Annotated in this window: 47 protein-coding genes, 6 pseudogenes and 1 riboswitch (1 of these 54 running past the window's edge); of the genes and pseudogenes, 42 read left to right on the top strand and 11 right to left on the bottom strand. The window is 45.5% G+C overall.

Annotated elements, in window-relative coordinates:
- The 4 genes in view from BXP28_RS13995 to BXP28_RS13980 are tightly spaced (at most 60 nt apart) and all read left to right on the top strand, a layout consistent with a single transcriptional unit that may run on beyond the window.
- Positions 1-124 carry the final stretch of an ABC transporter permease gene (locus BXP28_RS13995; protein WP_023485164.1) on the top strand. 653 nt of this gene lie to the left of the window's left edge, so only the last 124 of its 777 coding nucleotides appear in the window; its start codon lies off the left edge, out of view; it ends in the stop codon at positions 122-124.
- Positions 121-549 (top strand): hypothetical protein, encoded by a 429-nt coding sequence (locus BXP28_RS13990; protein ID WP_077585101.1) that lies wholly within the window; start codon positions 121-123, stop codon positions 547-549. Before BXP28_RS13995 ends, BXP28_RS13990 begins: the two co-directional genes overlap by 4 nt.
- Positions 522-1,106 (top strand): ABC transporter permease, encoded by a 585-nt coding sequence (locus BXP28_RS13985; protein ID WP_158529826.1) that lies wholly within the window; start codon positions 522-524, stop codon positions 1,104-1,106. The genes BXP28_RS13990 and BXP28_RS13985 overlap by 28 nt, the downstream gene beginning before the upstream one ends.
- A 60-nt stretch (positions 1,107-1,166) precedes the next feature.
- Positions 1,167-3,785, top strand: coding sequence for a winged helix-turn-helix domain-containing protein (locus BXP28_RS13980; RefSeq protein WP_023485162.1), 2,619 nt, complete (start codon positions 1,167-1,169; stop codon positions 3,783-3,785).
- A 117-nt stretch (positions 3,786-3,902) separates the two neighbouring features.
- Here the strand turns inward: BXP28_RS13980 and BXP28_RS13975 are convergent, their stop codons facing one another.
- Complete coding sequence (locus BXP28_RS13975; RefSeq protein WP_024093340.1) at positions 3,903-4,517, bottom strand: superoxide dismutase; 615 nt, start codon at positions 4,515-4,517, stop codon at positions 3,903-3,905.
- Between the two features lie 377 nt (positions 4,518-4,894).
- On the opposite strand from BXP28_RS13975, the gene BXP28_RS24340 reads away from it, so the two are divergent.
- The 15 genes from BXP28_RS24340 (at position 4,895) to folE (ending at position 17,457) form a co-directional block, all read left to right on the top strand.
- Complete coding sequence (locus tag BXP28_RS24340) at positions 4,895-4,987, top strand: hypothetical protein (RefSeq protein WP_235430672.1); 93 nt, start codon at positions 4,895-4,897, stop codon at positions 4,985-4,987.
- A gap of 193 nt (positions 4,988-5,180) precedes the next feature.
- Complete coding sequence (locus BXP28_RS25200; protein ID WP_367869681.1) at positions 5,181-5,588, top strand: LacI family DNA-binding transcriptional regulator; 408 nt, start codon at positions 5,181-5,183, stop codon at positions 5,586-5,588.
- Entirely contained in the window at positions 5,576-6,187 is a 612-nt protein-coding gene (locus tag BXP28_RS25195; protein ID WP_367869680.1) for a LacI family DNA-binding transcriptional regulator, read from the top strand. The genes BXP28_RS25200 and BXP28_RS25195 overlap by 13 nt, the downstream gene beginning before the upstream one ends.
- A gap of 45 nt (positions 6,188-6,232) precedes the next feature.
- The gene (locus BXP28_RS13965) at positions 6,233-7,207 is read left to right on the top strand and encodes an N-acetylglucosamine kinase (protein ID WP_024093343.1); all 975 of its coding nucleotides are present in this window, start codon (positions 6,233-6,235) and stop codon (positions 7,205-7,207) included.
- Between the two features lie 5 nt (positions 7,208-7,212).
- A complete protein-coding gene (locus BXP28_RS13960; protein ID WP_036655315.1) occupies positions 7,213-8,514 on the top strand; it encodes a 6-phospho-beta-glucosidase in 1,302 nt (433 codons plus the stop codon).
- A gap of 422 nt (positions 8,515-8,936) precedes the next feature.
- The gene (locus BXP28_RS13950; protein ID WP_036657132.1) at positions 8,937-10,085 is read left to right on the top strand and encodes an ABC transporter ATP-binding protein; all 1,149 of its coding nucleotides are present in this window, start codon (positions 8,937-8,939) and stop codon (positions 10,083-10,085) included.
- The gene (locus BXP28_RS13945) at positions 10,082-10,738 is read left to right on the top strand and encodes an ABC transporter permease (RefSeq protein WP_023485156.1); all 657 of its coding nucleotides are present in this window, start codon (positions 10,082-10,084) and stop codon (positions 10,736-10,738) included. The genes BXP28_RS13950 and BXP28_RS13945 overlap by 4 nt, the downstream gene beginning before the upstream one ends.
- Positions 10,739-10,754: 16 nt before the next feature.
- On the top strand, positions 10,755-11,648 hold the full coding sequence (locus tag BXP28_RS13940; RefSeq protein WP_036655313.1) for a glycine betaine ABC transporter substrate-binding protein: 894 nt from the start codon (positions 10,755-10,757) through the stop codon (positions 11,646-11,648).
- A gap of 43 nt (positions 11,649-11,691) precedes the next feature.
- Positions 11,692-12,321, top strand: coding sequence for an ABC transporter permease (locus BXP28_RS13935; RefSeq protein ID WP_024093345.1), 630 nt, complete (start codon positions 11,692-11,694; stop codon positions 12,319-12,321).
- A 280-nt stretch (positions 12,322-12,601) separates the two neighbouring features.
- Positions 12,602-13,030, top strand: a complete 429-nt coding sequence (locus BXP28_RS13930; RefSeq protein WP_024093346.1) for a GNAT family N-acetyltransferase — start codon at positions 12,602-12,604, stop codon at positions 13,028-13,030.
- Between the two features lie 280 nt (positions 13,031-13,310).
- Positions 13,311-13,898, top strand: a complete 588-nt coding sequence (locus BXP28_RS13925) for a DUF402 domain-containing protein (RefSeq protein WP_036655311.1) — start codon at positions 13,311-13,313, stop codon at positions 13,896-13,898.
- 28 nt (positions 13,899-13,926) lie between these two features.
- On the top strand, positions 13,927-15,096 hold the full coding sequence (gene queG, locus BXP28_RS13920; RefSeq protein ID WP_023485151.1) for a tRNA epoxyqueuosine(34) reductase QueG: 1,170 nt from the start codon (positions 13,927-13,929) through the stop codon (positions 15,094-15,096).
- A gap of 70 nt (positions 15,097-15,166) precedes the next feature.
- Positions 15,167-16,201: an HD-GYP domain-containing protein gene (locus BXP28_RS13915; RefSeq protein ID WP_023485150.1), complete on the top strand. Its 1,035-nt coding sequence runs from the start codon at positions 15,167-15,169 to the stop codon at positions 16,199-16,201.
- A gap of 100 nt (positions 16,202-16,301) precedes the next feature.
- Entirely contained in the window at positions 16,302-16,511 is a 210-nt protein-coding gene (locus tag BXP28_RS13910) for a YneF family protein (protein ID WP_024093348.1), read from the top strand.
- Positions 16,512-16,866: 355 nt separating this feature from the next.
- Entirely contained in the window at positions 16,867-17,457 is a 591-nt protein-coding gene (folE, locus tag BXP28_RS13905) for a GTP cyclohydrolase I FolE (RefSeq protein WP_023485149.1), read from the top strand.
- 220 nt (positions 17,458-17,677) lie between these two features.
- Here folE and BXP28_RS13900 read toward each other — a convergent pair whose 3' ends face one another.
- Together BXP28_RS13900 and BXP28_RS13895 are read right to left on the bottom strand one after the other, a co-directional pair.
- A complete protein-coding gene (locus tag BXP28_RS13900) occupies positions 17,678-18,958 on the bottom strand; it encodes a Fe-Mn family superoxide dismutase (protein ID WP_023485148.1) in 1,281 nt (426 codons plus the stop codon).
- Positions 18,959-19,031: 73 nt separating this feature from the next.
- Positions 19,032-20,063, bottom strand: coding sequence for an alpha/beta hydrolase (locus BXP28_RS13895; protein ID WP_023485147.1), 1,032 nt, complete (start codon positions 20,061-20,063; stop codon positions 19,032-19,034).
- A 337-nt stretch (positions 20,064-20,400) separates the two neighbouring features.
- Between BXP28_RS13895 and BXP28_RS13890 the strand changes: the two genes are divergently transcribed.
- Complete coding sequence (locus BXP28_RS13890; protein WP_023485146.1) at positions 20,401-21,144, top strand: IclR family transcriptional regulator; 744 nt, start codon at positions 20,401-20,403, stop codon at positions 21,142-21,144.
- 107 nt (positions 21,145-21,251) lie between these two features.
- Positions 21,252-22,223, top strand: coding sequence for a cation diffusion facilitator family transporter (locus BXP28_RS13885; protein WP_023485145.1), 972 nt, complete (start codon positions 21,252-21,254; stop codon positions 22,221-22,223).
- 159 nt (positions 22,224-22,382) lie between these two features.
- Here the strand turns inward: BXP28_RS13885 and acnA are convergent, their stop codons facing one another.
- A complete protein-coding gene (gene acnA, locus BXP28_RS13880) occupies positions 22,383-25,082 on the bottom strand; it encodes an aconitate hydratase AcnA (protein WP_023485144.1) in 2,700 nt (899 codons plus the stop codon).
- A 342-nt stretch (positions 25,083-25,424) separates the two neighbouring features.
- On the opposite strand from acnA, the gene BXP28_RS13875 reads away from it, so the two are divergent.
- Both BXP28_RS13875 and BXP28_RS13870 read left to right on the top strand, forming a co-directional pair.
- Entirely contained in the window at positions 25,425-26,444 is a 1,020-nt protein-coding gene (locus BXP28_RS13875; protein WP_036655309.1) for an amidase domain-containing protein, read from the top strand.
- 22 nt (positions 26,445-26,466) lie between these two features.
- Complete coding sequence (locus tag BXP28_RS13870; RefSeq protein ID WP_023485142.1) at positions 26,467-27,588, top strand: D-alanine--D-alanine ligase; 1,122 nt, start codon at positions 26,467-26,469, stop codon at positions 27,586-27,588.
- Positions 27,589-27,748: 160 nt separating this feature from the next.
- Here BXP28_RS13870 and BXP28_RS22850 read toward each other — a convergent pair whose 3' ends face one another.
- Positions 27,749-27,964, bottom strand: coding sequence for a hypothetical protein (locus BXP28_RS22850; RefSeq protein ID WP_144029618.1), 216 nt, complete (start codon positions 27,962-27,964; stop codon positions 27,749-27,751).
- A gap of 136 nt (positions 27,965-28,100) precedes the next feature.
- Here BXP28_RS22850 and uvsE point away from each other — a divergent pair, with 136 nt between their 5' ends.
- Both uvsE and fabI read left to right on the top strand, forming a co-directional pair.
- Positions 28,101-29,129, top strand: a complete 1,029-nt coding sequence (gene uvsE, locus BXP28_RS13860; RefSeq protein WP_024093356.1) for a UV DNA damage repair endonuclease UvsE — start codon at positions 28,101-28,103, stop codon at positions 29,127-29,129.
- A 188-nt stretch (positions 29,130-29,317) separates the two neighbouring features.
- The gene (gene fabI, locus BXP28_RS13855) at positions 29,318-30,088 is read left to right on the top strand and encodes an enoyl-ACP reductase FabI (RefSeq protein WP_023485140.1); all 771 of its coding nucleotides are present in this window, start codon (positions 29,318-29,320) and stop codon (positions 30,086-30,088) included.
- Between the two features lie 133 nt (positions 30,089-30,221).
- Here fabI and BXP28_RS13850 read toward each other — a convergent pair whose 3' ends face one another.
- Positions 30,222-30,512, bottom strand: coding sequence for a hypothetical protein (locus BXP28_RS13850; protein ID WP_036655307.1), 291 nt, complete (start codon positions 30,510-30,512; stop codon positions 30,222-30,224).
- Positions 30,513-30,584: 72 nt separating this feature from the next.
- On the opposite strand from BXP28_RS13850, the pseudogene BXP28_RS25190 reads away from it, so the two are divergent.
- The 4 genes and pseudogenes from BXP28_RS25190 to bioB all read left to right on the top strand — a co-directional run.
- Positions 30,585-30,840: pseudogene (locus tag BXP28_RS25190) on the top strand (MFS transporter); the annotation flags it as partial.
- 182 nt (positions 30,841-31,022) lie between these two features.
- Entirely contained in the window at positions 31,023-31,877 is an 855-nt protein-coding gene (locus BXP28_RS13840) for an inositol monophosphatase family protein (RefSeq protein WP_023485139.1), read from the top strand.
- 127 nt (positions 31,878-32,004) lie between these two features.
- Positions 32,005-32,397, top strand: coding sequence for a sugar phosphate isomerase/epimerase family protein (locus BXP28_RS13835; protein ID WP_052304390.1), 393 nt, complete (start codon positions 32,005-32,007; stop codon positions 32,395-32,397).
- Between the two features lie 160 nt (positions 32,398-32,557).
- Positions 32,558-33,562, top strand: coding sequence for a biotin synthase BioB (bioB, locus tag BXP28_RS13830; protein ID WP_024093358.1), 1,005 nt, complete (start codon positions 32,558-32,560; stop codon positions 33,560-33,562).
- Between the two features lie 75 nt (positions 33,563-33,637).
- On the opposite strand, the gene BXP28_RS13825 is transcribed toward bioB, so the two are convergent.
- The 3 genes from BXP28_RS13825 to BXP28_RS13815 all read right to left on the bottom strand — a co-directional run bounded on the left by BXP28_RS13825 (position 33,638) and on the right by BXP28_RS13815 (position 41,120).
- A complete protein-coding gene (locus BXP28_RS13825; RefSeq protein ID WP_023485135.1) occupies positions 33,638-38,164 on the bottom strand; it encodes a glutamate synthase-related protein in 4,527 nt (1,508 codons plus the stop codon).
- Positions 38,165-38,689: 525 nt separating this feature from the next.
- Positions 38,690-40,003, bottom strand: a complete 1,314-nt coding sequence (locus BXP28_RS13820) for a glutamate-1-semialdehyde 2,1-aminomutase (RefSeq protein ID WP_023485134.1) — start codon at positions 40,001-40,003, stop codon at positions 38,690-38,692.
- 91 nt (positions 40,004-40,094) lie between these two features.
- On the bottom strand, positions 40,095-41,120 hold the full coding sequence (locus BXP28_RS13815; RefSeq protein WP_046655103.1) for an LCP family protein: 1,026 nt from the start codon (positions 41,118-41,120) through the stop codon (positions 40,095-40,097).
- A gap of 549 nt (positions 41,121-41,669) precedes the next feature.
- Here BXP28_RS13815 and bcp point away from each other — a divergent pair.
- From bcp to BXP28_RS13770, 9 genes and pseudogenes are all read left to right on the top strand, one after another.
- Positions 41,670-42,140 (top strand): thioredoxin-dependent thiol peroxidase, encoded by a 471-nt coding sequence (gene bcp / locus BXP28_RS13810; RefSeq protein WP_036657123.1) that lies wholly within the window; start codon positions 41,670-41,672, stop codon positions 42,138-42,140.
- Between the two features lie 291 nt (positions 42,141-42,431).
- Positions 42,432-43,787, top strand: a complete 1,356-nt coding sequence (locus BXP28_RS13805; RefSeq protein WP_023485131.1) for a polysaccharide deacetylase family protein — start codon at positions 42,432-42,434, stop codon at positions 43,785-43,787.
- 137 nt (positions 43,788-43,924) lie between these two features.
- Positions 43,925-45,452, top strand: a pseudogene (locus tag BXP28_RS13800) (IS1182 family transposase).
- Positions 45,453-45,486: 34 nt separating this feature from the next.
- Entirely contained in the window at positions 45,487-45,966 is a 480-nt protein-coding gene (locus tag BXP28_RS13795; RefSeq protein WP_036655305.1) for a MarR family winged helix-turn-helix transcriptional regulator, read from the top strand.
- Positions 45,966-47,693: pseudogene (locus BXP28_RS13790) on the top strand (ABC transporter ATP-binding protein). The gene BXP28_RS13795 and the pseudogene BXP28_RS13790 overlap by 1 nt, the downstream one beginning before the upstream one ends.
- Positions 47,690-49,573, top strand: coding sequence for an ABC transporter ATP-binding protein (locus BXP28_RS13785; protein ID WP_036655303.1), 1,884 nt, complete (start codon positions 47,690-47,692; stop codon positions 49,571-49,573). Before BXP28_RS13790 ends, BXP28_RS13785 begins: the two are co-directional and overlap by 4 nt.
- Before the next feature lie 144 nt (positions 49,574-49,717).
- Complete coding sequence (locus BXP28_RS13780; protein WP_077585099.1) at positions 49,718-50,287, top strand: putative ABC transporter permease; 570 nt, start codon at positions 49,718-49,720, stop codon at positions 50,285-50,287.
- A 304-nt stretch (positions 50,288-50,591) separates the two neighbouring features.
- Positions 50,592-52,130 (top strand): glutamine-hydrolyzing GMP synthase, encoded by a 1,539-nt coding sequence (gene guaA / locus BXP28_RS13775; RefSeq protein ID WP_036655301.1) that lies wholly within the window; start codon positions 50,592-50,594, stop codon positions 52,128-52,130.
- A gap of 243 nt (positions 52,131-52,373) precedes the next feature.
- Positions 52,374-52,547 carry a helix-turn-helix domain-containing protein gene (locus BXP28_RS13770; RefSeq protein WP_024093369.1) on the top strand — a complete coding sequence of 58 codons (174 nt, stop codon included), beginning with the start codon at positions 52,374-52,376 and terminating at the stop codon, positions 52,545-52,547.
- Between the two features lie 17 nt (positions 52,548-52,564).
- Here the strand turns inward: BXP28_RS13770 and vanF are convergent.
- Positions 52,565-53,596: pseudogene (gene vanF / locus BXP28_RS13765) on the bottom strand (D-alanine--(R)-lactate ligase VanF).
- A pseudogene (locus tag BXP28_RS13760) lies at positions 53,589-53,933 on the bottom strand (NAD(P)-dependent oxidoreductase); the annotation flags it as partial. The pseudogenes BXP28_RS13760 and vanF, both read right to left, overlap by 8 nt.
- A gap of 289 nt (positions 53,934-54,222) precedes the next feature.
- Between BXP28_RS13760 and BXP28_RS25615 the strand changes: the two are divergent.
- The 4 genes and pseudogenes from BXP28_RS25615 to BXP28_RS13745 all read left to right on the top strand — a co-directional run.
- Positions 54,223-54,301 (top strand): annotated as a pseudogene (locus BXP28_RS25615) (IS200/IS605 family transposase); the annotation flags it as partial.
- Complete coding sequence (locus BXP28_RS22845) at positions 54,273-54,446, top strand: zinc ribbon domain-containing protein (protein WP_174567577.1); 174 nt, start codon at positions 54,273-54,275, stop codon at positions 54,444-54,446. The pseudogene BXP28_RS25615 and the gene BXP28_RS22845, both read left to right, overlap by 29 nt.
- A gap of 206 nt (positions 54,447-54,652) precedes the next feature.
- The gene (locus tag BXP28_RS13750; protein ID WP_036657117.1) at positions 54,653-55,705 is read left to right on the top strand and encodes a YdcF family protein; all 1,053 of its coding nucleotides are present in this window, start codon (positions 54,653-54,655) and stop codon (positions 55,703-55,705) included.
- Between the two features lie 205 nt (positions 55,706-55,910).
- Positions 55,911-56,011, top strand: a riboswitch (purine riboswitch).
- Between the two features lie 148 nt (positions 56,012-56,159).
- Positions 56,160-57,554: an NCS2 family permease gene (locus tag BXP28_RS13745; protein WP_036655298.1), complete on the top strand. Its 1,395-nt coding sequence runs from the start codon at positions 56,160-56,162 to the stop codon at positions 57,552-57,554.
- Positions 57,555-57,671: the final 117 nt, after the last annotated feature.

The following is a 57,671-nucleotide window of genomic DNA, read 5'->3' as shown; positions in this document are numbered from 1 at the left end:
ATTACGTATCGTTTACGATGGAAATTTCAATCTGTTTCTGCCGACATTGTTGAGCTTTGCTTTAGTAACATTTCTGCTTTTATGGGGCTGTAAACGAATGTTTAAAACGGAGGACTACACATGAAGACGACCTTTCGCATTTTTTGTAATCATTCCCTTCGTATGTGGAATCGTAGGAATGTCATTGTGATCACATTACTGATGACGGTTGCTTCAATGGCACTAGCAATCTACTTCACGGCCAAATCGGAAACGAAAGGAACCTTGGCGGTGGTGGAGAGCCATGGAGTGAATCTGAATCTAGATCTGGAGCAGTACCGGGTCAAATATCTGGACCAATCCCCTCCTAGATCAGAGCTTGTTAGAAATAAATATGATGCGGTGGTTACTTTTGCCAGCGATGGTTCCCATAGCATTGACACATTGAAATCAGATGAGTTCAAGGAGCAGTTGGAGCAAGCCATCCTCCATCCGGACATGCCGTTGCCTGTGAAACCCCAACGGGGGTTGGGAGCAACATATTGGGCTACCTCACGATGTTTTTACTAATTCAAGCTTTGTTTTATTTACAGCTATTTTCGGATGATAAGAAAACCGGCACGTTCCGCCGGACTGCCGTGTCCCCTGCGGGGATCGTTCCCTATATGACAGCACAGTGTCTGTTTGGATTTATAGCTGTTTATGTGCCAACGTGGTCAGTATTATTTCTTGCGAAGGCTGTAGGAATAGATATCGGCTTTGGCCTTGGGACTTACTCGCTGCTTCTTGTCTTTCCTGCACTATTAGCGGTTTCCTTTGCCTTGTTTATGGCGGCTTGGATTGAGAACGCCGATACCGGGCTATCATTATCGTCAGGCATCATCCTTCTTAGTTCGCTACTTTCGGGCAGTTTTTACACTATTGCCAATGAGAACGGCATTATGAAGGTCTTTGTCCGTATTTTCCCGCAACAGCATTTTATATCGCTGGTCCAAGACATGGAACTAAAAGGAAGTATCGGATCATACGGGGGGTACGCACTTTATGTGCTTGCCGCATCAGTGGCCTTGGCGGCGGCAGGTTGGTTCATTTGCAGGAATCGTTTTCTCAAAGGATGGTACGGGTAAAGTTGGCATTCGTGTTATAGTAATGTTACACATATTCACACGAACGAGGCAGGTGAAAAGATGGGCGGTTTCCAACTACTTTCCGCCAAATTGAAAGCACCCGTATTGCGTAAGCAATTCGTTCCGCGTACCGAATTATACCGGAAACTTGACATGCTCTCCGACCGTAAGGTTACGGTCGTACAAGGCTTGGCAGGGAGCGGAAAAACCACGCTGATGACTTCATACATGAGGGAGCGTCCAGATCTGGGGTGGCGCTGGCTTACGCTTGACGAAACGAATAACGACGTGCGTTCTTTTTGGTATTACACCATAGAAGTTTTAAAAGAGCTGCTTGATCAAGAACCAGATCACTTGCTTACGATGTTCGAAGCGATATCCCAAAAGCCGAATTTGGATCATCTGCTCGTACTATTGGTCAATAAGCTGGAAGAGTGCGGGGCGGCGGGAACGCTGGTATTAGATAACTTTCACGTTCTCAATGATACTGCCTTGCTTCAAAGTCTGTCATTTTTCCTTAATTTTAGTCCCGAATCAATCCGACTCGTTCTTCTGACCAGAGAAACCCCAAAGTTATACTTAGGTGATTTCGCCATGTCAGGTCTATATTTGGAGATTAGCGAACGCGAACTTGCGTTTACTCAAGAAGAAGCGGATTTATTTTTGACCCAAACGCTCGGATTGAAGCTCGAACCTTCTGCTGCTGACAAGTTGTATCATTGGACTGAAGGATGGGTGGGAGGTTTGCAGCTCTCTGCTCTTGCGTTAGGTCATCGTACTCATACCTTGACGGAGCCGGTCGGAAAATTGAACAAATACATGATTAACTATTTGTCGAATGAGATCTTGCTGTCAGTATCGGAAACGGAGCAGCAGTTCATGTTGCAGACGTCCGTGCTGACGTATTTCAACGAAACAATCTGTAATCGGATGCTTGGCATTAATAATGCGGCAACAGTGATTGCGAAATTGTTAGAAAAGCATTTATTCGTGTTTACCGTGGATGAAGAAAAAGGGTTGTATCGCTATCACCAGGTATTTGGGGAATTTTTGCGGGGAAAGCTGCGGGAACGGGGCACGGATGTTATACGGTTGCTCCATTATAAAGCGGCAGAAGCTTACGAAGAAATGGACAGTTGGGAGGAGAGCCTGCAGCATTATTTGCAGGCCGAGAATTATCAAGAAGCTGTGCGTTTATTGTCGGCAAGCGGACATCGGTTTCAAAACTGGACGTACCTGCTTCAGATTCCTTTGGACGTTTTATCATGCAGCCGACCACTAATGTTCCAGCGGTTGTTTTATCATTTTTGTAATTTGGAAATTGATGACATGAGGCAAATTGTAAGTCTGATTCCAAACCAAGAGGAAGACGGTTTGTGGAGCTTATTTCAGTTTTGCTGTTTTCTGCTGGGGGATAAGACTTTTGATCTACCTGCCGGTATGGAATGGCTTAATGATTGGGAGACGATAGAGATCGATGATGTCACACGGGCCATCATTCTGGTGACGGGAGGAACCATGCTGGCACTCAAGGATGAATTCGGGATGGCCATGAATTGGTTTGATCAGGCCATGCTGCTGGAAGAATTATCGCCGAATCCCTATTTGCGTTTTTCCGTTTTGAGTAGCCGGGTTCAAGTACTGGAAACGTTGGGCGAATTAACGACCTGTTTGTCACTGTATGAAGAAATGTTTTGTCTGTGTGACAATTATCCCATGCTCGATCCGATGCGGGCTGTCACATGGATCGGACTTACCGGTATCCGGTTAAAGATGATGCAACTTGAACTGGCCGAAGAGACGATGGCTGCAACCAGACGGTTACTACCGGATGAAGAAAATCATCTGGGAAGCGGGTATTTATATAACCAAATGGAGCTTCGTGTACTTCGCCGCGATAAGGCAGGTGCGATAGAATTACTGGAACAACTGCAGACCTATCCGCTTTATCAAAGCCCGACCTATTTTACCTCCATCTTAAAATATATGCTGAGGTGCGGTTTAAGAAACATTGAGATGGAAAACGCAGTTTTAGAAAGGGTTGAAGAGCAACACGATACGGCCGCCATACGCTTAGATGATCGTTTGGTATGTGCCCGAATCAGGGCGGCAAGAGGAGAGTCGGAGCTGGCGCTGCAACATCTTGACGTTCTGCTGTCATATGCCAGAAAGCACGGAATCCGTACTGTTTTGGTTGAAGGACTGCTGTTTAAGATGTCGCTTATAACCTCCGGTTCCACCTCGTCTAATAAAGAAATACTTCACGTTCTTCGGGAAGCGGTGCATTACGGATATGAGCACGAACATCTAGCTCCTTTTTATTTAGAGATAGAGACGATTCGGCCTTATCTCAGCCTATTTCTGGTTGATCCGAATCAGGAATTAAATTCCAGAGAAAAACGGTTCGCGCAGCGAATTCAATCATTCGTGGTTGAAGTGAAGAAGGGAAGATCTTTACCACTAGCGAGTGCGGAGCAAGAAACGGCGATTCTCAGCAAGCGCGAGCTAGAGGTACTTCAGGTGTTGGCTGCTGGCCGCAGAAACAAAGAAATCGGAAAGGAGCTGTGCATTTCGTTAGCTACAGTCAAATCACATGTCATCAACATTTATTCGAAGCTTCAAGTATCGAACCGGGTCGAGGCCGTGGAGCGGGGAAGAGAGCTCCGATTGCTCCGCTAATGGTTAGAAAAAGAAAAATATCGTACTAAACTGTAAAAACGCATTCCCTAAGAAAATGTGCGGGAAAACCAAAGGGTCTTCCGAATCTTAGGGAATGCGTTTTATAAGTATCTAAAACTATTTCTTGGCAGCTTCGTATTGTTTGTTGGCTTCGTCCCAGTTAATTACATTCCAGAATGCGGCGATGTAATCAGGGCGTTTGTTTTGATATTTCAGGTAGTAAGCATGTTCCCATACGTCGATACCCAAAACAGGAGTCAAGCCTTCCATCAGCGGGTTGTCCTGGTTACCCGTGCTGTGGACAACCAGTTTGCCTGCTTTGTCTACGCTCAGCCATGCCCAGCCGCTTCCAAAGCGGGTTGTTGCTGCTTTAGCAAAATCTTCTTTGAATTTCTCAAATCCGCCCAGTTCCTGATCAATAGCCTGAGCCAGAGCGCCTGCAGGCTTTCCGCCGCCATTAGGGCTTAGCAATTTCCAGAAGAGGGAGTGGTTAGCGTGCCCACCGCCGTTATTACGGACAGCTGTACGGATATTTTCTGGAACGCTGTTCAAATCACTGATCAGATCTTCCACAGATTTGGAGGAAAGGTTATCGTGACCTTCCAAAGCCGCATTCAGATTAGTGACATAAGTGTTATGATGACGATCGTGATGGATCATCATGGTAGTTTCATCAATGTGGGGTTCCAAAGCATTGTTAGCATAAGGTAGTGCTGGTAATTGGTAAGCCATTTTTGAAAACCTCCTAATATGTAATAAATTGCTTTAAGCCTATTATGAATGAATTTTGATAATAAATCAACATTTATGTATCGAAAGTCCACTACGTAAAGGCTGTGCACAGGCGGATTAAAATATATCCGAAGAAGCGACACTTATTCTATACCCATTTTTGATGTGGGATAAACAATTTTTTGGATAATATTAGAAAAAATGAGTTGACAATGGAAAGTAAAAGCGTTTATTTTCCTGGGTTTCGGTAGGAGACCACATGCGTGTAAAGGAAGATGGTTTTAAAGCATCCGATTACGGAATTCCAGATAGCTTGATGAATATTTATACAAAGATGGCAAAGTGTATGCATTCCGGTATACAGTTATAGTTCTGTATTGGTTTATAATAAGGATATGTTTGATAAAGCGGGGCTTTCTTATTCTCCTGCGGACTATGATGATCCGTCCTGGACTTGGGACAAAATGTGATTACGGGGTACTCTGAGCTGAATACAATTATTAAGAACGAAATAGAACGTGCTGAAAACGGGCAAAAATCGATGGAATAAGTTCTTCCAAATATGGAAAAGAGTATCAATGATATTTTGGCAAAGCGGAAATAATGAAGCACTAGAATCCAATCAAGCAGGGAAAGCAAATTAATGGCGGGAGTTCGATCGAAATGAAAATTAATATTTTGGATGTGGCAAAAAAAGCCGGCGTTTCCGTAGTCACGGTTTCACGTGTATTGAATAACACCCCATCGGTGCGTGAGAAAAACAGGCAGAAGGTACTTCGGGCCATTAAAGAGCTGGACTATTGTCCAAACTCGGCGGCCCGCAGCCTGGCCAGGGGAAAAACTGGCGTCATCGGGTTAACACTGACTACGCTTCAGGATTCGGTTTTTGACGGCATTGTCAAAAGCGTGAACGAGGAACTGGAAGGGCATGGCTATTTCTTGGCGCTGTCCATTCATTCCGATTTGAATAACGACCCGCCGAAAGAAAACAACTTTTTATTCCAGGAAGACAGGGTGGACGGGATTATCGCCCTATCCCCATGGATGAGGAACACGATGTGCTGGAATTAAAAAGAAAGAAGATCCCGTTTGTACTCCTGGATAATCAAAACGAAGACCTCAATGCTTCCATGGTGAATGTGGACAATGATTTGGGCGGACGTCTGGCAACAAAACATTTAATTGAACTGGGTCACCGGAAAATAGCTCATATCAGCGGGCAGGAGCTTTTCATGAGTACGAAGGAAAGAAGAAAAGGGTATCTGAATACTATGGTGGAAGCAGGGCTTGAGCCCTGGGTAACTCCAAGCAGGGAGTTCAACATGCGGGAAGGATTCCGGATTGCCAAGGATTGGATTAGAACCGGTAATGTTCCTTCGGCAGTATTTGCTGCCGATGACTTTTTGGCTTTTGGAGTTATGGAGGCCTTTCGGGATGAAGGTTACCGTATTCCGCACGATATCTCAGTCATTGGCTACGACGATCAAAGTTTTGCGGAAGATTTCCATCCGGGACTAACAACCATCCGTCAACCGGTAGAGCAGATGGCTCAACAAGCGGTTAGACTTCTGCTCAAAATAATTGACGGGACCCTAAAGCGAAATACTTCGTCGAAATTGGAACCGGAGCTTATCATTAGGGAATCCACCGGGCGATACAGGAAAGCCTGAACTTTCCTCATCAAGGAGTGAATTCCTTATACAGGAGGAGGAAACGTGAGCTACTACTTAGGTTTGGATGCCGGCGGAACCAAAACATACGCTGTCATTGTTGATGAAACGGGCCGCGTTGCGGGACGGGGAAGAAGCGGTCTGGGTAATCACCAGACGAACAGGCCCCGGGCAGAGCAGAATATCCGGCTGGCGGTGGACCTGGCCCTTCAAGATGCGCAGCTGCAAAAAGTAGATATTGATTTTGCCTATTTCGGGCTGGCTGGAGCTGACCGTGAGCCGGACTTTACTATACTGAGACCGATTATTGCAGGTCTCGGGTTTTCGAAGTATGAGATTGCTTGCGATACCATTATCGCCATGCGGGCAGGTACCTCCCGGCCGTTTGGAGTGGTCGTCATTTGTGGAACCGGTACCAACTGTTCCGGCATGAACCGCCAGGGTGAAAGCTATCAATGCGGCGGGTTCAGCTACATGTTCGGGGATTATGGCGGAGGGGGGGTTCTGGCAGTCGAAGCTTTCCGGTCTGTCATCCGGGAATGGGACGGCAGAGGACGTCCTACCCTGCTGACAAAGCTGGTACTCCAGCGGTTGGGATATTCAACCACGGAGGCCATGTTTCATGATTTTCTCGACCACGGCAAGAGAGTCCCCTCGGATTTGGCTGAGCTGCTTTTTGAAGCATCGGCCCAAGGGGATGAAGTAGCCCTTGACCTGTTGCGTTACCAGGGAGAGGAATTGGGGCGTTCAGTTCAGGCGGTTGTGAGAAGGCTTAGGCTTGAACAAGAGGAGCTTGATGTGGTCCTGGCCGGAAGTGTCCTGACACGAGGACAAGGAGACTACGTAATCCGCCATATAGCCGGTATGGCTGTGGAATCGGCTCCCCGAAGCCATGTCCGCAAGCTGGATTGTGAACCTCTGGTTGGTGCGTTGTTATTGGCGATGGAACGGGATGACCGTTCAATAGAACCTGATATTCAACAGCGTTTGAAGCAAATCCAAATGGAACCCAGGGAGTGAGAGAAATGAGGGAAAAGTTGAAAATCGTTGTTATCGGTGGAGGCTCCTCTTACACGCCGGAAATTATTGAAGGATTTATTTCACAGCATAAACATCTGCCGGTAGGAGAAATTTGGCTTGTCGATATTCCTCAGGGTGAACACAAGCTGAATATTGTCGGTAATTTGGCCAACCGGATGGTTGAAAAATCAGGTCTGCCGATTGAGGTTCATCTTACCTTAGACAGACGTGAGGCTTTGAAAGGGGCGGATTTTGTTTCCACCCAAATGCGTGTAGGTCTGCTGGAAGCAAGGATTTGGGATGAGACTATTCCGCTCAAATATGGGGTAATCGGCCAGGAGACCACCGGTCCAGGGGGAATGATGAAGGCACTGCGGACGATACCGGCCCTGATCGGGATTGCGGGGGATATGGAGGAACTTTGTCCGGATGCCTGGCTTCTTAACTTTACAAATCCCGCAGGAATGGTAACGGAAGCGGTGATGAAGTACAGTTCCATAAAAACGATAGGTCTGTGTAATGCGCCGATCGGTATGCAAAAATGGCTTATGAAAACTTATCAAGTGGCGGCAGAGAAGATCTATACGGAATTCGTCGGATTGAATCATCTTCACTGGATTACTCAAGTAAGGGTGAATGGAGAGTCCAAACTGGAAGAATTGTTAGATGATCGTGAAGGTTACTCTGCAAAAAATGTGGAACAAATGTCCTGGAACCCTGCCTTTATCCGTTCCCTTGGGGCAATTCCGTCCTATTATCTGAAATATTATTACTTAACGGATGAGATGCTGAAGGAGCAGATAGCCTCTTCCAAGGAACAGGGAACCCGTGCCCAGGTTGTAAAACAAGTAGAGGATGAGCTCTTCGAACTTTATAAGGACCCTGACTTGAAAGAAAAACCGAAACAGCTCGAAAAGCGGGGCGGCGCCTATTACTCGGAGGCGGCTGTTAATTTAATGAAGTCATTATTTAATGTTACAAAGGATATTCAGACTGTAAATGTGCGGAACGGGAAGACGCTTGATTTCCTGCCGGAGGATTCGTGTATTGAGGTAAACTGCATTATTACGGGACAGGGCCCTATTCCACTTTCGGTAAGTCATGTGCCTGAAGCCACAAAAGGATTAATCCAAGCGGTTAAATCTTATGAGATTTTAACGATAGAGGCAGCTGTAACCGGGGACAAGGGAACGGCGCTTCAGGCTTTGGCACATCATCCTCTTATCACCTCCGTCAATACGGCGGAGAAACTGTTGGATGAAATGCTGGAGCATAACAAACTTTATCTGCCCAAGTTTTTTAATTAATGCATTTTTTTCATATTGACATGCCGTCTGTTTTAAACGGCATGTCTTTTTTTGTTGGCCAATAAAAGCGGAAGCTCTCTGTTTGAATCAATTTCATAAAACAACAGGTTCGGATGGAAATCTAAGTTATCATTATTGTCATGAATATCGTTTATGTTTCTCTATCTATTATCAGGCTGCTGGATTATTTGCATGAGGCCGCCCCGAAAGCGTTTATTCTATCTTACGAGCCGCGCAACTTCAAAGGGGGATTTTGGACAAAGAGGCTAAAATCTTAGTTGTAATCTGTTTCACATTTGCTTTATTGGGGTAATAACAATGTTAACCCGGGTTTTGTGCCCTTTGTTCCCCTGATAAGTCATAGCAGAAAGGGAACTATACGCAGCAAAATTAATAACAAAGAAGGGGTTGTGAACGCCTATATGATTCGATTCGAACATGTAAGCAAAAAATATGACGACGGCTTTATAGCACTCAAAGAACTGAATTTGGAATTTGCCGCAGGCAAACTTCATGTCCTGATTGGCCCGAGCGGCTGCGGGAAATCTACCACTATGAAACTGATAAACCGCCTGATTAATCCCTCCAAAGGCAAAATTTTTATCAAGGATAAAGACATCTCTCAGATTGATCCCGTAAAATTGAGACGAAATATCGGATATGTCATCCAAAACATCGGACTGTTTCCACATATGACGATTACCAAGAATGTGGGAGTAGTTCCCCGTTTACTTAAATGGGATCATAACCGGATTGAAAAACGCGTGGATGAACTGCTCCGTTTAGTCAATCTTGACCCTGATACATACCGGAACCGCTATCCTTATGAACTCAGCGGAGGCCAACAGCAAAGAATTGGAGTCATTCGGGCCTTGGCAGCAGAGCCGGACATTATTTTGATGGATGAACCATTTAGTGCCCTTGACCCGCTCAGCAGGGAGCAATTGCAGGATGACATCATCTCCTTGCAGGAAAAGCTCAAAAAGACCATTATTTTCGTAACCCATGATATGGACGAAGCAATTAAGATAGCCGATAATATCGTGCTGATGAAAAATGGAGAGGTAGTTCAACAAGGCCGCCCGGAGGAAATTCTCCGCCATCCGGCTAATGACTTCGTCAAGAACTTTATCGGAACTAAGCGGCTTCAAATTGGTGTGCCTGATACGATTCCGGTTGTGGATGAAGTAATGGTGAATCACGTCGTAACCGCTTATCCGGGAAGGGGAATGGCTGAAGCCTTGAAGATGATGGAAAAAGGTCGTGTAGATTCTCTGGTGATTGTCAATAAAGAGAATCAGCTTATCGGCTACACGACAATCTTCCAAATTCTGAACAGATATCGGGAGGAGAACATTACACTTGGAGACATTACGAAACCGTTTAAGCATGTGGTCCGTTCGGGAACTTCCCTGGCAGATGCGGTTTACATGATGAACGAACATAATTTATCCATTTTGCCGGTTATTAAAGGGCATAATGATTTCGTAGGTCTTTTAACCAAGGGTAGTGTCGTCAAACATATGGCAGACGTATATACTCCTTCGGTAGAAGGAGGAGATGATGCATGAATGTGTTTATAACCTATTGGAGTGAACGGACCGGGGATATTATGACTGCACTTGGGGAACATATCATGATTACCTTTGTTTCAGTTATACTGGGATGCCTGGTAGCCATTCCTCTTGGCATTTTCCTCGCTGGAAACCGGGTTAAATTCATTAACAGCATTGTGTTCATGATTTCTAACGTTCTTCAGACCATCCCGAGTTTGGCTTTGTTGGCCATGCTGATCCCGCTTCTTGGTGTAGGGATAAAACCGGCCATTTTTGCTCTTTTCTTATATTCGATCATGCCGATCTTGCGCAATACCTATACGGGTTTCCGCTCTGTGGACCTAAATCTGATAGAAGGGGCCCGGGGGATGGGTTACAGTACGAGACAAAGGTTGTTCCTGATCCAGCTTCCGCTTTCGTTTCCGTACATTATGTCCGGCATAAGGACCACAACGGTCTATATCATCAGCTGGGCCACATTGGCTACTTTGATTGGAGGTGGAGGCCTGGGCCAACTGATATTCTCGGGCATGGGAGTGAATAAGAACGAGATGATTGTAACCGGGGCGCTGCTGGCCGTGGTCTTGGCTTTAGTCATTGATTTTATTCTGGGACGGGTTGAAATTTTTGTCGACAATAAAGTCAAAAGCAAACCGGTGCAAGTCTGAAATGGGGGGTAACCAAATGAAAAAAATAATCAAACGAATGTCCCTCCTTGTGATCGTTTCTGCGCTGGTTATGACTATTACCGGGTGCGGTAAAAGTGACAGGATCATTATCGGGACTCAAACATCGTCAGAACCCAAGATTCTGGCTTCCATGTATAAACTGCTCATTGAAGATAGGACGGATCTGAAAGTTGACGTGCTTCCTGACCTGGCTTCCAGTCCGGTCGTTATTAGTGCCATGAAAAAAGGGGAGATTCAAATGGCTACCCTGTATACGGGGGAGATTTTTAATAACTATTTTCCCGTCAAAGAGACTAAAGATCGTGGAGAAGTGCTAAAACAGGCCCAGGAAGGATTTAAGGAACATTTTAATTTCAAATGGTTTGATCCGTTAGGTTTTGAAAATACGTATGCCTTTACGGTCAGGAGTGAACTGGCCAAGGAAAACAACCTGAAAACCATATCGGATGTAAAAAATATGGCTTCGAAGATGACGCTTGGAGTAGATACAACATGGCTGGAACGTGAAAATGACGGATATCCTGCTTTCACCAAATACTATGATATTCAGTTTGGGCAGACGCTTCCGATGGAAATAGCGCTTGTCTATAACGCTGTTGCCAGTAAAAAGGTGGACATCGTGCTTGCCTACTCTACTGATGCGCGTCTGAAAGAGTACAATCTGCAAACCCTGGTGGATGACAAGCAATTTTTCCCTCCTTATGACGCCTCACCGGTTATCAAACAGGAAGTGCTGGATGCTCATCCGGAAATTGCGGAGGTTATCGGTGAATTAATCGGAAAAATTGACGCAGAAACCATGATTAATCTCAACTACGAGGTAGATGTGAACAAGCGGAACGAGAAAAAAGTGGCGGAAGAGTACTTAAAGAAGATAGGTTTGCTTTAATGGATGGCTCGTTTATTTTCAAAAAAACTGAGGGGAAATGACTATGCAACTATTTTGGAATTATATCCGTGAGAACTGGGTTGATTTACTCAGTCTCACTTATGACCATATTTTGATGGTCTTTATCGGGATTTTTTCTGCACTTGTCGTCGGCATTCCTCTTGGGATGCTTGCGGCAAGAAGAAAAAGGCTGGCACCGGTTATTATGACAATCGGAAACATCCTGCAAGTTTTTCCGAGCCTTGCCATGCTGGTGCTGTTAATGATCGTTTTCGGGCTTGGCTTCAAGACCGTTGTGATCGGATTGTTTCTATATTCCTTAATGCCTATTATCCGGAACACCTATGTAGGCTTAAAGCAGGTTGACCCGTCCATTACGGAAGCGGGAAGAGGAGTCGGCATGAGTTCTACCCAGCTCTTATTTAAAGTTCAGCTTCCGTTATCCCTGCCGTTTATCATGACCGGCATCCGGGTAGCGGCGGTTATTGCTATCGGTGTTGCGACGATTGCTCCTCTTGTTGGAGGAGGAGGTCTCGGACGCGAAATTTATTCCGGAATTAATATGGATAATGCGGCCAGACTGTATGCGGGTGCCGTTCCGGCAGCTCTTCTGGCCTTGATTGCAGATTTGTTATTCGGTCGCCTAGAGAAAAAGATGAAACTGGATCGTTAAAATTCAGCAGCCGTACCTTCGGGTACGGCTATCGTATTATTGACCCTGATGAACAGCGCGCAGCAAAATCTTTTGCCCGGTGGAAAATATGACTAATAAAAACATCCATTGGTTAAAAAGAGGCCGAATTTCTATGAAAACGCTTAAATTTGAGCGTTCTCACGCATAAAAATATTTTTTTTGCGCTTTTTCGCGGTTTTATTTAAAATTACAGCAGGATTCTCTCTTATTTTGTAGTATAGTTAAAGGGTTGAATATTATAAAACTAGGAGAGACCCTCATGCATGTACGTTCATTTCAACTGTCTGATTACCATTCTGTAACCGTGCTCCTGCAGAATTGTCTAAGTGAGGATTGCTTTGATGAAACGATTAAAGCGTTTGCCAAACAGCTTCATTGGGATGGGGAACTGGTGCTGGTTGCAGAGGAGCAGGAAGAAGTAATAGGCCTGATAATCGGTACAATCGATAACGATAACGGATACTACTACCGAGTGGCAGTAGAACCTTCCCACCGTCGTAAAGGAGTCGGCAAATTATTGATCGAGTCCATGAGACAGAGATTTCTCCAACGGCATGTTCACAAGATTATCGTGAATGTTGACCAGTTCAACGAACGAATTTTGCCTGTTTATGAATCTGCGGGTTACAGCGCCTCTGATTTCAGCCGGGCAAATGGGCTTTCCATACTAAAACAAGCAAGCATGTAGCTTGTACAGTTTCCTTCAAGCATATCCAGGCTCTCATTGCAATTGGGCTAAAGATATGCTTTTCTTATTATAAGAACTGAATGATCCAGTGCTGGTTGAATTCGAGGATTAGGGAAACGACTGACTTCTTTATGGACAGCTAAGCCGTTTCCTCTTGTTGGTAATTTCGCATAATTCCATTGAATGATTTTTAGCAAATTGCCGCTTGTATAAGCCGTTCAAAATTGAAGAAAGCGTGATCCCGGGTAGTTGATACTCTACAAAGAAGGGCTTGTTTCAAATGAGACATAATAGACAATCTTACGTAATCAAGAGCTTTAAGCATGACGGGGATCTACACCGGACCTGGCTGGAAAACTGGCGTGTTGCAGAAGAGTTTTTGTGCCCTCTTCACAGGGAGGAAGGTATGATTGTTCTTGTCAATAATCAGACCAAAATTCAAGAGGCTGACGGAAAAGAATGGACAAGCCGGATTCCGGGAGTCTCTTTTTTTATTCCGCGGCAATGGCATAATGTGATTGCACTAATCGAAAATACAGGCATCCGCTATTATTGTAATGTTGCTTCTCCACCGTATCTATATTATCAAACCCTTACCTATATTGATTATGACCTGGATGCGATAAAATTCCCGGGCGGAGATATACATGTCGTTGACCAAGAAGAGTACGAGCGCCACAAGTGGATGTATCGTTATACCCCGTTTGTGGAAAAAAAGATTATGAACGGCCTCCATACTCTACTGTCTAAAATAAAAAAGGGAAAACCACCTTTTCACGATGACTGGGTTTATCATTATTATGACCTGTATAAGCAAAGTCAGAATGATCAGGCTGAGAATCAGCAAGCAGGAAAGGATGAGTCGTAAGAATATCAATTAGGAGCAGTGAACAGAAATGACAAAGGGGCATACAAACTTAAAACGGGATTGGAGGGAATTGAAAGAGGAAATCATTCAAGCGGCTCCATCACTAGGCATAGATAAAATAGGCTTTGCTTCTGCGGATCCGTTCCTGGAGCTTAAAGAAATTTTACTGCAGCATCGGGAAAAAGGGTATGAATCCGGTTTTGAAGAACCGGATATTGACAAAAGGGTATATCCGGAGTTGAATTTTGAAGGAAAGCCGCGATCCATTATTTCGATAGCCGTTGCTTACCCATCCAAAATAAGCAATCCTCCCCGTTCTGAGCCAGGGGGTTATCGGGGGATCATTTCCCGTTCAGCTTGGGGAGAAGATTACCATCGAGTGCTTAAAGTACGGCTTGAGCGTTTGGAAGCTTTTATCCGGGAAAGGGTACCGGAAGCAAGAATGGAAAGCATGGTGGATACGGGTGCTCTGGTTGACCGGGCTGTTGCCGAACGGGCAGGTATCGGCTGGACCGGCAAAAACTGCGCCATTATAACACCCGAGTATGGTTCATGGGTATTTTTGGGCGATATGATTACAAATATCCCTTTTCCAGCCGATACATCTATTATGGACCAGTGCGGGGACTGCACGATCTGCATCGATGCATGTCCAACAGGGGCACTGGTCGGACCGGGGCAGCTGAACGCCAGCCGCTGCATTTCTTTTTTGACCCAAACCAAAGGGGTTATTGAGGATGAATTCAAGGAAAAGATCGGAAACCGTCTCTATGGATGTGACACCTGTCAAATGGTTTGTCCGCATAATAAGGGGAAAAATTGGACCTATCATCCGGAAATGCAGCCAGACCCTGAGAAGGTTAAACCGCTGCTGCAACCCCTTTTGACCATGAGCAACCGGGAATATAAGGAACAGTACGGCAGTAGTGCTTCCTCCTGGAGGGGCAAAAAGCTTATTCAACGCAATGCCATCATTGGCCTGAGCAAATTTAAAGACCGGAGTGCCGTACCTTTACTTGGTAAGCTTCTTCAGACTGACCCCCGCCCGGAAATCCGCGAAACAGCCGCCTGGGCCCTGGGGAAAATTGGAGGAGATGAAGCCGGTACCTGGATACGGGAGTTCTTGGAGAAAGAGCAGGATGAGACTGTAAGGTTTGCTCTGCAAAAAGCGGCAGACCGGTTGAGTCAGGAAGGATAATAATCCGATTCCGATCAGGATGAGATAGTGGAAGACCGCGTGAGAACCTAGTGTTTGGAGTGGGGAAAAGATGAAGTATGTGCATGTAGATTCCGTAGAACCGGGACAATATTTAGGCAGAACTATATTTTCCAGCAGCGGGGCGGTGATGCTTGCCGAGGGGGTACAGCTGACCGTATATATGATTACCACTCTGCGGCGAATCGGAGTCACCATGCTCTATATTCAGGATCCTTTTACGGATGATGTGGAGATTACGGACGTTGTATCGGAAGAAACCAAACGGTTTGTCATTAATCAGATGGACGAGATGTTCCAATCTATCCGTTCAGGCAAGGAATTTGGCACGAAAGCGATCAGTACGAGTGCAGATGCCTTGGTGGATGAAGTGATGAAGAATAAAGACGTACTAGTGCAGCTGACGGATATCCGGACTAAAGATAATGAGATGTATTTGCATGCACTGAATGTATGCACGATATCAGTTCTGGTGGGAATTAACATGGGAATGGGACCTGCCCAGCTTAAGGATCTGGCGATCGGGGCTCTTCTTCATGATATCGGCAAATTGGATCTCATCGCGGATGCTGCTGAAGATCCCAAGAAGCATCATGCCTGGAGGGGATTTGACCTGCTGAAGAGCAAGCGGGAATATAATCTGTTAATTGCCCATGCCGCCTTTCAGCATCACGAGTGGCTGGATGGATCAGGAAAGCCACGGGGGCTGACAGGGGATGAGATTCATATATATGCCAAGATCGTAGCTGTGGCCAATATATATGACAATCTGCTTCACCAGACAGGAGAACAAGGAACCCGGATGCTGCCTCATGAGGCTTGCGAGCATATGATGGCTCTGGCTGAGAAGCAGTTGGACCACGAAGTGCTGATTCACTTCCTGAGAACTGTATCCGTTTATCCCACCGGGACATCTGTCAAATTGTCGACCAGAGAAACCGGAGTAGTAGTGGGTCAGCACAGGGGGCTCCCCGGACGCCCTGTTGTGCGTGTTGTGAAGCAGGATGGCGGGATGCAGGACTTCGATGTAAAAGAAATTGATTTAGCCAAGCAAACTACTGTGTTTATTGAACAGGTTTTGGTATAATAATGAAGGTTCACTTTTAAAATGGAATAATTCCCTAACGTGAGATTGCCGTCCGGTTTGAAGTGGACCCGACTAATTAATCGTTGCAGGGGGAAAGACCATGTGGAGTTACATTATTCCCATTATCACGCTGATTGTCGGGCTGATACTGGGCTTTATCATCGGGGTCTTCTATTTACGCAAGCAGCTTGAGAAAATGCAGAATGATCCTGAGATGATCCAAAAAATGGCTAGACAAATGGGCTATAACATGAATAAACAACAAATGAATAAAGTCCAGAATATGATGAAAAACAAAAAAAGAAAGTAACATGAATCTATCCGGAAATCTGAATGATAATATGGATTCAACATCCTATATCGAATTAGTCCGGGTCTAAGGAAGGTGCTCGTCCAAGAGCATCTTCCTTTATATTTGCAAGACTAGAAAGCAGCATGATACAAGCTGTGTTTTTAGGGCAGGAAAACTTCCCCGTCCTTCAAAAGGACAATGAACAGTCCGCTTAATATGGATAGGGTGTCACTAGAGAAAGTTTGTAAATTGTGGTAGTATGATACATTGAGTATGAGATTTTCCTGCAAATGGGTAGGCTTATTTTTTGCAGGTTTGTGATAAAATGAATAGAAAAAAGCAGCATTGCAGATACGGGTAGGAGGAACTAACCATGCCAGCTAAAGAACACAGGAATGGACAAGTAGCGGAAAACAGGGAACAGATAGAGTATCATATACGCGAAATTTTAAGGCTAATCGGTGAAGATGTGGACCGCGAAGGCCTTTTGGATACACCTGCTCGGGTTACCCGCATGTATGAAGAAATCTTCGGGGGTTACGAGGCAGACTATGAAGAAGTGCTAGGGGTCACATTCGACGAAAACCATGAGGAACTTGTTATCGTGAAAGATATTGTATACTACAGCCAGTGTGAACATCATATGGCACCTTTCTTCGGAAAAGTCCATATTGGATATATTCCGAGCGGCAAGATTGCAGGCCTCAGCAAATTTGCCCGTCTTGTTGAAGCGGTGACCCGTAAACTTCAGGTACAGGAACGCATAACATCCCAGATTGCTGACATTATCGAAGAAGTATTGAAACCCCAGGGTATCATGGTAATGGTAGACGGGGAGCATTTGTGCATGTGTTCCAGAGGAGTGAAAAAGCCAGGAAGCAAGACCGTAACTTCTGCCGTAAGGGGCATTTTCCGAACAGATGCCGCATTACGGGCCGAGTTTCTTTCCCTGATCAAAGATTGAAGTATTTTCTTGCTAAATTAAATGAATATCTCTGATTCATTATATGATTATATTTTCAATAATAAACATATAAGGGGTTTTATGGGTTAAATATTTTTTTGACTATTGCGACATGCTAATGCCTTACGGGTAGATAATTTCGCAAGATATCTGTCCCCTATAAAAAAACTGATTACCCGGTAATAGAAATTTCCGGGTAATCAGCCTGTGCTTCCCCTGGTTAAAAGGGCATCCATTTAAGCTTGCTGGCTTTTTCATAACGTTCGTTGACATTCTCCCAATTGACCACGTGCCACCAGTCTGCAATATATTTAGCCCGTTCGCTCTGATGCTTCAAATAATAGGAATGCTCCCATACATCCAGGACAAGAAGAGGAATAACGTCCCATTGGGATAAATTCTGATGCTTTTCTGCCTGAAGAATCTCTACGCGATGGCTGCGCGGGCTCCATACCAGCAGTGCCCATCCGCCGCCCTCCACCTTTTCAGCGGCAGCTGAGAAATGTTTTTTGAACGGCTCAAATCCTCCAAAGACACGGTCAATTTCCGCAGCAATAGGGCCTCTTGGCTTTCCTCCTCCTTTAGGGCTCATATTGTTCCAGAAGACGGTATGCAGGTAGTGTCCGGCACCATTGAACGCGAGTTCACGTTCCCAATGCTTGACGAGATCAAAATTACCGGATTTCCGCTCTTTAGCCAGCATGACTTCTGCCTTATTCAGATCGTTCACATAGGATTGATGATGTTTCGTGTGGTGAATTCGCATTGTTTTCTCATCAATATAAGGCTCCAGCGCATTATACGGATAAGGCAGGGGAGGAAGCTTGTGTCCTCCTATAGGTACAGGCTTCGGTGCCCGAAGGGGATCGCTCCAGGTTGAATCTCCTGTACTTTTCATAGGCTCGGTACGGTCGGGGGCATCGCTGTCTTTAGACAAGGATGATATCCGGACTTCCTTTTCCTTCTTTTCCGGCTCTTGCTGCTGTGGCGCAGCAGGCTGACGGAGAGGATAGGCAGGGGGGGCTGAAACTGCCGGTACGCCATAGGGTGCATGGCCTTCAGGCATATAGGGATAGTGACCTGAAGCTTGCAGCCCCTGAATTACGCCAAGGAAATACTCTGACTCTCGAATTATGTGTTCGATCACCGTTTTGATTAAAGGGCTGCTTTGGGCAGCCTTGCTGTGGTGTTCCATGTTCAAAAGGAGTGAAATAAATTCTTTGGACTGTGAAACAGAGACTTGAATGATTTCATTCAGCTGCTGCTGGAGATAAGGGTCAGTCGGGCGTTTGGTAACTGATACCCACTCAATCCATTGCAAAGAAGACATCTCCGTTTTTTCAAATATGACTTCCCATTCCTGCATGGCTTTTGCGTATTTGGGTTCCAGATTGGGAATCAGGGCACGGATCACTTCCGTATGTTCCTTCTCCTGGGTTTTCCAAAAGTGGATTTCTTCCAAAATTCTCATAGACATCAAACTGCCGTATACAAAAAGCATGCGGTCAACCCTCCTTGGACTACTTCCTTGTAGTTTATATATTCCGAGAGTTGTTCCGTTATACTCTATTCTCTTATTCATATGCAACTTTTACATTCCGGGAAATCTCTATATCCTGCAAAAAATTCATTGTCTGCTCTATATATTCCTTGGGGTCTGCCCGATAAATCAGTTCATGCTGACCACCCGGATATATCCATAATTTGGATGAAGCGTTTTCTTTTTGGCGGTCATAGACTCCTTCAATAATTTCATAAGGTGCTTTAGTATCATCGGTTCCGTGAATGAAGAAAATCGGGATATCGTACTTTTTATTGGTCACGCTGCTGAAAGGAACCTGATTCAGACTAATACCGTTAATCAGGGGAAAGAAGAGGCGGACCAGATTCAGTGACGGAAATTTGGGCAAATCAACATATTGCTTCATATTGTGATAAAGCGTATCTGCGTTCAATATGAACGTACTGTCAAGGATCATACCGGTAATATCATCAGAATGAAGGGCAGCCTGAAGGGCTGTTCCCGCACCCATAGAGAATCCCCAGACGTATACTTCCCTTGCACCGCGTTCTCTGGCATACTGTACAGCACCAAGAAGCTCTTTAGACTCCTGTACCCCTGCCGTAACTATACGTTCACTGCCCGGCTGTACATAGCCGTAATCGAACATAACCACGTTATAATGGCGCTTGTTAAGTTCTTTTGCCAGACTGTACAATGGAACCCATAGTTCTTCCCGGTTTCCCCCGTATCCATGGGAGAAGATCACGGTTTTGTCTGAAGCAGTGGATGCATCCTCCCCGGAAGAGGCGGGGATGTACCAGCCTTCCAGGTGTGAAGAACCATTACTGTTTGGAAACCGGATATCCTCATAAGGCAGTTTGACGGCTTTCATAGGATTGGAGGATAATGGAGCAATAATGGGCCTGGCTAACGTCCAAGCGATAAAGGCATGAAAGGCAAGGATCAGGCTGACGATCAGAATCAGAAAGCTGCCGAGCACAAGCCAGATGATTTTCCTTTTGCCAGAAGAAGCTTTCTCGGGAAGGTGTTGTTCGAGAGCCGCGGGGGTTAGCTGAGTTTCAGTGGCAGAAGTTGTTGACATAAGGCATCCCTCCTAAAAAGTAATGACGTTCTGAGTATTTCCAAGCAAGGGAACCTCAGTATTTAAATCATGTGGAAATAAAGTCTGCCAAGAAGGATGAAAATGGTTTCATCGAAGAAAGAAAATTCAGATAATTGGGGTGTATTTAGTTTATGCTTCTGTAACCTTCTGCGTCAATACGAGTAAACGAAATTTAACGGAATGTAATCTATATGTAATATGGTTTTTAATGTAAAAAATAATTCCTAAATTCTCTTTGATCTCTTTACGGAATATCTAAATTTAGTTATACTATAAGAAACATTGTTTCATATAGTGAAACTAAGGCGGTGGAAAAATGGAAGAACATAAATTAACCGTCCGTTCCGTGGAACGGGCTTTAGATATATTGCTATGTTTTCGGGATTCGTCGGAGTTAACCCTTACAGAAATTTCAAATCAGGCAGGCCTGCACAAGAGTACGGTTCACCGTCTTTTGGCATCTCTTGAGGGGAAAGGTTTTCTTCTTCGCGATTCATCAGGAGATAAATACCGTCTGGGTTTTAGTGTTTGGGAGCTATCGGCCAATCTTTCGCAGGGTGATGATATAAGCATGCTCCTTCTTCCGGAGATGGAATGGCTGCGCGATCAAGTAGGGGAGACCATTTCGATCTATGTCCGTGACGGCAAAGAAAGGGTGCGGATTCAGGCTGTTCAGAGCAAGCATGCGATCCGCCGTGTTGCTCCGGTAGGGGCGAGAATGCCTCTGTATGTAGGAGCTTCCAGCAAAGTACTGGTAGCGTTTGGGGACGAAGCTCTTCAGGTTGAATTGGCTCATGATGCCCGATCTTCGGTCGGCCTTGATCCGACTGCCTTTTTGAAACAGCTGGCTGAAACCAGAGAGCAGGGCTTTGCTACCAGTATGGAAGAAAGAGAGCCTGGGGCGGCTGCTTTGTCGGCCCCCATCCTGAACCGATCCGGCAAATTGGTTGCGGCTCTTGCCATATCAGGGCCGATCAGCCGGCTGACACCGGAACAGATGCAGGCATACGCGCCGCTGCTGCTTGAATCCTCCGGAAGAATGGGCACCATGGTTCGTTAATGTTCAAAACATTCTTTTGTTTTTAAAACCTCAATTAGGCCTGAGGTTTTTTGTTTGTCCGGAATCATTTTGGGCTATACTGGTTATAGCAAAGGAGATGAACAGTCTTGGAGAATCCCGCTTCCCTTAAGGCGGTTTGGATTAGCCTGATCAGCAATTTGCTGTTGACAGCCATAAAGCTGATTGTGGGATTTTTGTTCCGCAGTCAGGTATTGATTGCTGATGGAGTGCACAATGCAGGAGATGTGATAGCATCCGCTACGGCTTATAGCTCCATGAGGATTTCGAACCGGCCTGCAGACGAGGAACACCCGTACGGCCATGGGAAAGCAGAAGTTCTCGGTTCCGGGATGGTAGCCATCATACTTGGACTGGCCGCAATTTTTATCGGATATCATGCCATTACAGCATTGTTTGAACCTCCTGGAGAAATGCATATCATCGCATTGGCTGCCGCATTGGTTTCTCTTATTTGGAAGCAAATCCTGTACATCTATACCATCCGGATCGGCAAAAGAACGAACAGTAAAGGCTTAATCGCCACTGCGTATGATCATCTTGCCGACGTATATGCCTCTTTGGCCGCTACCGTTGGTATCGGACTTGGTCTTTTAGGGGAATCTTTTCAATTTTCTTATTTGGCCTATGGGGACCCGATAGCCGGAATTATTGTTTCCTTACTGGTGCTGAAGCTTGCATATGAGATGGTACGGGAGGCCATTGATATATTGATGGAAAAAAACGTAAGTCCGGAGAAAATGGCACTTTATACTTCTGAAATCTTAAGTGTGGACAATGTCAAACGGATAGACCGGCTTCGGGCACGGGAACATGGCCATTATATTCTGATCGATGCCAGAGTAAGTGTTCCTGCTGAGTTGACCATTCAGCAGGGCCATAATATATCCCGCCTCATCAAATCCAATATTATGAACAGGCATGAGGATGTCTTGGAGGTACTTGTTCATTTGAATCCCTGGTATCCGGAAGACAGTGAAACGATACAACCTCCTGGTAAAGAGGCCAACCGGCATCATCATGTAAAAGATCTTGCTTCCGGTACGAATAGGGATATATGATTATTCCCGGAATGAAAGGCGCACGCTACCCGCTCTGCAGCTAAAACCTTTATACCTGCAATCGATAAAGTATCGATAGAAAACCCGTCATGTATGCCATGACGGGTTTTCCAAGCAAAGAACAAATAAGTTCCCGTTATTTTCATGTATTCTTGGTGTTTACATGATCTGGCGAAGCACAGTTTGAAGGATGCCTCCATTGCGGTAGTAATCAATGTCCACCATGCTGTCCAGACGGACGATTGCCTTAAATTCGAAGGAAGTACCGTCTTCGCGGGTTGCCAAAATTTTCACTTCCTGGCCTGGCTGAATGTCATTATCAATACCCAGGATATCGAATGTCTCTGTACCGGTCAGTCCAAGTGCATCCCAGCTTTGGCCTTCCTGGAATTGAAGCGGAAGAACACCCATTCCGACAAGGTTGCTTCGATGAATGCGTTCGAAGCTTTCAGCTAAAACGGCTTTAGCACCAAGCAGATAAGTTCCTTTAGCCGCCCAGTCACGGGAACTTCCGGTTCCGTATTCTTTACCGGCGATAACGATAAGAGGCTGGTTGTTCTCCTGATACTTCATGGATGCATCGTAAATGGACATGACTTCACCAGTCGGCAGATAGGTAGTGACACCGCCTTCTGTTCCAGGAGCCACTTGGTTACGGATTCGGATATTGGCAAACGTACCGCGCATCATGACTTCATGATTTCCTCTGCGTGAGCCGTAGGAGTTGAAGTCTTTTCTCTCTACGCCATGTTCAATTAAATATTTGCCTGCAGGGCTTGTCGGCGAAATATTGCCTGCTGGAGAGATATGGTCCGTAGTAACGGAGTCCCCAAGCATGGCCAGTACTCTCGCACCGCGGATATCAGAAATATCACCCGGTTCAGGGCTTAGATTCTGGAAGAATGGAGGCTCTTGAATGTAAGTGGAGTTTTTATCCCATTCATAGATGCTGCCCTCAGGTACGGAAATCTCATTCCAACGCTGGTTCGCCCGGAAGACGTCTTTGTATTTCTCACGGAATGCCTCCGCGCTTGTTGCCGTATCAATAGCTTCCTGGATTTCCTGATTGCTCGGCCAGATGTCTTTCAAATAAACAGGCTCTCCCTTGGCATTATGGCCAATCGGATCTTTCGACAGATCAATATTGACCGTTCCAGCCAATGCATAGGCCACAACAAGGGGAGGAGAAGCCAGATAATTTGCTTTGACTTGTGCATGAACACGGCCCTCAAAGTTTCGGTTACCGCTTAGTACGGCGGCTACTGTCATATCATTATCGGCGATAGCTTTGCTAACTTCGTCAGGAAGAGGACCGGAATTGCCGATACAGGTAGCGCAGCCATAGCCGGCAATGTAAAAACCTAACTGCTCAAGGGGTTCGAGCAGATTGGCTTTTTTCAAATATTCTGTTACGACAAGAGAGCCCGGGGTCAGGGAGCTTTTGACGTAAGCCGGTTTTGTCAGCCCATGCTCGACGGCCTTCTTGGCCAAGAGCCCGGCTCCCAGCATAACGCTAGGATTGGATGTGTTCGTACAGCTTGTTATAGCAGCGATCACAACGGCTCCGGTTCCCATTTTTTCTTTAGTACCGTCGGCAAAAGTTACATCGACTTCTTCGGCAATTTTTTCATCCGAAAGGCCATAGCCGCCTTTATCGATAGGGGTGCGCAGAATATTGTTGAAAGACTCCTTCATCGAAGTTAATTCTACACGGTCCTGAGGACGTTTAGGTCCGGCAAGGCTCGGTACAACCGTAGAGAGATCAAGCTCCAGGGTGTCCGAATATACCGCCTCAGGCATATCTTCCGTACGGAACATGCCTTGTGCTTTATAATAAGCCTCTACCAGTTCGATTTGTTCTTCGGAACGTCCCGTGCTTCTCAAGTAATGGAGGGTTTCATTATCTACAGGGAAGAACCCGATAGTTGCCCCATATTCAGGCGCCATATTGGCTACAGTGGCCCGGTTGGCAAGGCTCAGATTGTTCAGGCCGGAACCGTAGAATTCAACGAATTTGCCCACAACCCCTTTTTTACGAAGCATCTGGGTAATAGTTAGTGCCAGGTCCGTCGCTGTAGCTCCTTCCGCCAGCGAACCGGTCAGCTTGAATCCGATGACTTCCGGAGTTACGAAATAAAGCGGTTGCCCCAGCATGCCCGCTTCGGCTTCGATTCCGCCAACACCCCAACCTACAACTCCAAGGCCGTTAATCATCGTGGTATGGGAATCTGTACCTACCAGTGAATCCGGGTAAACGACGGTCTCACCGTCTACTTGTTTGGTAGCTGCAACGGAAGCTAAATATTCCAGGTTAACCTGGTGAACGATACCTGTTGCCGGTGGAACGGCACGGAAATTATCAAATGCGGTTTGAGCCCAGCGAAGGAAGCGGTATCGCTCTTCATTCCGTTCAAATTCCACTTTCATATTGTAATCCAGCGCTTCGGAAGTTCCGAAAGCGTCTACCATTACAGAGTGGTCGATAACAAGGTCTACGGGAACAAGGGGATTAATGCGGCTAGGCTCACCGCCTCCTCTTGCCATAGTATCACGCATAGCCGCAAGATCCACGACTACAGGTACTCCTGTGAAGTCCTGTAGAACAATGCGAGCGGGAATGAACGGTATTTCCTTGTCTTCACGGTTTTCAGCCCAATCAGCAATTTGTTTAACATGTTCTTTGGTAATAGCTCTTCCGTCAAATTGACGGACAGCGGCTTCCAGGAGCACTTTAATGGAAAGCGGAAGTTTGGAAATGCCTGCGAATTGTTCCTGCAGGGCCGGAAGGCTGTAGTAAGTATACGGTTTGTTGCCTACTCGAAGCTCTTTATGGATCGAAAAGATATCCTTGTTGGACATAGCATAGCCTCCTTATGAATGTTCGAAACGAGGATTGTGTCTGCTTTCATGATTTGTTTCACATAATGAAACACAATTTCAATTTTCGTATATTTCTAGTATAGCGTTTCGTCCTTTTTCCGTAAAGCTTAATTCCATCATTTTTCTTGTAAAAATTTCATATATTAAATCGATTGAATCAATTTCATAGCTTAGATTTCCATCCGGACTGAAATTGGTTCGCGATTTCATAAAACCACCAAATTATTAATTAATTAATAAAATCTCAAGCAAGCGTTCATTCTGGAGATATATACGATTCAAGTTTGAATTGGGGAAGCCTTGGAAGGGGGAAGTGGGAAGATGGAATGGAAACAGGCTCTTTACCGCTATGTGGATGCACACAATAAAATGATGGCTGAATATAATGCTGATGCCGCTTCCGAGTCGGTTCGGGATTCAAGCTACTTAGATAAACAGCAGGTCAGGCTGGAGCGTATGAAAGACCAAATCAAACAGAGGGGGGGCAGATCGCTCCGCCACGAGACCAGGGTTAAACTGCGTCATGTAAAACAGGGGTATGGGGTTATAGCAGCCGAGCTGGAATTTCGCAGGAGATGGATCTATACAATCGCAAAAAAGGAATATACCCAGGAAACGAGAGAAAGGGAAATAGTGACCTTGAGAGAATTTAAGGGAAGCTGGATCCTTACATCTGTACAGCCAATACAGCATGAGGGAGAAAGAAGTAGGCAGGAGTTTCATGTCCAGCATCATTCCCTTTCAAAGGATTATATGGATGCTACGGTTTATCCGTCAGAACCTTTATTAAATAAACAAATAAACACAATAGGAACTCCATTCGCACGTACAGTCCGCTATGACCGGAAAGAAGCTGCCCGTTATGCCGACCTGTGGTGGGATCAGCCAAACCCGGCTTATTTAACGTTTGAGGTGGACTGTACAAACTATGTTTCACAGTGCCTCTTTGCAGGTGGCGCGCCAATGAACTATACTGGAAAAAGAGAGTCTGGTTGGTGGTATTCCGGTATGGAAGGTTCACGGGAACTTTGGAGCTACAGTTGGGCGGTTGCCCATGCGCTTCAATCATATCTGCCGCGCGGCCGCAGGTATCTCGGGGGGACTGAAGTGAATTCAGCCGGAGAACTTCTTCCGGGGGACGTCATCTGTTATGACTGGGACGGCAACGGAAGATTTCAACATAACACGATAGTTACCGCCAAGGATAAGAATGGCATGCCGCTTGTAAATGCCCATACGGTAAGCAGTTATCACCGTTATTGGGATTACCGGGATTCATATGCCTGGACGAAGCAAACCAGATATGTTTTTATCCATATTCACGACAACTTCAACGAATGACTTGTATACACGGAGGAGAGCTATGAACCGGAAAAAGAAAATCGGATTGATCTATGGGGGGAAGTCGGGGGAACACGAGGTATCCTTACAGACTGCATTTGCTGTTCTTCAATCCATCGATTTCTCCAAATATGACATTACCCCTTTTTATATTACGAAAAAAGGCGACTGGAAATCGGGACCTGCCTTGACGGCTCCCGTTTCCAGCAAAGAGATGCTCATGTTCGGTGATCGGGAACCTGCTGCTTTGGATGTATTCGGAGGGTTGCAGAAGCGGGAAGTAGTTATTTCTTCCGCTATAGAATCACAGCCGGAAACGTCTGTAGACGTTGTGCTGCCGCTTCTTCACGGGACTTTTGGCGAAGACGGCACCATTCAGGGGTTATTTGAGATGGCGAATATTCCTTATGCAGGTGCGGGAGTACTGGCTTCGGCAGTCGGAATGGATAAAGTAATCATGAAGAAAGTATTTGCCCAGGAAGATCTGCCCCAATGCGTTTTCCGCCATTTTACACGTAGCCAATGGCAAAAGGATCAGCCTTTCTTCCTGATGGGGCTTGAAATCTCGATAGGTTACCCTTGTTTTATCAAGCCGGCCAACCTGGGATCCAGTGTGGGGATCTCCAAAGCCCGTAACCGGGATGAGCTTATTAAAGCGGTAGAGGAAGCATTTAAGTATGACCGGAAAGTGATTATAGAAGAATTCGTTGAAGCCAGAGAGATCGAAGTAGCGGTTCTTGGAAACGAAGAGCCGGAAGTTTCAGTTCCAGGGGAGATCATTTCTTCTAAGAACAGTGATTTTTACGACTACAAAGCCAAATATCAGGATGGGAATTCTATAATGGTAATCCCTGCGGATATTCCTGAAGAAACGGCTGCCCAAATTCAGGAATTGGCCATTCGTGCTTTTAAAGCTATCGACGGGTCCGGATTATCCCGTGTTGATTTCTTCATGAGAAATTCGGACGGGCATATTTTGATTAATGAGATTAATACCATGCCTGGTTTTACTCCGTTCAGTATGTATCCCCTGCTCTGGAAAGAGTCGGGTAAGCCTTATGCACAACTGCTGGATGAACTGATCGATCTTGCTTTGGAAAGACACGCAGAGAAACAGAAACTGAAGTACAGCATGGAAAATTAATTTTTTAGCAGAGCCGGTTCTTCGGTTCTTAATGAACCGGTTTTTTGTTATTCGGAATTAATTTTTTGTTCAGACCCTTTCACTTTTTGTAAGATGGATAAAAAAACAGGAGGAAAATATTTCATGGTTCAGGCTTTTGTTCATGGATTTGTACTTGTCTTTACTGAACCCTCATGCTCATGCGATCCTGGATACAATCGGTGTTATCGGAACCAGTCCCTTGTATATGAAAGAGTGAACAAAGCCGTATTTTCCCTGACATGCATTGCGGTTTCCTGGCTATGGTCGCGGGTTTGGCTCTGGCTGGAATGACGGGCAGGATGGACGCTTCCGGCAGATGGATGCGCCTGATTAATAGAGCTTCTGCCATCATCATATAGGGAGTGGCTCTTTTTATCGGGATCGAAGCTGGTTTTTCTTTTGCTTGGGAACTAAATGGCTGATATGGCATAAAAACGGGATCTTATGGAGAAGGATAACTAAAGCATCCTTTATGAACGGAGGAACCCTTTATGATCGTCCGCTTCGGTTATGTAGCCATGTCCACCCTGGTAGCAAACGCGTCCCCCTCGAAAACAATGACAGTGGCCTATTTCAAAAAACTGTCTGACCGGGAAGCGGCTGTCCGGAAGCTGGAACGCATCGCATCGGAAAATTTACATAATACGCTCAGGCTGCTTAAGCATAATAAGGCCTATGATATTATGGTATACCGATTGTCGTCGAAACTGATTCCGCTGTTCGGCCATGAACTGTTAAAGGACTGGCGGCCCATCAAAGCTCTTCAGGAATCGTTTCAGGCTATTGGAGAATATAGCCGCAAATACGGTATGCGTTTGAGTTTCCATCCGGATCATTTCACGGTGCTGAGTACACCGCGCAAAGAAGTGCTTGAACATTCACAACAGGATTTAGGAAGGCATGTGAGCATGCTTCACGCCATGGGTTTAGGAGAGGAATCCAAATGCAATATACATATTGGCGGGATGTATGGGGATAAGCAAAAATCAGGGGAACGGTTCGTCAGGCAGTTTGGTGCATTGCCCTGGGAAATCCGCCGTCATATAACACTCGAAAATGACGACAAGACCTATACCGCGCTGGAAACACTGGAAATTGCAGAGCAGGTGGGAACTCCTATGGTGCTGGACCTCCATCACCATACAGTTAACAATCCGGGTGGGGAGTCTCCGGAAGAACTGTGGCCCCGTATTGCAAAAACGTGGGAAGGCCAACCCCTTATTCCATTTGCTCCCTCATTGTCAGCTTTTGCAGCATTGTCCGGTGAAGAAAAGGTCCCTTTGCCTCCCAAGATTCACCTGTCCAGTCCCAAAAGCGAAAAGGATGCGCTTAGCCATGCGGATTTTGTCGGGGTAGAGCCGCTGCTCCCGTTTTTGAAGGCTATTGCTCCGGCGACGCCGAGGTTGGATATAATGATTGAGGCCAAAATGAAAGATCAAGCCCTCCTGAAACTGATGGAGGATCTACAACGCGAGGGCATCCGGGCAGCCGGACAAGCGGCTGTTGAAATACCAGGATAAAACCCCTAACGGGGCTTGACTGTATAAGTATTACGGTCACCCGGCCTGTACTTGAAAAGTACGGGGAAATCAGGTACTTTTGAGAAGGAAGACTCCTTGATGGCAATCTCCAACAAGTTGTTTGCATAAGAAGGACAGGCCGGTATTCCAGCCGTGCCAATTGAAAGAGGAGAGGGGATTATACCATTATGAATCCATTATTGGAAGGAAAAAATATTCTGGTTATGGGCGTAGCGAATGACCGCAGCATAGCCTGGGCCATTGCCCAATCGTTGGCCTCACAGGGAGCAAGGCTGGCGTTCACCTATGAAAGCGAAAGGGTTGAGCAGCGTGTCCGCAAACTGGCGGATACTATCCCGAATTCATTGGTGCTCCCTTGCAACGTCACAGTGGATGAGGATATAGAGCATCTGGGAGAAGCCCTAAAATCTGAATTTGGCGTACTGCATGGTTTCGTACATAGTATTGCTTTTGCCAAAGGGGAAGATCTGGGAGGCATGTTCGTTGATACTTCACGGGACGGATTTGCCCTGGCCCATGATATCAGTGCATATTCCTTAACAGCTGTTGCCAAGCGGGTATATCCGCTCATGACCGAGGGCGGCAGCATCATGACGATGACCTACCTTGGTGCTGAACGCGCCCTGCCAAATTATAATGTCATGGGAGTGGCCAAAGCGGCACTCGAGGCAAGCGTACGTTATCTGGCAGTAGATCTTGGCAAGTTTGGTATCCGGGTTAACGGAATTTCCGCAGGTCCAATCCGTACCCTTGCGGCCAAAGGGATCAAGGACTTTAATACCATTTTACATTCGGTTGAAGAAAAAGCCCCGCTCCGCAAGACTACGGAAACCGCGGAAGTGGGAGATACAGCCATGTTCCTGATGAGCCATCTGTCCCGGGGGATTACCGGAGAAATAATCTACGTGGATGGCGGCTACAACATCGTGGGTGTATAAGCTACTTTTCACATTTTTAACCAGAATTTATTTTTCACCAGGAAACAGTATCTTCCTTAAGAAGGCGGAAATGTTTCCACCCGTTAAATTAAGCGAAACCGCCCTGTTTTCCTGATGACAGGGCGGTTTCGCTCTATCCTGTTTCGTCTAACGCCAGCAGCGCCAACCTATAGATGAGATATATGCCCAGATACGATCCTGTTAATAAGAAAAGCGGATTCAGGAATATTCCATGTATATTAGTCATAAATACCGTCTGATCTTTAATGATGCCGTAAATGGAGATAGATGAAATATTGCCGAAAACAAGTGCAGATAAAATGGCTAGAACATTAAAGAACAGACGAAATTTAAACCGGATTTTCTGGCAAAGAATCATTAGAAAAGGGGCAATCACACTACCGAGGATTATAAGCAATTTCATCATCATCACCTCTTTCATCATTTTTGACCGTATAAAGATGGATTAAACCAATTCAGCCATGATGATGGCTACATTTTATCTGCTATTGAAGGAGCCATTATCAGTACGGCTATGCCTACGATTGTAAGTGAGCTTGGAGGACTCAGGCTGATCAGTTGGGTGGTCTCTGTGTATTTTGCTGACAACTGCAATAACTACACCTATTTACGGTAAAATGGCTGATTTATACGGACGTAAGATTGTCTTTTACTATAGGGAGCCTGATTTTTTTGGCTGGTTCAATGCTTTCCGGCCTTGCCCAAACATGGGGCAGCTTATTTTATTCCGTGACTTTTCAGAACATGATCTATTTCCCAGTCAGGTTAATAGAGGAGGGTAATAGGACAGAGAACGGTCAGAGTTAACAGAATTGTACGTTACTATGACGAACTTTGGGTGAAGTCATGTAGCATCTCCTGGCCGAAATTTACTATACTAGTACTGATAAATAGAAGAAAAGAGTTGATAGACATGAGCAAAGAGGAAGTATTCCGCGTTGGCGGAAAAAACTTCACGGCGGTTGCAGTCAATTGTGCAGCCAAAGCAGGAGAATGGATTAAAAGTAAACTTGGAGATATCCGTCACATCCATAAAAAAAGTTCCTCACGTGATCTGGTCACAGAGGTGGACAAGGGGGCAGAGACTCTTATCCGCAATCTGATCATGACCCATTTTCCCCATCACTCCTTTTTGGGAGAAGAAGGAGTAGAACCGGGACCGGAGACCTCCGCCAAAGCTCTCCGGGATTACAAAGATGCAGAGTATTTATGGATTGTGGACCCGATTGACGGTACGACCAATTATATTCACGGTTTTCCTTTTTTCTCGATTTCAATTGCACTTGCCCATAAGGGAGAAGTAATCGTGGGAGTAGTATATGATCCTTCACGGGATGAAATATTTGTCGGGGAGAAGGGAAAAGGAGCCTATGTACGGGGAGTCACTACCAAGGTTTCCGAAGAAAAGGTTTTGGATGAAAGTCTGCTGGCTACCGGATTTCCAACTGACCGGGATGTCAATCTCTCCACTAATATGGCTGCTCTAAATGCACTCGTTCCGAAAGTAAGAAATATCCGGGCAGGAGGATCGGCTGCTTTGCATCTGGCCTATGTAGCAGCCGGGCGTTTAAGCGGTTATTGGGAAGTTGGCCTGAATGTCTGGGATTTGGCAGCAGGCGTTCTGCTTGTACAAGAATCCGGCGGAAAAGTGACGGATACGGAAGGCCGTCCTTATCATTTGGGAACCCGTCATGTTGCAGCCACGAACGGGCATATTCATGACGAGCTTTTGGACATGCTGAAACGACATGAACCAGCCGGCGTTTAACTACACGAACAATCGGTATAAATGGCTGAGCCTGAACCCAAGGCTCAGCCATTTCCCGTATTGATACGAAAAATTTAACCGTATGTATACGCTTCGTGATGTAATGGAGGAGGATTTTGTCGGTACGTTGAAGAAGGTAGCTGAAATCGGTTATGAAGGTGTCGAATTTGCAGGTTATGGGGGATTGTCTCAGGGGCTGAGAGAGGTACTGGAAGATACCGGACTCAAGTCTGTAGGCAGCCATGTCAGTCTAGAGATGCTGAGAGATTCTCTGGATGAGGTTATCGAAATGAACAAAACCATCGGAACCAGGTACGTAGTTTGCCCTTATCTCGGGGATGATTGCCGGAATACAGGACAGATGGATAAGGTTGCCGGTATTCTGACTAGAAGCGGGGAAGAGCTTGCCAAGCATGGAATCGGGTTTGGTTATCACAACCATTCATTTGAATTTGAAATCAAGGTCGGCGATGAAAGCGTAGCCATTAGCTATAAGTGGCTTCAGGACAATTATTTATAGAATAAGAGGCCTCCATATTTTAGAATGGAGGATTTTTTTACTGCGGACAAGTAGCTCTCCAGGGAGTAATCTGGTAATATACTTTATATGTTAACCTTATTTCAAAGAAATTGGTTAACATATAAAAGGGAGTTTTCCGCTTCCTTACTGGGAGGATACTATGACGCGAACCATAACAAAAAAGACGATTTGCTGGAATGAGCTTGCGGAGAAATCGATACGCGGAGAATGCCTGACAAGGGAAGAAGGGCTTGCTGTGCTTAGGTCCAAAGACGAAGAACTTCTTGCTTTGCTCCATGCTGCTTACCGGGTCCGTTTTCATTTTTACGGAAACAAAGTTAAATTGAATCTGATTATCAACGCTAAGAGCGGCCTTTGCCCTGAGGACTGCGGATACTGCTCGCAATCTATTGTATCCAAAGCCCCTATTGCCAAATATCCTTTACTTGAAAAAGAGGTGCTTATAGAGGGGGCCAGACAGGCTTTAAAGCTTAATGTAGGTACTTATTGCATTGTGGCAAGCGGCCGGGGTCCGACAAACCGCGAACTGGGTCAGGTTATTGAGGCTGTCGAAGAGATCAAGGCGACCATGCCCCTAAAAATCTGTGCCTGTCTGGGAAGATTGTCTGACGAACAAGCTGCACGGCTGCAGGCGGCAGGTGTAGACCGTTATAATCATAACCTGAATACGAGCAGTTCCAACCATGCCCGGATTACGAGCACTCATACGTATTCGGACCGGGTAGAGACTGTAAACAATGTGAAACGTTCGGGAATGTCTCCTTGTTCAGGCGTCATTATTGGCATGAAAGAAAGCGACCAGGACGTTCTGGACATGGCTTATGCCCTTAGGGGACTGGACGTGGATTCTATTCCGGTAAATTTCCTGAATCCCATTGAAGGGACGCCGCTGGAAGGCCACTCCCAGTTGAATCCCCGCCAATGTTTGCGAACGCTGGCGCTAATCCGTCTTGTTTGTCCCACCAAGGAAATCCGGATCGCAGGGGGACGGGAAATACATTTGCGCAGTCTGCAGCCTCTTGGATTGTATGCGGCCAATTCCATTTTTATTGGGGATTACCTGACAACAAAAGGACAAGAGCAAACCAAGGACTATCAGATGTTGGAAGATATGGGATTTGAAATTGAAACTTGTGCGCTATAAGTTCCTGCAATAAGAACTAAAACCCCCTATTCCGTCCCATTGCTTTAGGCTGGCCGGAATGAGGGGGTTTTGTTTTTATTCTGTTGCTACAGACTGATCTGCCTGGAGACGGGCAGGGGCGATACGAATAAAGTTGGAACCAAGATTAGAAAGAAGTCCGTCAATCTTCGCCACGGCTTGACTCTGGCCGCTTTCGGCAAGTTCATTGCGGTAAGCGCCGAGCAGTTCCTTTAGGTCCTGTTCACCTTTCTCACCCAGTGCTTCTATCCGGACCTTGGCCCCTTTGGCAATACGGCGCTGAATAGCCGCTTCGTCCAAGCCAAGTTCAGGCTGAATACGTTGATAGATTACTCCGCCTGTCATACCGGCACAAATCCACGGTCCGGGATCACCAAGTACAACTGCACGGCCGTTTGTCATATATTCGAAGGCAAAGCCTTTAAGATTAGCACGCCCTGCAAGGCAGCCGAGTTCATCGCGGAGCGGTTCGGTAACTTCTCCTCCAAAGACAACGTCTGCCCCGGAGAAACGGATACAGGCGCGGGTATCGGCGTTCCCTTGTATCAGGAATAAACCTTTCTGGGCTCCGTACCCAAAGGATTTGCCTACACTGCCGTTAATGAACCTGCCATGCCGGTCAGGTGATTTCAGTACAGATACTTTGCCGCCAAATGCCATTTTGCCGACGCCGTCTTCAGCACCTCCCTGAACGGTAATGTTCAGGCCGCGGGAATTGAAGGCACCAAGACCGTTACCCGGAACGGAACCGTCAACCAGCCGCAGGGAGACTTCCGGTAATAAGTCGTAGGAACCATCGAAGCGGTTTCTTACCCGGTGGCTGGCGTATCGGCTGCCCAGAATACGGGATTCGGCATTTACCCTAGACCAGATGCGCTGGATAGGGGCATCCAAGGATAGCGTATCCGGGAAAAATTCCTGGCCTTCGGCACCTGCAGCGATCTTGATGTCAGAGGATGCTACCGCAGCCTCTTCTACCGCTTGGGCCGGATTAATGAATTCAACCGGTGCCGGACGAAGAATATCGCTGAGATCCAAACGGTCCAATTGGCGGACTTGTTTCAACAGATCGGAGCGTCCTACCAGATCCTGTGTGCGGGTAAAGCCCAGATCCGCCGTTATTTTCCTGATTTCTTCCCCCATGGCGCCAAACAGGCGGACAAGCCCGTCAACAGCTTTATCATATTTGCGGGGAACAAAACGGCGGAGTCCTTTTTCTTCTGCTTCCTCCAAGGAGTCTATTTGCGTCGCGATTCCCACATGACAAGTATCGAGATGACAACCCCGGCATGCAGTACAACCTATGGCCTGCATGGCCAGACTGCCGAATCCGCAGCGGTTTGCGCCAAGTAGGATCATCTTCAATACATCGGCGCCGGATTTCATTCCGCCATCCGACCAGATCTCAATTTTATGCCGCAGACCTGCCTCAATTAGGGCCACATGGGCCAGTTTTGTTCCGATCTCTGTCAGCAATCCTACATGAGTCAAGGAATGAATACGCGCGGCTCCTGTACCTCCATCGAAACCGGAAAGCGTGATGACGTCAGCGCCCGCTTTGGCAACGCCTACTGCGATAGTGCCGATTCCCGGAACGACAGGAACTTTCACAATGATCTTGGCTTTCCGGCCGCTTGCTTCTTTCAGCTCGGAGATGATCTGGGCCAAGTCTTCAATCGAATAAATATCATGGTTGTTGGACGGCGAGATCAAATCGGAACCGATAGTGGCATTCCGGGCCGCCGCCACTTTGGCCGTAACCTTGGAACCCGGTAAATGCCCGCCTTCTCCAGGCTTGGCCCCCTGGCCGATTTTAATTTCAAGGAAAGCCACGGCATTGGCTAATTCAACATTGACCCCGAAACGTCCGGAAGCTACCTGAGCCCCACGGGTCCTCTTGTAATTGCCCAGCATGTCTTTAATTTCTCCGCCTTCTCCGTTCATTGTTACCATGTTCAAGCGCTCCCCGGCTTCCGCATAGGCACGGAAAGCTGTCTCGTTCTGGGAGCCGAATGACATGGAGGAGATCAGCATAGGAAGATCGTGGTCGCCGACCGAGATATCGACAAGGGACGGATCAATCGAATTCCGGCCTTCTTCAAAGGCGGCAAGATGACGAATGGAAATCGGATTTTTGGCTTCTTCCTCCGCCAGCTTGTCGCGGTAGTTTTCATAAGGAGCCGTTCCGGATGCCGCTTCCCCGAGCGCCTTCCACATCCGGTTAAAGAAATGGAAGTTACGGGCCGCCTTTGCTTTGGTATTGGTAAAATCAGCATATCTGGCTTCTGCCTGCTCTTCCAGGGAGGCAAATCCTGTGCCGGCTGTTTTACTGCCCAGATAATTTATAATATCCAATACTTCGGCAATTTCCGGTTTCAGGCCGATTGATGAGAAGAAGCGGGTATATCCGCGCAGTTCATGCGTGCCTATTGTCGAAATTACTTTCTCAATTCCTTTGGTTAAGGCCGAGTATACTTTATGGGCTGCAGCCGGTCCTTCCTCGGCGGATGCTGTGACAAAAAGCAGATACGGTGATACCGCATCTACACCGAGACCGCAGGCTACAATGATATCATGCAGGTTACGGACCGCTGCAGAACGCAGAACCAGGGACACATGCCGGCGCAGGTTATCTCCAAATGCGAGCTTTTGACTGCGCAGAGCGATATCCAACTTGGACACGGCCAAATGAGGGTCGAGCCACAGATTATCATTCTGATGGGACTCGCTGTCGTCCAGAATCAGAAGGGAGGTGCCCCCGCTAACAAGCTGTACCGCCTCTTCAGCCAAACGTTCCAAAGCCTCTACAATGGAAGTACCTTTTTTGAAAGTAAGGGGTAACAGATTCACGGAACCGGGGTCCTTTTCCTTAAAGGATTGAATCAAGTCTTCCAGGGAGGGCTGACCCAGCTTGCTCAGGCTTTCATGGCCATTGGAACCCTCAAGCAGAAGGGGAGTGAGTAGTTCGACCCGGTAGCGGTCATCCACGTTTCCAATGGAAGGCCGGGGGCCCATTACAACTCTTGTAGAGAAATGTTCGGTTTCCCGGTCCCGGTCAATGGCCGGGTTTGTTACGACCGCTACACTTTCCTTAATGAAATCGGGAATGTTTTGGCGTTCCCAGTGAATAGCAGCCAGCGGTCCGTCATGACCCAAAGAACGTATTGGTTCCGCCCCTGTTTCAGACATGGTTTCGATCATCTGAATGCCTTCCCGGTCCCAACCGAATGAGCTGTAGAGGGAATCCGTGATGGTAAGGTCCGGGATGCTTTCTTCGGCTTTTTCGAATTCTCCGCCTTCCAGGTGCCGGCGCATGCCGGATACATTGACTCTTGATGTAGTCCGTTCATAGACTAGAGCCTGGACTTGCTCATAGGGAATGACCTCAATAGGAGCACCAGGATGAAGCCTTACACCGACCTTCTCCCCGGGGGCGATGGGTTTGGGTTCCGCCACCATTTCCCCAACTTGAACGATCCCCTGCTCGGAGGAAAAGTACAGAGATTTCCCTGTTTCTACCATCCAGACGGGACGCAACCCTAACGCATCAACACTGAATATACATTCATCCCCGTACCGGGAAACAATGCCGGCCGGCCCCTGTGCATAATGACCCCAGATTTGACGGTAGTAAACGTACAAATCCTGCAGCTCAGGTTTAAACAATTTCATCTCATGAATAATAGGAGGGAAAACAAGTTCCATTGTTTCAAATAAACTCATCCCAAAGCGGTGAATAAAGGTTTCAATCGTACGGTTCATATCCTGGGAATCGCTTCCGCCTTCTACCAGGGGAACGCCGATCATTTCCGCTTCATAGCGCATTTTTTTTACGGTATTAATCTCTCCGTTATGGCCGAGCAATGAAAAAGGCTGCACCCGGAAAAAGCTTGAGAGTGTATTGGTAGAATAACGGTTATGTCCGATCGTGACTTGGGAGGCAAATAACGGATTACGGGTATCATTGAAATATTTTGGCAGGATGCTGGCGACTCCCATCACTTTGTAGGCGGCTGTTACGTTGCTGAAGGAGGCGACGTGAACGGGCACTTTCTCCTCGATGGCAATATGAACCTCAAACAGATGGTCCGGTACGTGAATTTCGGCTTTGCTGCATAGGGAGGCAATCTGCCAGAAGATGGGTTCGTCATTGAGGCCGTTGGGGCCGAGTACGCTGTTATCCACTTCATTTTCCTGTTCCAGCAGAATGGAGACTTCCATGGAGGTGAACAGGGATCTTACCTCGTTTTGAATCTCGTCAGGACTCAGTTCACCCAGGCGCGGAACAAAAATATGGGCAATGGAAAACCGTTCGTCATAAGCCAGCTTTCCGTCAAGTCCGGCTTTTTCCAGTTTGGATTGCCAGAGGGCGCGCGGGATATCAGTCAAAATTCCGCATCCGTCACCCTCACCATTGATAAACCCGGAACGGTGTTCCATCTTAACCAGGGCATCAATCGTACGTTGAATATTGTCACGGGAAGGGTGACCGTCTTTCTCGATTACACAGACAATTCCGCAGCTGTCGTGCTCTGTCAGGAGCAGCTGCTGAAAGCGACCTTCGTTTCGCATAGCTTGGTTCATAGGTATGGCCAGTTACTCTGACCTTCACCTCCTGTTTAGGTTTTTCATGAGGAAGCACGGAGATCTGCCGAAAGAAAATATACATGCACAGTAGTGAATAAAAATGCACTTCCGTTTTGGGAAAACAAGTCCATAACTGAACATGCTTATGAATTCACCAAGACTTAGCTTTCTACCGACAGACTAATGTGCATTAAACCATTAAAGAATGTTTATATACTCCAGCCTAAGCTGCTGATTAAAACACAATTAACCGTGAACGGCAGCTATATAAGACATAACTTTAAGTGGGTAAAGTAAGAATAGAATACCATGAATTATTCGGACCGACAATAGGAAGGAAAAAGAAAAAATGTCATGAACACGCTGATGTTATTACATAAATTCAAAACTGGCGGAGTGTTCCCATAACCACTGTTTTCGGACTAAAATGGAACGAACTATGGTCTGATAAGACTCATAGTTCGTGTTTTGGATAAAATATTTTGATCACGCCATAAAAAAGTTTCAATGCGGTTTTGGTTTTTAGGCACGGGCCATTTCGGTAAAAGCTTTTTCTCCGGCTTCCAAGGTCGCCGATATATCTTCCTCGGTGTGAGCCGTTGTCAGAAACCATGCTTCATACTTGGACGGAGCGAGGTTAATACCCTGATCCAGCATAAGACGGAAGAACTTGGCGAACTGTTCGCTGTCTGTATCCTGAGCTTCTTCATAATTCGTTACCGGATGGCTGCAGAAATGAGTGGAGAAAGCACCTGCAATACGGTTGATGGTGAGCGGTATGCCATGGCGCCTGGCGGATTCAGCCAGTCCACTCGTCAGGACAGCAGCAAGACGGTCCATCTTTTCATAGGTACCAGGCTGCCGCAGCACTTCCAGGCAGGCGATGCCGGCTGAGATGGAAGCTGGATTTCCCGCCATCGTGCCGGCCTGGTAAGCAGGTCCCAGTGGGGCGACCTGCTCCATAATCTCCTTACGGCCGCCATAAGCTCCAATCGGCAGTCCTCCGCCGATGATTTTGCCCAGGGCTGTAAGGTCTGGTTCGATGGCCTCGCGGTTACCGAGGCTACTATAGTTTTGAGCAGCTCCGTAATGGAAACGGAAGCCCGTGATAACCTCGTCATAGATGACGAGAGAGCCGTTCTCCCTGGCGGCTTTACACAGGCCTTCGAGGAAGCCGGGTTTCGGCATGACCATGCCAAAGTTGCCGACGATGGGTTCGACCATGACGGCAGCCACGTCTTCACCCCAACGTTCCAAGGCTGCTTTTAATGCCGCCACGTCATTGAACGATACCGTGATAACCTCCTGGGCGATGGTAGAGGGTACCCCTGCGCTGTCCGGGGTCCCGAGAGTGGAAGGTCCCGATCCTGCTGCTACAAGCACGAGGTCGGAATGGCCGTGGTAACAGCCGGCAAACTTGATAATCTTGGTTCTTCCGGTGAATGCACGGGCCACACGGATCGTAGTCATCACAGCTTCCGTACCTGAGTTGACAAACCGTACCTTATCCATTGACGGAATAGCTTCTTTGAGCATCCTGCTGAACGTGATCTCAAGTTCTGTCGGAGTCCCGTAGAGGGTTCCGTTGCGGGCCGTGTTGCAGATCGCTTCCGTTACATGGTGATGGGCATGCCCGGTAATAATCGGTCCATAGGCGGCTAGATAATCAATGTACCGGTTCCCGTCTACGTCCCAGAAATACGCTCCTTCCGCGCGTTTCATAAATACCGGGGCACCCCCGCCTACAGCCATAAACGAACGGGAAGGGCTGTTAACACCCCCCACAATATGTTGAAGGGCTTGTTCATAGATCTGTTCAGATTGGATACGTGGCATTTTTGAATGATCTCCTTTATGAATAAACTGGCATATTTTTTTCTTATTAATATAGCAATGGAAAAGTAGGGACGAAATATCCCTACGTTATTTATTTCTTCGTATTCGACTTGTTTCCGCCTGTACCGGTTTTATTTGTATTGCCGGAACTGCTGCCGGCATCCTTGGAGGATGAGCCGGAATCTGCAGTGCCGTTCATAAAATCGCGCACATATTTTCTTAGTTTGATCTTATCAGTAGTCAAAACCTGGGCTCCATTAATCCGTTTCTCCACAAGCAGTTCATTTGGAGGAATCTGTGTGGTTGGCAGATCGGAAGTCTGGACTTGAAAACCTAGAGTAGCAAGCTTGATCATATCCATAATATTCAGATTCGTATCAATGTACGGCTCTATGTCCCGGACAATATCAGGCAGTTTCTTTAAAGAGCTTGTCGTCTGCATTTTTTTAGCGATTTCCGTCAGGAACTTGCGTTGCCGTTCGGAACGGGCAAAGTCAGACTGGGCAACGTGGCGGAAGCGGACATATTGGAGAGCCGTTTTCCCGTCCATATGCTGCATGCCTTTTTTCAGATGAATATCAAATTCATGGCCGTCGCCCGAGTCTGTATAATCCATATCTTTTTCGACATCCAGATCTATGCCGCCAATAGAATCCACTACATTAATGAAGCCTTTAAAGTCCGTATATATATAGTACTGAATCGGGATGTTCAGTAGTTCGCTGACGGTTTTCATCGCCAGTTTCGGACCTCCGGCTGCAAAGGCCGCGTTAATCCGGTCCTGCCGATTCTTCCCTGGAATATCTACATAGGTATCACGCAAAACGGATAGAAGGGAAGCTTTTTTAGTTACAGGGTCAATGGATGCTATCATCATGGAATCGGAGCGCTGATTCGTTTGGTCCTCTTCCTTTTGTCCGCGGGAGTCTCCGCCCAGCAGCAGAATATTGACTCTTTCTTTTCCTTCCCAGGCTGGAGGAGAATACTCATCGTCACCGGCAAATTTATTTTTGGAGAATGCGCTTGCTGCCGAGTATAAGTTATAAGAGTACAAACTTGCGGAACCAAGGATAAAGAGGCCCATCAACAACATAAGGGTCTTTATTAATCTTCTCATACAAGATTTCCTTTCATGAATCTGGCATTTGACTTGTCCATGCCGGATTTCGATAGAATTTAATCCGTCTCATAACACGGATTTTTCCATATTCTTCTATATATAAATAGAATGACATGGTTTTATTATAGAGGTAAAAAAAGTCGTGCCGCAAGTCATTGTGAATCTACATGTATTTCATATATGATGAACAGGCCGAAATGATCGCGTTTTTTTCCTTTATTTAATCATGGTCAAGAGATTGATCAGGCTGTGAAAGATAAGAGGCTGAGTGAAGAAAAGGCGAAAAAGTTAAAAAAGAACTGAGAGCAGGGAAGTCTCTTAAGGAAATTGCCTCCGAGAAAGGCATTGGTGAGGCGCACTGCTCAGCAAGTTGAAGGAACAGATCACACCGGCTTTAAAAGAATGGATTGGAAGAAAGGGGCATCCAAGACCGCAAGCAGAGCCAAATCCGAAATCAGACAAGTAAATAGGCATCTTTTGTGTTTCCGCTTGAATCCGTTACAATGGAAGTGTACGGATAAACAAAGTATAGGAGGGGAGATTCTCATGAGTCACGTCCAAATCGGACAGCTTGTTCCTGATTTTACTTTACCTTCCTCTGAGGGCGGGATGCGCTCTTTGCATGACTTTCAAGGAAGCAAGCTGGTCATTTATTTTTATCCCAAAGATATGACGCCGGGATGTACACAGGAATCCTGCGATTTCCGGGATTTTAACGGCGAGTTTGCCAAATTGAATACGAAGGTAATCGGGATAAGCCCGGACGATCTGAAAAAACATGGTAAATTTATTGAGAAGCATGAGCTTCCTTTTCCTCTTTTATCGGACGAGGATCATACCGTCAGCGAGATGTTCGGAGTATGGGTACTGAAGAAAATGTACGGACGCGAGTATATGGGCATTGAGCGCTCAACTTTTTTGCTGGACGAGAATGGAAAACTTATGAAGGAATGGCGGAAAGTAAAAGTTAACGGACATGTGGAGGAAGTGCTGCAAGCCGTTAAAGAGGCGGAATAAGCTGCGGTTTCACCAGGCTGGTGGTCTACAGAATAGAGACCACCGGTTTTTTTTGTCCTAAAGTTGCATCACACCAGTTATTTCTAACCATAGTTCCCTTTCTTTTGCGGATACTAAAATCAGAATCAAGCGGTACATTTTGTATTATGGAGGTGAAACAATGACCCCAAAAAGTTTTCTGCGGCTGTATTTCCCCGTCTTCATAACATTAAGGGGTGTCATACTCCTACTCACTCTTCCATATACTCTATTAACTGTCCATTTAATAGATCATATGGAGGGATCCCATTCATGATAGCATTTGTTCGAAAACAATCCGCCGCTTATATTCTGAAGTGGTTATTACTAATTGTTGTTGTATCTGCATTTGTTCTTTCTGTTAACCCGGAACAGGTTTACGCAGTCCAGGCCCCGTCCCCCGAACCGGACCCCGAAAAAACTTATGCAGAACTTGCTTCCGGCCATCTTTCTCTGCCTGATAAAGCTTTTACAGCCCCGGAAGACCCCACCGTATACTTGACCTTTGATGACGGTCCAAGCCAATATACCGGTAAAGTATTAGATATTTTGCATAAGGAAGGCATTCCGGCAACTTTTTTCGTTCTGGGCAAGCAGGTAGAAAACCATCCCGAAACAGTAAAGCGAATAGTCCGGGAAGGCCATTCTCTTGGAAACCATAGTTACAGTCATATGTACAAGCATATTTATTCAAGTTTTGAAGCCTTCTATAAGGAAGTCGAGCAAACGGACAATGCCATTTTCCAGGCTGCCGGATTTCGTACACGTTTGCTTCGGGCTCCGGGAGGGACAGCAAGTAACTTTGATCCCTTCTACTTTTATTTTATGGAGCAAGCAGGCTATACCGTTTTTGATTGGGATGTAGACAGCCAGGACTCCAAGCGGGCCCATATTCCCGCCTCTACTATTATCAGTTCAGTAAAGAAGGCCCCACTTAAACATGAGATGAGTATTTTGTTTCATGACGGAGCAGGACATGAGGAAACAGTTAAAGCCCTTCCTTCCATAATTGCTTATTTTAAACAGCAGGGATACCGTTTCGCCTCACTCAGCGATCAGGTTAAGCCAGCCCAATTTACGGTCGGCAGAGCAGATAGATGGGACCGGAAGCCCATTTCCAGAAAAAAATTCAATCAACTTTTGAGCCAAATTAAGACGAACACCGTTCTTACTAAGCCTTCGGTGAAAAAAGGGGAAGTCATAAGCGATTCTAGTCCTTCCATTCCCCTTCATTTGACTGTAGCCAAAAAGACGGTCGAGCTTCCGGCTAAGGATTATGCCATCCGTTATGGAAAAGTTGAATTGCCGCTTCAGCTGTATATAGAAAACATGGGAGGTAAAGTCACTTGGGATGAATCCAAGCAAACGGCCCATGTCCGGTATGGGATGATTAATCTTTATTATGACTCCCGGAATTATGTAATCCGTACCAATTATCTAGGAAAAAAACAGGCTAAGTATTGGCTTCCCGGCTTTAGGATTGTTGACGGCATCATGAGAGTACAGATGGATCAGATTAGCCGTCTGATTCAATCCGAATCAGGTACATTGCTTACAGAAGGCGGTTACCGATCCCTTTGGACCGGTCCCCCGCTTTTATTTTTACCTTATTATATAGCCCGCGTGTAAAAGGAGATTCCTTTGAAAGGAATCTTCAGACTGTCGACAAAGTCCTGTCGACAGTCTTTTTTACGAAAATACACCAACCATTCACCGCATTCATATAGTATCATATAGGTAAATAACTAGTGCGGGAGTGCTTGAATATGTTGCGAAAAACCGGTTACGAAGGACGTTCTCAAATTTCCATGGTCTCCTTGGACGAGCTTGTACCTATAGATCATTTGGTCCGCAAAATCGAATACGCCATCGATTTTAGTTTCATCTATGACATGGTTCGGGATGTTTACTGTGAGGATAACGGCCGCCCTAGCATTGATCCGGTTGTTCTTATTAAAATTGCGCTTATTCAATGCCTTTTTGGTATTCGCTCCATGCGTCAGACCATCAAAGAGATTGAAACCAACGTCGCGTACCGTTGGTTTATTGGCTATGACTTCAGTCAGCCCATTCCTCATTTCTCCACGCTGGGTAAAAATTATGTGCGCCGTTTTCGGGATACTGGACAGTTTGAGGGAATCTTTCATCGCATCCTCGAAGAAGCTGCCCGGCATGGTTTCATTGAACCTGACGTACTCTTCATCGACGCGACACATGTTAAAGCAAGCGCGAACAAAAACAAATATGTAAAACAGATCGTTCAGGAGCAAAGTCGAAAGTACCAGGATCAGCTTGATGAAGAGATCAATCAAGATCGGGCTTTACATGAGAAAGAAACCGTTCGAAAAAAAGCCCAATGTCACGCAGAAGGAGGTGAAGGTGAGCACGACTGACCCGGAGTGTGGTTTGTTCGTGAAGGGAGAGTAAGAACGTGTTTTCGCCTACAGTTTCCATACCGCGTGTGATCGGAACGGGTTTGTACTCGGCGTCAAAGTAACCCCTGGAAATATCCACGACAGCCAAGTATTTGAAGATGTTCTACACGAGGTTACTCGCGTAGTTCCGGCTCCACAAGCGGTTGCCGCGGATGCAGGTTATAAAACACCAGCCATCTGCAAAATGCTGCAAGAACAAGAGATTCGTCCCGTCCTGCCGTATACCCGTCCCAAGACGAAAGAAGAATTCTTTAAAAAGCATGATTACGTTTACGATGAGCACTATGACTGCTACCTTTGTCCGGCAAATGCCATACTGTCTTACGAAACAACGAACCGTGCTGGTTATAAAATGTATCGCTCGAATCCGGCAATCTGCCAAGCCTGTCCTTTCCGGACACAATGTACAGAGAGTAAAGAGGCAGTGAAGCGTATTAGTCGTCATGTTTGGGCTGAATGTGTGGAAGAGGCGGACCACCTTCGCCATACAGAAGAAAACAAACGGATTTACGCAGAGCGAAAAGAAACCATAGAGCGAGTTTTTGCTGATTTAAAGGAGAAGCATGGTATGCGGTGGACGACCTTACGAGGACTTAAAAGGGTCACCATGCAGGCAATGCTTGTTTTTTCTGCCATGAACCTCAAAAGAATGGCGACCTGGCTCTGGAAGAGAAGTCGCCCATCTGATAAATTCAATTTTGTATTTGAAATAGGGATAACAAACATAAAGAACTCCCGCTACTGTAGTATTTCGCGGGACTTTGTCTTCAATCTGGGAGATTCCTTTGAAAGGAATCTTTTTTATTTTAATTTGACTTTTTATTTTCACCTGTTTATAATTAGGTTGCTAAATAAATAGATAGGAAACCTAATTAAATTTAGAGGTGATAGGAATGGAAGAGAATGCTACAGTTTCTCGGTTAATGCAGGCATTTGTCCAATTTAACAGGGCAAGCTGGCATAGCCACTCGGTGGAGGGAAGTAAGCGGAGTGAGATGATGCTGATGTTCTGTTTGCGCCGCGGAGTCGAGCCAGGCAGCAGCGGGATGATGGTTTCCGAGATAAGCCATATACTTCGGGTGACTTCCCCAACTGTTACTCAGCTCATAAAAGGTTTGGAAAATAAAGGTCTGGTAGAACGGAATATGGATAAGACTGACCGAAGAGCGGTCAGAGTGAAGCTGACGGAGCAAGGGATGGAAGTTACCCGGAAGGCCAGAGAAAAGTTCGCCAATAACTTTAAAGAGCTGGTAGATTATTTGGGGGAAGAGGATAGTGAACAGCTTGCTGTTCTTCTGAATAAAGTGTTCAATTTTTTTGATGAAAAAAATGCAAGGCGTAATTCTACACAATTCCGCGGAGATGATGAATGATGAGCAAATTATTCCGGTATCTTAAGCCTTACCGGCTTCCTATTGTTTTTGTCCTGTTTGTTGTTTTTCTACAGTCCCTCTCGGACCTGTATTTGCCGACATTAATGTCGGATATCGTGGACACGGGGATTGTTAAGGGGGATACCCCTTATATTCTGAAAATTGGAGGTTTCATGCTGTTCGTAGCAGCTGGAGGAGTATTGTGCGCTATCGTGTCCAGTTATCTGTCCTCCAAAATTTCGGTCGGCTTCGGGCGGGATTTGCGTGCAAAGGTCTTTTCACATGTAGAGAATTTTTCTTTACAGGAGTTTGACAAGATCGGTACGGCTTCCCTGATAACCCGGACGACAAATGATATTAACCAGATTCAGCAGGTTACTACCATGATTTTGCGGATGATGATCAGCGCTCCAATGATGTGTATCGGGGGAATTATTATGGCGCTATCCAAGGATGCGAAGCTGACCCTGGTGCTTGTTGCGGTACTGCCGATCCTGGCCCTTTCCATCTTTCTCGTTGCGAGAAAAGGGGTACCGCTTTTTAAAGCCATGCAGAAGAAGCTGGATAAGCTGAATCTGGTTCTTCGTGAAAATTTAACCGGAATTCGGGTCATCCGGTCTTTTAACCGGGGAGACCATGAAGCAGAACGATTTAACGAGGCTAACTTGGATCTGACCTATACGGCTGTAAGGGTAAACCGCATTATGGCTTCGCTTATGCCGATTATGATGCTGATACTTAACTTTTCCACTATTGCTATCGTGTACTTCGGTAGTATCCGTATTGAAAACGGCGGTATGCATGTCGGGGACTTGATGGCATTTATTCAATATGCTATGCAAATCATGTTTTCGGTCATTATGGTGTCCATTATCTTCGTTATGGTTCCAAGAGCCAGCGCCTCGGCTGCCCGGATCAACGAGGTTTTGGATATGGTTCCTGAAATCAAAGATACGGAGAATGCCAAGCAGACCGAAGGTCAGAGAGGATACTTGGAATTTCAAAATGTGACATTCAGCTACCCGGGGGCAGAGAAACCTGCTCTATATAATATTTCTTTTAGTGCCAGTCCTGGAGAAACCACAGCGATCATTGGGGGGACCGGTTCAGGGAAATCAACTCTCCTCAGCCTGATCCCGCGTTTCTATGACATTCAGGAAGGCCGTATCCTTGTCAATGGAGAAGATATCCGCGACTTGAAACAAGCGAACCTGAGGGAAAAAATCGGGTTTATTCCGCAAAAAGCCGTTCTGTTCACCGGTACTATATCTGATAATATCCGGTATGGTAAAGAAGATGCTACAGGCGATGAAATCCGCCATGCCGCTGAAGTGGCTCAGGCTACTGAATTTATTGCCAATATGAAAGACGGTTTCGATTCAATGATTGCCCAAGGAGGGAACAACGTATCCGGGGGTCAAAAACAGCGTCTGTCGATTGCACGGGCACTGGTCCGTAAACCGGAGATTTATGTGTTTGACGACAGCTTCTCCGCCTTGGATTTCAAAACCGATGCCAAGCTTCGCGAGGCTCTTAAGAAAGAAACGACAGAATCAACTGTCCTGATCGTGGCTTAGCGTGTAAGCACCGTTATGGATGCTGATCGGATAATCGTTTTGGAAGAAGGGAAAATCGCAGGGATAGGCACACATCAAGAATTAATGGATACCTGCACGGTTTACCGCGAAATTGTATCCTCACAGCTTTCAGAGGAGGAGATTGCATGAGTGAGCACAAACGAGACCAGGCCCGAAGACATGGCGGTCCTATGGGCGGAGGACCGATGGCCGGAATGGCCATGCCCGGTGAAAAAGCGAAAGATTTCAAAGGTACCTTAGGGCGTTTGGCCGGATATTTGAAGCCCCGCAAGTTTCAACTGATTGCCGTGTTCGCCATGGCGGTCCTGAGTACGCTATTCAGTATTGTGAGTCCGAAGATTTTGGGCAAGGCAACAACTAAAATTTTTGAAGGTATTATGGGCATAGTACAGAAAATACCGGGAGCTCACATTGATTATACGTATATTGTACAAATTTTATTGGTATTGGCCGGACTTTATTTGATTAGTGCCATGTTCAGCTATTTTCAACAATTCATTATGGCCGGCGTATCACAAAAAATTGTGTATGATATGAGAAAACAGGTTAACGAAAAGCTCGGCAGACTGCCGTTGAAATACTTTGACTCCCGGACACACGGGGAAATACTCAGCCGGGTTACAAATGATGTGGACAATATCAGTACCACTTTGCAACAAAGTTTAACGCAGCTAATAACAGCCGTAATCACGCTGATTGGGGTTATCGTTATGATGCTGACCATCAGTCCGCTCATGACGCTAATTTGTATCCTGACTCTCCCGCTCAGCTTTTTGGTAATCAAAAAGATTGCTTTCCGTTCCCAGATTTACTTCAAGGATCAGCAGAGTTCCCTGGGAGAATTAAATGGGCACGTGGAAGAGATGTACACCGGCCATAAAATTGTTAAAGCATTTGGCCATGAACAAAAGTCGCTGGCTAAATTTAATGAGGTCAACGAAAAATTGTACCAATCCGGGCGGAAAGCTCAATTCGTGTCGGGTTTAATCATGCCTTTGATGAACTTTATCAGCAATATCGGCTATGTGCTTATTTGTGTAGTCGGCGGGGTACTGGTGACCAAAAAAAGTATCGAGATCGGGGATATTCAGGCGTTTATCCAATATGCCAGACAATTCTCCCAGCCGATCACGCAAACGGCAAATATCGCCAACATCATTCAATCTACGATTGCCTCGGCAGAACGTGTTTTTGGGGTACTGGATGAAGAAGAGGAAGTGCCTGAAACAGTTAAAGCCAAAGAACTGGTTTCGCCAAGAGGGGATGTCACCTTTGAGCATGTGAAGTTTGGCTACAAGGGAGATGTCACGTTAATTAACGACATGAATATAGAGGTAAAACAAGGACAGACTATCGCCATTGTCGGGCCAACGGGTGCGGGGAAAACCACCCTGATCAACCTGCTTATGCGTTTCTATGAGGTAAACAGCGGGCGGATCACGATCGATGGAATGAATATTACGGAGATGCCGAGGGGCAGTTTGCGCAGCCTTTTCGGTATGGTCCTTCAAGATACTTGGCTGTTTAACGGTACAATACGGGACAACATTGCTTACGGACGCAAGGGAGCTACCGAAGAACAGATCGTCCAGGCAGCCCGGGCAGCTCATGCCGACCACTTTATCCGTACACTGCCTGACGGTTATGATACTATCCTGAACGAAGAAGCCTCTAACATTTCCCAGGGACAAAAGCAGCTGCTTACTATAGCCCGGGCTATTTTGGCAGACCCTGCAATCCTGATTCTCGATGAGGCGACAAGCAGTGTGGATACATGTACAGAGGTCCACATTCAAAAAGCCATGAACCGCCTCATGCAGGGCAGAACCAGCTTTGTGATTGCCCATCGTCTGTCTACAATTAAAGATGCGGATCTTATTCTGGTTATGAATCACGGCGATGTTATTGAGAAAGGAAATCACGAAGAGCTTCTCGCACAAGGAGGCTTTTATGCCGACCTTTATAACAGCCAGTTCGCAGAGGCAAGTATAACGACAGAAGCCGTGTAGAAGAAATACCTTAGGACGCCTTCCTTCCTTTTCATTTCATTCATGGAAAGGAGGTGGCGTTTTTTAGTTGTCATAAAAGAATATACTGAATGGTTTTTCATGCATTGGTTATCCTACTCGTATACCGTAAAAGGGGGGATACCGATGCATGTTTGGTTTCAGTCCTGGCAAGCTGCTGATACCTCACCCGGCACGTTGTTTTTTTATTTTGTCCTTTATGCGCTTGCCGGCTGGCTGCTGGAGAATACATACAGCTTTTTTACAGCGGGGCATTTTTGGAAGGAAGGTTTTCTTAAAGGGCCTTTCAAACCTATGTATGGCTTTGCTCCGGTTATTCTGGTGGTTCTGGCTCAGCTTGATCTCCCGTTGCCTGTTCTTCTGCTGGCCTGTCTGACCATTCCTTCCTTGATTAAATATGTAAGCGGGTGGATGCTGCAAACGTATTTTCATAAACGTTGGTGGGATTATTCTGAGTATCGTTGGCAGATCCACGGCCACGTTTGTCTGCCTTTTTCCGTATGCTGGTTTGCTCTTTCTTTGTTTTGTCTGTATGCTATCCATCCTTATATCCGGCTTGTATACGGGTGGCTTGAACCCGCATGGCGTTTTTCCTGGACTCTGTTTCTGATATACTTCCTGATGGACCTGGGTTGGACTGTATGGACGAAACGCAGAGAGCTGTCATCAGATAACCAGGAAGGTGAGCTTTCCTGATAGGACAAATCATTTGTCTCCTTGCGGAAAAGCTCTTTTTTTGTTGCCTAAAACTTCTTGAGAAGGGATAACTCATAGAAAAGGCGGCAACCCATAAATTTGTCAAACATTATCGTTGTAATGGAAAATAAATTTTGTGAAAAATCGGAAGAATCAGCCCTTCCTCACAGAATTTCACCATTATTGGTGCCAATTTATGCCTCAGGTGAAATGGAAGCGCATAACAGCATAATTCTGCACAGAACGCCTTGATTCATCTGATTTCGTTATATATAATTATCACGATCAAACCAAGGGGCGGACCATGAATAAACCGAATGAAATTATTGTCGTCTTAGATTTTGGAGGCCAGTATAACCAGCTGATCGCGCGCAGAATCCGTGACCTGGGTGTTTATAGTGAACTTATGCCGTATAACACGCCTATCGAGAAGATCAAAGATCTAAACCCTAAAGGAATCGTGTTTTCCGGCGGGCCTAATAGCGTGTACGGGGAAGATTCTCCGCTTGTAGACCCTGCCATATATGATCTGGGCATTCCTATCTTGGGAATTTGCTACGGCATGCAGTTAATCGCCCATCAGCTCAAAGGGAAAGTTCAAAGAGCGGGAAAAAGAGAGTACGGGAAATCCGAAATTGCTTTTACACCTGAAAGCCTTCTGGCAAAAGGCCTCGGCAGCAAGCAAGTTGTTTGGATGAGTCATGGCGACCATGTTGTCGGATTGCCGGAAGGGTTTGTAATTGAGGCAAGCACGGAACATGCTCCGATCGCAGCTATGAGCCACCCGCACAAACAAATTGTTGCCGTTCAGTTCCATCCTGAAGTGCGCCATTCGGTATACGGGAATGATATGATCAAAAACTTCATTTTTGAGATGTGCCAATGCCATGGCGAATGGACGATGGAATCGTTTATCGAAGATACAATTAAAGACATTCGTGAACAAGTCGGAGACCGCAAAGTTCTTTGTGCTTTAAGCGGCGGTGTAGATTCTTCCGTCGTGGCTGTTCTGATTCACAAAGCGATTGGGGATCAGCTGACTTGCATGTTTATCGACCACGGCCTGCTTCGTAAAGATGAAGCCGAAGGCGTAATGGAAACTTTCGTAGGTAAATTCGACATGAAAGTCATCAAGATTGACGCACGCGACCGTTTCCTGGGCAAACTTGCCGGTGTGGAGGATCCCGAACAAAAACGGAAAATTATCGGAAACGAGTTCATCTACGTATTTGAGGAAGAATCTGCACATATCGGTGAATTTGATTTCCTGGCCCAGGGTACCTTGTATACGGACATTGTTGAAAGTGGTACAGATACCGCGCAAACAATTAAATCCCATCATAATGTGGGCGGACTGCCTGAAGGCATGAGATTCGAACTGATCGAGCCGTTAAAAGCTCTGTTTAAGGATGAAGTTCGAAAAGTAGGGGAAGAATGCGGTCTTCCAAGAGAAATCGTATGGCGCCAGCCTTTCCCTGGACCTGGTCTAGCCATTCGCGTATTGGGTGAAGTTACCGAAGAGAAACTTCACATTGTTCGTGAATCTGATGCGATTCTTCGTGAAGAAATTGCCAAGGCAGGCCTGGACAGCGAAATCTGGCAGTACTTCACTGCACTGCCTAATATGAAAAGCGTCGGAGTTATGGGAGATGCCAGAACCTATTCCTATACCGTAGGAATCCGGGCAGTAACCTCCATCGACGGAATGACAGCCGATTGGGCACGCATCCCTTATGATGTGCTGGAGAAAATCTCTGTCCGCATTGTGAATGAGGTAGAGAACGTAAACCGTGTTGTGTATGATATTACATCTAAACCACCTGCCACTATTGAGTGGGAATAGTTTAAGGTGAGCCATAAGTCCTTGTGTATCAAGGGTTTATGGCTTTTTTTCTATTCTTATTGCACTTTCATTGCACTTTTTAAATCAGATTCCAACAGTGAATTGATTTTTAGGAGAAGTATCTTTATTCTCTAGTGGAGATGTATACTGAATGACACCTTTTAACTTATGAGCAACTTCAAAGTTCTCTTTTGATTAGCATGGGAGAGAATCCTTTAATTATTAAAGAATGAGGTGTAAACAATGATTGAAAATTTCGGACAGAATGTTGCTCGATTAAGAAAGAAAAAAGGAATGTCACAGGAGGAATTGGCAGAAAAATTAGATGTGAAAAAACAAACTATTTCGAACATTGAACGTGGAGTGCGCTATCCAACTTTTGAGAATTTAGAAAAAATCGCACAACTATTCATCTAAAAAAACATACATGCGTATCATCCTTTGAGTGCCAGTGTGATGCAATGATCAATTAACCCGGAAAGTGTCATCCCCGCGGCAGCCATCATACGGGGATAACGGCTGTATACCGTGAATCCCGGCAACGTATTGACTTCATTCAGTATAATACGTCCGTTTTTCTGCAAAAACATATCAACACGAGAAAGACCTTTACAGCCGAGCGCCTTATAAATTGCTTTCGCCGTTTCTTGTATCTTTATGCGTTTCTCTGCCGACAGGTTTGCGGGAACCAAAACAACTGCGTTTTCGGAGCCTTTTTCTGGTTGATCTTCTTGATGAATGCGAAAGATACCATGCGAAAGTGAAATTTGGTCCACTTCGCCAACGATTAAGTCGGTACCGTTTCCCAACACGGCACAGCCAACTTCAAGGCCTGGAACAGCTTGTTCAATCAGGACTTTACTGTCATACTGCCTTGCTGTTTCAATGGCGGTGTGTAATTCGTCCTAGTTATTGACTTTATTCACGCCGAAAGATGAGCCGGAACGCGCCGGTTTAACAAAAACAGGATATGTTAAGGTATTTGAATCCGGTTTATCGCCATGATTCAAAATCAAAAATTCAGGAGTGCCAAAACCAGCATTTTTGGCCACAATGTATGTCAGGGATTTGTCCATACATACCGCCGAACTTTGAACATCACAGCCTACATAGGGGATGCCGGATAATTCAAATAAACCTTGTATGGCGCCGTCTTCACCCGATTTGCCGTGCAAAACCGAAAATACCGCGTCTATACGTTGTATTTGATATCCTTTATTCCGCATAACAAGCAGCCCGTGCATTTTTTTGTCCGGAGAAAGCACTGCCGAACGGCAGTTTTCGTTGTCCCAATCCACGCATGGCTTTTCGCACATTTTCCAAACGCCGGATCGGGTGATTCCGATGTATATCGGCTCATATTTTTCTGTGTCGATGTTATCGGCAATCTCTTTCGCCGATTTTACCGACACATCGTGTTCCTCTGAGCAGCCCCCAAACAGGAGGGCTATTTTCAATCTATTCAAGTGTATCTCTCCTCTCAAAGTGCAGACAGTTCAATATTGTCTTTTCAACGGTATCATACAATGCCCGTCCGGTATAGTACGCCGTATGCGGCGTGATGATCACATTTGGCATCTTGTGGAGCTTAAGCAAAAATTGGTTGTCAATCGGTTTCTGTGTGCAATCAAAATAGAAAAGTCCTTCTTCTCCTTCCAACACATCCAACGCCGCGCCGCCTAACCTTCCATTTTCCAACGCTTTGATCAGCGCGCCGGTATCCACAAGCCCGCCGCGCGCTGTATTGATAAGAAACGCCCCCTGTTTCATTGCTTCAATCTGTTCGTGACCAATCATATGATATTTACTGGGTGACGGTTTCTTTTGTTTTAATAATCTTGAGAAAAGAGTCATCCCACTTTTGCCATTTCCGAACATCTCTTGTTTGCTTGTAGGATATTTTTTATCTTTTAGCCGAGAATACTCTCGACTTTAGTCGTGCAGATGAATCGGCTTCGATCAAGGTGTACCATTAGGTACGTTAATTGACCGACATATAATGATGTAAATTCCGTTATAAAACACTTTTGTTAATGTATTGTAACTAACACACATGTTAAGATAATAAAGAGGTGTTTTTTCTTATTCAGACATACATTATGGTCGTGGTTATGTCTACTCCATACAATACCATCTCGTTTGGTGTGTAAAATATCGCCACGACATTCTATACGGACTCAGATTTGTTCTGAATGCGGACACCGGGATGGCAAGAAACCTCTCAAAATTCGAGAATGGGTTTGCCCTGTTTGTCATGCGCATCATGATAGTGACATCAATGCTAGTAAAAATATATTGACCAAAGACACGCTCTAGCGTAAGCAAAAACAATAACCGTAGGAACTACGGGGATAGCTTGGTATATAAGAGAAACCGCTGTTGGTAGTGTATGCCACTACATAATAAGTACGCTCTGTTCCGAAGAATCTCGTGACTTTAGTCATGAGAGGTTCAAAATGAGGTCTTAAATATACACAGTGGTTTTAAAAAAACAAAAAAAGAGAAAGGCGAATATAAAAAACATGAATGTAGTTTTGGTAACTTTCGTTGTCTTATTACTCCTTTTTTTACTTTTCTTTTTTTATAAAACGGATCCCAGAAGAATGATGAAGGGTTTTCTGTTTAACTTACTTTTTATTTTAATCATTGGATTATATATCTATCTATCTTTTGCTTTGGATGAGCCATTTTTAAAAATCATTGCATTTATCCCTCTTTCTTTATTTATTTTTGCGAGTATTTTTGGGTTATTTGTATTAATAGTAGGTTTACTAATTAATGGCAGAAACATATTGAAGAGGGAAGGAAGGCGATTTTCAAATTCCTTATCATTTCTTTTAGGTATAGTTCTTCTTGTTTATTGGATCATTTCTCTAATGAATCCAACGGAATTGATCTCTGATGATTGGAAAATCTTATTTACTGGTGTGTCAGCTATTTTATTATATATGTTTATGGATATAGCAAATTTTTTAACGGCTTCTATTCTTTATCAATTTAATAAGCCTAAATACAATCAAGATTTTGTTATTGTTCATGGCAGTGGTTTGATTCATGATAAGGTACCTCCATTATTAGCCAGTAGAATTGATAAAGCGATTGAATTTTACTGGATGCAAAGCAAAGTGGCATCTCCACCAAAATTAATTTTTTCTGGCGGAAAAGGGAGTGATGAGAATGTATCGGAAGCGGAAGCTATGCAAATATATGCGATTGAAAAAGGAATCCCTATAGAGGATACAATTCAAGAAAATCAATCCAGGAGTACGTATGAAAATTTATTATACTCAAAGAGAATAATGGAATCAATAAATGGCGAGAAATATAATAGCATTTTTGTTTCAAATAATTTTCATATTTTTCGAGCCGGGATGTATGCAAGACAATTGGGACTAGATAGCCATTGTATTGGGTCGAAAACGGTTTTTTATTATTGGCTTAACGCGATGATTCGTGAATATATTGCCATTTTTGTAATGCAGCGCAAACGGCATTTTTTTGTAATAGGAGGCATTTTAGGGTTATTTATATTGCTGTTTCTCATAACAGTATATATTGAATCCATTTTAAATTAGATTTCATCCGAACGGGTACAAGGTATAGATCAATTTGTACCGTATTTATCTATATTTTGTATAAAGTGATCCTGTTTCTGTAGGAGAACAGAAAAAACATTTTCCGAACATTTATCTATTTTATCTAGATAGTGTTCGGATTTTTTGTTGACAAGAATAAATGCAGGTTTTAAAATGAAACATGTTCATAATTTTCGGCAATTTGCAGAAAAATATAACCGTTTTTCGTATAATCCCGGGAATGGGCCCGGGAGTTTCTACGAGATCACCGTAAATGATCTGGCTACGGAAAAAGGATGCCGCGGAAAAGCAACAGATGCACAAATAAAAGGTGCGGATTTTCCCCTGCAGGTATTGAGATGCGATTTTTTTTGCATCACAACTCCTTTTTCAGAAATGTAGCCTGGAATCATAGATGGTTCCGGGTTTTTATTTTATTTTAGGAGGAAGAAGAATGGACCGGTATTTCAAACTCAGGGAACATGGAACCACCGTTCGCACTGAAATTATGGCCGGATTGACGACTTTTATGGCAATGGCTTATATCCTCGCCGTCAATCCCGATATCTTAAGTAACTTTAAATCTGGTGCAACAGGCGGAGACTGGACGGCTATTTTCCTTGCTACCGCTCTTGCCTCGGGGATTATGACAATTGCAATGGGATTGTTCGTCAACTTCCCGGTTGCTTTAGCTCCGGGAATGGGACTTAACGCTTATTTCGCTACTGTCATTTTGTCCTCCCAGGGTCAGTTTACTTTCTCCATGGCTTTGACTGCTGTTTTTATTTCTGGTGTGATTTTCATTTTATTGACGGTAACGAAAGTGCGCCAGATGATGCTGGTTGCTATCCCGGATAGTTTAAAACATGCTATTACGGTGGGAATCGGGTTATTCGTTACTATTGTCGGAGTTAAAAACAGCGGGCTTCTGACCATTGCGGTTGAAAGTCAAAAAGACATTCCGGCGCATACTTATACAGACGTGACATCTGTTGAAACGGTTATGCACATCGGAAATTTCCAAGATCCTCAGGTACTTCTGGTCTTAATCGGAATTCTGATTATTTCAGCACTGACGGTACTGAAAGTAAGAGGAGGTATCTTGTTCGGGATTCTTCTTACCACAGTTATTGGATATTTCATGGGTATTGTAGATCCGAGTATTTTGACAAGTGATCAAGTTACTTGGATTCCGGACCTGACTAAACTTCATATGGCCAATTTCGATTTTGCCGAAATCATACATGCAGGAATTATCAGCGTAATTGCTACTTTTACATTCGTTGAATTGTTCGACACATTTGGTACTCTGGTTGGAACGGCGAATCGTGCCGGATTTATGAAGAATAAAGAAGAAGGCAATAAAAAAGTCGGAAAAGCAATGCTGGTTGACGCGGTTGGTGTCAGTGCAGGGGCATTGGCGGGTACAAGTACAATGACCGCATTTGTCGAAAGCTCTGCAGGAGTTGCCGCGGGCGGGCGTACCGGGCTTACTTCTATAACTACAGGAGTATGTTTCCTTCTCGCTATTTTCCTTGCGCCGCTGGCTATGCTGATCCCGGGAGCCGCCACTTCGGCAGCTTTGATCGTTGTTGGCGTTCTGATGATGCAATCTGTTGTTGACATTGACTTTCAGGATTTTGTTTATGCTATCCCTGCTTTTCTTACTATTGTATTAATGCCTTTTACTTATAACATTGCAAACGGAATTTCCTTTGGCATTGTTACCTACGTATTCCTCGCCCTGATTGCCCGTACGACAGGACAAAAGAAATACGAAATACACTGGTTGATGTGGATTTTAGCCATATTAATCCTGGCCAGGTATTTATTTATGGGAGCGACTTAACTATCGGAACCGCGATGGTAAAACTTATCATTTTAGATAAACGTGTTATGTATATACTAGTCCCAGTACTTAGGCATTGGGGCTTTTTCTTTCATATAATACCGGAATCATTCTCTA

The sequence above is a fragment of the Paenibacillus larvae subsp. larvae genome, from assembly GCF_002003265.1.
Taxonomy (GTDB): Bacteria; Bacillota; Bacilli; order Paenibacillales; family NBRC-103111; genus Paenibacillus_H; species Paenibacillus_H larvae.
This window is presented reverse-complemented; position numbering and strand designations above follow the sequence as displayed.

Bases quoted from the DNA above. Each gene is read 5' to 3' on its own strand.
- BXP28_RS13990 (WP_077585101.1), top strand. From the start codon at position 121: ATGAAGACGACCTTTCGCATTTTTTGTAATCATTCCCTTCGTATGTGG.
- BXP28_RS13980 (WP_023485162.1), top strand. From the start codon at position 1,167: ATGGGCGGTTTCCAACTACTTTCCGCCAAATTGAAAGCACCCGTATTG.
- BXP28_RS13975 (WP_024093340.1), bottom strand. From the start codon at position 4,517: ATGGCTTACCAATTACCAGCACTACCTTATGCTAACAATGCTTTGGAA.
- BXP28_RS25200 (WP_367869681.1), top strand. From the start codon at position 5,181: ATGAAAATTAATATTTTGGATGTGGCAAAAAAAGCCGGCGTTTCCGTA.
- BXP28_RS13960 (WP_036655315.1), top strand. From the start codon at position 7,213: ATGAGGGAAAAGTTGAAAATCGTTGTTATCGGTGGAGGCTCCTCTTAC.
- BXP28_RS13950 (WP_036657132.1), top strand. From the start codon at position 8,937: ATGATTCGATTCGAACATGTAAGCAAAAAATATGACGACGGCTTTATA.
- BXP28_RS13945 (WP_023485156.1), top strand. From the start codon at position 10,082: ATGAATGTGTTTATAACCTATTGGAGTGAACGGACCGGGGATATTATG.
- BXP28_RS13940 (WP_036655313.1), top strand. From the start codon at position 10,755: ATGAAAAAAATAATCAAACGAATGTCCCTCCTTGTGATCGTTTCTGCG.
- BXP28_RS13935 (WP_024093345.1), top strand. From the start codon at position 11,692: ATGCAACTATTTTGGAATTATATCCGTGAGAACTGGGTTGATTTACTC.
- BXP28_RS13930 (WP_024093346.1), top strand. From the start codon at position 12,602: ATGCATGTACGTTCATTTCAACTGTCTGATTACCATTCTGTAACCGTG.
- BXP28_RS13925 (WP_036655311.1), top strand. From the start codon at position 13,311: ATGAGACATAATAGACAATCTTACGTAATCAAGAGCTTTAAGCATGAC.
- queG (WP_023485151.1), top strand. From the start codon at position 13,927: ATGACAAAGGGGCATACAAACTTAAAACGGGATTGGAGGGAATTGAAA.
- BXP28_RS13915 (WP_023485150.1), top strand. From the start codon at position 15,167: ATGAAGTATGTGCATGTAGATTCCGTAGAACCGGGACAATATTTAGGC.
- BXP28_RS13910 (WP_024093348.1), top strand. From the start codon at position 16,302: ATGTGGAGTTACATTATTCCCATTATCACGCTGATTGTCGGGCTGATA.
- folE (WP_023485149.1), top strand. From the start codon at position 16,867: ATGCCAGCTAAAGAACACAGGAATGGACAAGTAGCGGAAAACAGGGAA.
- BXP28_RS13900 (WP_023485148.1), bottom strand. From the start codon at position 18,958: ATGCTTTTTGTATACGGCAGTTTGATGTCTATGAGAATTTTGGAAGAA.
- BXP28_RS13895 (WP_023485147.1), bottom strand. From the start codon at position 20,063: ATGTCAACAACTTCTGCCACTGAAACTCAGCTAACCCCCGCGGCTCTC.
- BXP28_RS13890 (WP_023485146.1), top strand. From the start codon at position 20,401: ATGGAAGAACATAAATTAACCGTCCGTTCCGTGGAACGGGCTTTAGAT.
- acnA (WP_023485144.1), bottom strand. From the start codon at position 25,082: ATGTCCAACAAGGATATCTTTTCGATCCATAAAGAGCTTCGAGTAGGC.
- BXP28_RS13875 (WP_036655309.1), top strand. From the start codon at position 25,425: ATGGAATGGAAACAGGCTCTTTACCGCTATGTGGATGCACACAATAAA.
- BXP28_RS13870 (WP_023485142.1), top strand. From the start codon at position 26,467: ATGAACCGGAAAAAGAAAATCGGATTGATCTATGGGGGGAAGTCGGGG.
- BXP28_RS22850 (WP_144029618.1), bottom strand. From the start codon at position 27,964: ATGATGATGGCAGAAGCTCTATTAATCAGGCGCATCCATCTGCCGGAA.
- uvsE (WP_024093356.1), top strand. From the start codon at position 28,101: ATGATCGTCCGCTTCGGTTATGTAGCCATGTCCACCCTGGTAGCAAAC.
- fabI (WP_023485140.1), top strand. From the start codon at position 29,318: ATGAATCCATTATTGGAAGGAAAAAATATTCTGGTTATGGGCGTAGCG.
- BXP28_RS13850 (WP_036655307.1), bottom strand. From the start codon at position 30,512: ATGAAATTGCTTATAATCCTCGGTAGTGTGATTGCCCCTTTTCTAATG.
- BXP28_RS13840 (WP_023485139.1), top strand. From the start codon at position 31,023: ATGAGCAAAGAGGAAGTATTCCGCGTTGGCGGAAAAAACTTCACGGCG.
- bioB (WP_024093358.1), top strand. From the start codon at position 32,558: ATGACGCGAACCATAACAAAAAAGACGATTTGCTGGAATGAGCTTGCG.
- BXP28_RS13825 (WP_023485135.1), bottom strand. From the start codon at position 38,164: ATGAACCAAGCTATGCGAAACGAAGGTCGCTTTCAGCAGCTGCTCCTG.
- BXP28_RS13820 (WP_023485134.1), bottom strand. From the start codon at position 40,003: ATGCCACGTATCCAATCTGAACAGATCTATGAACAAGCCCTTCAACAT.
- BXP28_RS13815 (WP_046655103.1), bottom strand. From the start codon at position 41,120: ATGAGAAGATTAATAAAGACCCTTATGTTGTTGATGGGCCTCTTTATC.
- bcp (WP_036657123.1), top strand. From the start codon at position 41,670: ATGAGTCACGTCCAAATCGGACAGCTTGTTCCTGATTTTACTTTACCT.
- BXP28_RS13805 (WP_023485131.1), top strand. From the start codon at position 42,432: ATGATAGCATTTGTTCGAAAACAATCCGCCGCTTATATTCTGAAGTGG.
- BXP28_RS13795 (WP_036655305.1), top strand. From the start codon at position 45,487: ATGGAAGAGAATGCTACAGTTTCTCGGTTAATGCAGGCATTTGTCCAA.
- BXP28_RS13785 (WP_036655303.1), top strand. From the start codon at position 47,690: ATGAGTGAGCACAAACGAGACCAGGCCCGAAGACATGGCGGTCCTATG.
- BXP28_RS13780 (WP_077585099.1), top strand. From the start codon at position 49,718: ATGCATGTTTGGTTTCAGTCCTGGCAAGCTGCTGATACCTCACCCGGC.
- guaA (WP_036655301.1), top strand. From the start codon at position 50,592: ATGAATAAACCGAATGAAATTATTGTCGTCTTAGATTTTGGAGGCCAG.
- BXP28_RS13770 (WP_024093369.1), top strand. From the start codon at position 52,374: ATGATTGAAAATTTCGGACAGAATGTTGCTCGATTAAGAAAGAAAAAA.
- BXP28_RS13750 (WP_036657117.1), top strand. From the start codon at position 54,653: ATGAATGTAGTTTTGGTAACTTTCGTTGTCTTATTACTCCTTTTTTTA.
- BXP28_RS13745 (WP_036655298.1), top strand. From the start codon at position 56,160: ATGGACCGGTATTTCAAACTCAGGGAACATGGAACCACCGTTCGCACT.